General features: G+C 70.3%; 53 protein-coding genes and 4 pseudogenes (1 of these 57 only partly in view). 15 read left to right on the top strand and 42 right to left on the bottom strand.

Features of this window, described 5'->3' with window-relative positions; genetic code table 11:
• The 3 genes from ACWIHY_RS00780 to ACWIHY_RS00770 form a co-directional block, all read right to left on the bottom strand.
• Positions 1-1178, bottom strand: the 5' portion of a protein-coding gene (locus ACWIHY_RS00780; protein ID WP_454373377.1) for a 3' terminal RNA ribose 2'-O-methyltransferase Hen1. It extends 292 nt beyond the left edge of the window; 1178 of the gene's 1470 nt are visible here — the first part of the coding sequence; the start codon lies at positions 1176-1178; its stop codon lies off the left edge, out of view.
• A gap of 42 nt (positions 1179-1220) precedes the next feature.
• The gene (mmuM, locus tag ACWIHY_RS00775; RefSeq protein WP_454373376.1) at positions 1221-2138 is read right to left on the bottom strand and encodes a homocysteine S-methyltransferase; all 918 of its coding nucleotides are present in this window, start codon (positions 2136-2138) and stop codon (positions 1221-1223) included.
• Between the two features lie 158 nt (positions 2139-2296).
• Positions 2297-3220: an LLM class F420-dependent oxidoreductase gene (locus ACWIHY_RS00770; RefSeq protein ID WP_454373375.1), complete on the bottom strand. Its 924-nt coding sequence runs from the start codon at positions 3218-3220 to the stop codon at positions 2297-2299.
• Positions 3221-3526: 306 nt separating this feature from the next.
• Here ACWIHY_RS00770 and ACWIHY_RS00765 point away from each other — a divergent pair, with 306 nt between their 5' ends.
• On the top strand, positions 3527-3730 hold the full coding sequence (locus tag ACWIHY_RS00765) for a hypothetical protein (protein WP_454373374.1): 204 nt from the start codon (positions 3527-3529) through the stop codon (positions 3728-3730).
• Positions 3731-3735: 5 nt separating this feature from the next.
• Here the strand turns inward: ACWIHY_RS00765 and ACWIHY_RS00760 are convergent, their stop codons facing one another.
• The 4 genes from ACWIHY_RS00760 to ACWIHY_RS00745 all read right to left on the bottom strand — a co-directional run bounded on the left by ACWIHY_RS00760 (position 3736) and on the right by ACWIHY_RS00745 (position 6358).
• The gene (locus ACWIHY_RS00760) at positions 3736-4263 is read right to left on the bottom strand and encodes a DUF6099 family protein (RefSeq protein ID WP_454373373.1); all 528 of its coding nucleotides are present in this window, start codon (positions 4261-4263) and stop codon (positions 3736-3738) included.
• Positions 4264-4402: 139 nt separating this feature from the next.
• The gene (locus tag ACWIHY_RS00755; protein ID WP_454373372.1) at positions 4403-4753 is read right to left on the bottom strand and encodes a nucleotide pyrophosphohydrolase; all 351 of its coding nucleotides are present in this window, start codon (positions 4751-4753) and stop codon (positions 4403-4405) included.
• Positions 4750-5916 carry an AAA family ATPase gene (locus tag ACWIHY_RS00750; RefSeq protein WP_454373371.1) on the bottom strand — a complete coding sequence of 389 codons (1167 nt, stop codon included), beginning with the start codon at positions 5914-5916 and terminating at the stop codon, positions 4750-4752. The genes ACWIHY_RS00755 and ACWIHY_RS00750 overlap by 4 nt, the downstream gene beginning before the upstream one ends.
• Before the next feature lie 55 nt (positions 5917-5971).
• Positions 5972-6358, bottom strand: a complete 387-nt coding sequence (locus ACWIHY_RS00745) for a cell division protein SepF (RefSeq protein ID WP_454373370.1) — start codon at positions 6356-6358, stop codon at positions 5972-5974.
• A gap of 1140 nt (positions 6359-7498) precedes the next feature.
• Here ACWIHY_RS00745 and ACWIHY_RS00740 point away from each other — a divergent pair.
• A complete protein-coding gene (locus ACWIHY_RS00740) occupies positions 7499-8737 on the top strand; it encodes a PP2C family protein-serine/threonine phosphatase (RefSeq protein WP_454373844.1) in 1239 nt (412 codons plus the stop codon).
• A gap of 123 nt (positions 8738-8860) precedes the next feature.
• Here the strand turns inward: ACWIHY_RS00740 and trhA are convergent, their stop codons facing one another.
• Positions 8861-9646, bottom strand: a complete 786-nt coding sequence (gene trhA, locus ACWIHY_RS00735; protein ID WP_454373843.1) for a PAQR family membrane homeostasis protein TrhA — start codon at positions 9644-9646, stop codon at positions 8861-8863.
• A 270-nt stretch (positions 9647-9916) separates the two neighbouring features.
• Between trhA and ACWIHY_RS00730 the strand changes: the two genes are divergently transcribed.
• On the top strand, positions 9917-10477 hold the full coding sequence (locus tag ACWIHY_RS00730) for a hypothetical protein (RefSeq protein ID WP_176733161.1): 561 nt from the start codon (positions 9917-9919) through the stop codon (positions 10475-10477).
• 107 nt (positions 10478-10584) lie between these two features.
• Here ACWIHY_RS00730 and ACWIHY_RS00725 read toward each other — a convergent pair.
• Positions 10585-10910: pseudogene (locus ACWIHY_RS00725) on the bottom strand (MerR family transcriptional regulator); the annotation flags it as partial.
• Between the two features lie 914 nt (positions 10911-11824).
• Between ACWIHY_RS00725 and ACWIHY_RS00720 the strand changes: the two are divergent.
• Positions 11825-12250 (top strand): annotated as a pseudogene (locus tag ACWIHY_RS00720) (ATP-binding protein).
• Positions 12251-12284: 34 nt separating this feature from the next.
• Here the strand turns inward: ACWIHY_RS00720 and ACWIHY_RS00715 are convergent.
• Together ACWIHY_RS00715 and ACWIHY_RS00710 are read right to left on the bottom strand one after the other, a co-directional pair.
• Positions 12285-12386 (bottom strand): annotated as a pseudogene (locus ACWIHY_RS00715) (cold-shock protein); the annotation flags it as partial.
• A gap of 32 nt (positions 12387-12418) precedes the next feature.
• A complete protein-coding gene (locus tag ACWIHY_RS00710) occupies positions 12419-12757 on the bottom strand; it encodes a MerR family transcriptional regulator (RefSeq protein WP_069926466.1) in 339 nt (112 codons plus the stop codon).
• A gap of 1370 nt (positions 12758-14127) precedes the next feature.
• On the opposite strand from ACWIHY_RS00710, the pseudogene ACWIHY_RS00705 reads away from it, so the two are divergent.
• Together ACWIHY_RS00705 and ACWIHY_RS00700 are read left to right on the top strand one after the other, a co-directional pair.
• Positions 14128-14412, top strand: a pseudogene (locus ACWIHY_RS00705) (ATP-binding protein); the annotation flags it as partial.
• A 46-nt stretch (positions 14413-14458) separates the two neighbouring features.
• Entirely contained in the window at positions 14459-14818 is a 360-nt protein-coding gene (locus ACWIHY_RS00700; protein WP_454373369.1) for a hypothetical protein, read from the top strand.
• A 106-nt stretch (positions 14819-14924) separates the two neighbouring features.
• Here the strand turns inward: ACWIHY_RS00700 and ACWIHY_RS00695 are convergent, their stop codons facing one another.
• The 6 genes from ACWIHY_RS00695 to ACWIHY_RS00670 all read right to left on the bottom strand — a co-directional run bounded on the left by ACWIHY_RS00695 (position 14925) and on the right by ACWIHY_RS00670 (position 22044).
• On the bottom strand, positions 14925-15233 hold the full coding sequence (locus ACWIHY_RS00695; RefSeq protein WP_454373368.1) for an SCO5918 family protein: 309 nt from the start codon (positions 15231-15233) through the stop codon (positions 14925-14927).
• A gap of 50 nt (positions 15234-15283) precedes the next feature.
• A complete protein-coding gene (locus ACWIHY_RS00690; protein WP_454373367.1) occupies positions 15284-15688 on the bottom strand; it encodes a CBS domain-containing protein in 405 nt (134 codons plus the stop codon).
• Positions 15689-15734: 46 nt separating this feature from the next.
• Positions 15735-17222: a DEAD/DEAH box helicase gene (locus tag ACWIHY_RS00685; RefSeq protein WP_454373366.1), complete on the bottom strand. Its 1488-nt coding sequence runs from the start codon at positions 17220-17222 to the stop codon at positions 15735-15737.
• Between the two features lie 346 nt (positions 17223-17568).
• On the bottom strand, positions 17569-17772 hold the full coding sequence (locus ACWIHY_RS00680) for a cold-shock protein (RefSeq protein WP_003973099.1): 204 nt from the start codon (positions 17770-17772) through the stop codon (positions 17569-17571).
• 753 nt (positions 17773-18525) lie between these two features.
• The gene (locus tag ACWIHY_RS00675) at positions 18526-19890 is read right to left on the bottom strand and encodes a class I SAM-dependent RNA methyltransferase (RefSeq protein ID WP_454373365.1); all 1365 of its coding nucleotides are present in this window, start codon (positions 19888-19890) and stop codon (positions 18526-18528) included.
• A 102-nt stretch (positions 19891-19992) separates the two neighbouring features.
• Positions 19993-22044: an APC family permease gene (locus ACWIHY_RS00670; RefSeq protein ID WP_454373364.1), complete on the bottom strand. Its 2052-nt coding sequence runs from the start codon at positions 22042-22044 to the stop codon at positions 19993-19995.
• Positions 22045-22353: 309 nt separating this feature from the next.
• Here ACWIHY_RS00670 and ACWIHY_RS00665 point away from each other — a divergent pair, with 309 nt between their 5' ends.
• Complete coding sequence (locus tag ACWIHY_RS00665; protein ID WP_454373363.1) at positions 22354-23025, top strand: potassium channel family protein; 672 nt, start codon at positions 22354-22356, stop codon at positions 23023-23025.
• Positions 23022-23699, top strand: a complete 678-nt coding sequence (locus ACWIHY_RS00660) for a potassium channel family protein (RefSeq protein WP_454373362.1) — start codon at positions 23022-23024, stop codon at positions 23697-23699. The genes ACWIHY_RS00665 and ACWIHY_RS00660 overlap by 4 nt, the downstream gene beginning before the upstream one ends.
• A 115-nt stretch (positions 23700-23814) precedes the next feature.
• On the opposite strand, the gene ACWIHY_RS00655 is transcribed toward ACWIHY_RS00660, so the two are convergent.
• The 13 genes from ACWIHY_RS00655 to ACWIHY_RS00595 form a co-directional block, all read right to left on the bottom strand.
• Positions 23815-24570, bottom strand: a complete 756-nt coding sequence (locus ACWIHY_RS00655) for a DUF3159 domain-containing protein (protein WP_454373361.1) — start codon at positions 24568-24570, stop codon at positions 23815-23817.
• 3 nt (positions 24571-24573) lie between these two features.
• Positions 24574-24972, bottom strand: a complete 399-nt coding sequence (locus ACWIHY_RS00650; RefSeq protein ID WP_214972983.1) for an OB-fold nucleic acid binding domain-containing protein — start codon at positions 24970-24972, stop codon at positions 24574-24576.
• Positions 24973-25037: 65 nt separating this feature from the next.
• Positions 25038-25721, bottom strand: coding sequence for a response regulator (locus ACWIHY_RS00645; RefSeq protein ID WP_454373360.1), 684 nt, complete (start codon positions 25719-25721; stop codon positions 25038-25040).
• A 49-nt stretch (positions 25722-25770) separates the two neighbouring features.
• The gene (locus ACWIHY_RS00640; RefSeq protein WP_454373359.1) at positions 25771-28314 is read right to left on the bottom strand and encodes an ATP-binding protein; all 2544 of its coding nucleotides are present in this window, start codon (positions 28312-28314) and stop codon (positions 25771-25773) included.
• A gap of 139 nt (positions 28315-28453) precedes the next feature.
• Complete coding sequence (locus ACWIHY_RS00635) at positions 28454-29188, bottom strand: ABC transporter ATP-binding protein (protein WP_454373358.1); 735 nt, start codon at positions 29186-29188, stop codon at positions 28454-28456.
• A gap of 68 nt (positions 29189-29256) precedes the next feature.
• Positions 29257-29925, bottom strand: a complete 669-nt coding sequence (locus ACWIHY_RS00630; protein ID WP_454373357.1) for a potassium-transporting ATPase subunit C — start codon at positions 29923-29925, stop codon at positions 29257-29259.
• Between the two features lie 5 nt (positions 29926-29930).
• Positions 29931-32033, bottom strand: coding sequence for a potassium-transporting ATPase subunit KdpB (gene kdpB / locus ACWIHY_RS00625; RefSeq protein WP_454373356.1), 2103 nt, complete (start codon positions 32031-32033; stop codon positions 29931-29933).
• Entirely contained in the window at positions 32030-33694 is a 1665-nt protein-coding gene (gene kdpA, locus ACWIHY_RS00620) for a potassium-transporting ATPase subunit KdpA (RefSeq protein ID WP_454373355.1), read from the bottom strand. The genes kdpB and kdpA overlap by 4 nt, the downstream gene beginning before the upstream one ends.
• A gap of 7 nt (positions 33695-33701) precedes the next feature.
• Positions 33702-33791: a K(+)-transporting ATPase subunit F gene (kdpF, locus tag ACWIHY_RS00615; protein ID WP_454373354.1), complete on the bottom strand. Its 90-nt coding sequence runs from the start codon at positions 33789-33791 to the stop codon at positions 33702-33704.
• Complete coding sequence (locus ACWIHY_RS00610) at positions 33788-34033, bottom strand: hypothetical protein (protein ID WP_454373353.1); 246 nt, start codon at positions 34031-34033, stop codon at positions 33788-33790. The genes kdpF and ACWIHY_RS00610 overlap by 4 nt, the downstream gene beginning before the upstream one ends.
• A gap of 44 nt (positions 34034-34077) precedes the next feature.
• On the bottom strand, positions 34078-34848 hold the full coding sequence (locus tag ACWIHY_RS00605; protein WP_454373352.1) for a DUF3710 domain-containing protein: 771 nt from the start codon (positions 34846-34848) through the stop codon (positions 34078-34080).
• A 1-nt stretch (position 34849) separates the two neighbouring features.
• Entirely contained in the window at positions 34850-35365 is a 516-nt protein-coding gene (gene dut, locus ACWIHY_RS00600; RefSeq protein ID WP_454373351.1) for a dUTP diphosphatase, read from the bottom strand.
• The gene (locus tag ACWIHY_RS00595) at positions 35362-35904 is read right to left on the bottom strand and encodes a PaaI family thioesterase (RefSeq protein WP_454373842.1); all 543 of its coding nucleotides are present in this window, start codon (positions 35902-35904) and stop codon (positions 35362-35364) included. The genes dut and ACWIHY_RS00595 overlap by 4 nt, the downstream gene beginning before the upstream one ends.
• A gap of 124 nt (positions 35905-36028) precedes the next feature.
• Between ACWIHY_RS00595 and ACWIHY_RS00590 the strand changes: the two genes are divergently transcribed.
• On the top strand, positions 36029-36487 hold the full coding sequence (locus ACWIHY_RS00590; RefSeq protein ID WP_454373350.1) for a DUF3093 domain-containing protein: 459 nt from the start codon (positions 36029-36031) through the stop codon (positions 36485-36487).
• On the opposite strand, the gene ACWIHY_RS00585 is transcribed toward ACWIHY_RS00590, so the two are convergent.
• The 4 genes from ACWIHY_RS00585 to ACWIHY_RS00570 form a co-directional block, all read right to left on the bottom strand.
• The gene (locus ACWIHY_RS00585) at positions 36484-37356 is read right to left on the bottom strand and encodes a hypothetical protein (protein WP_454373349.1); all 873 of its coding nucleotides are present in this window, start codon (positions 37354-37356) and stop codon (positions 36484-36486) included. The genes ACWIHY_RS00590 and ACWIHY_RS00585 overlap by 4 nt on opposite strands.
• A gap of 12 nt (positions 37357-37368) precedes the next feature.
• Positions 37369-37665 (bottom strand): DUF4193 domain-containing protein, encoded by a 297-nt coding sequence (locus ACWIHY_RS00580; RefSeq protein ID WP_028814145.1) that lies wholly within the window; start codon positions 37663-37665, stop codon positions 37369-37371.
• 393 nt (positions 37666-38058) lie between these two features.
• On the bottom strand, positions 38059-39291 hold the full coding sequence (locus ACWIHY_RS00575) for a sensor histidine kinase (protein WP_454373348.1): 1233 nt from the start codon (positions 39289-39291) through the stop codon (positions 38059-38061).
• A gap of 5 nt (positions 39292-39296) precedes the next feature.
• Entirely contained in the window at positions 39297-39950 is a 654-nt protein-coding gene (locus ACWIHY_RS00570; protein WP_138895681.1) for a response regulator transcription factor, read from the bottom strand.
• Between the two features lie 300 nt (positions 39951-40250).
• Here ACWIHY_RS00570 and ACWIHY_RS00565 point away from each other — a divergent pair, with 300 nt between their 5' ends.
• Entirely contained in the window at positions 40251-40424 is a 174-nt protein-coding gene (locus ACWIHY_RS00565) for a hypothetical protein (protein ID WP_167518296.1), read from the top strand.
• A 96-nt stretch (positions 40425-40520) separates the two neighbouring features.
• Here ACWIHY_RS00565 and ACWIHY_RS00560 read toward each other — a convergent pair whose 3' ends face one another.
• Both ACWIHY_RS00560 and ACWIHY_RS00555 read right to left on the bottom strand, forming a co-directional pair.
• Complete coding sequence (locus tag ACWIHY_RS00560) at positions 40521-41321, bottom strand: inositol monophosphatase family protein (protein WP_454373347.1); 801 nt, start codon at positions 41319-41321, stop codon at positions 40521-40523.
• A gap of 17 nt (positions 41322-41338) precedes the next feature.
• Entirely contained in the window at positions 41339-42478 is a 1140-nt protein-coding gene (locus ACWIHY_RS00555) for a ferrochelatase (RefSeq protein ID WP_454373346.1), read from the bottom strand.
• Between the two features lie 108 nt (positions 42479-42586).
• Here ACWIHY_RS00555 and ACWIHY_RS00550 point away from each other — a divergent pair, with 108 nt between their 5' ends.
• Together ACWIHY_RS00550 and ACWIHY_RS00545 are read left to right on the top strand one after the other, a co-directional pair.
• Positions 42587-43843, top strand: a complete 1257-nt coding sequence (locus tag ACWIHY_RS00550; RefSeq protein ID WP_454373345.1) for an MFS transporter — start codon at positions 42587-42589, stop codon at positions 43841-43843.
• Positions 43794-45122, top strand: a complete 1329-nt coding sequence (locus ACWIHY_RS00545; protein WP_454373344.1) for a D-arabinono-1,4-lactone oxidase — start codon at positions 43794-43796, stop codon at positions 45120-45122. The genes ACWIHY_RS00550 and ACWIHY_RS00545 overlap by 50 nt, the downstream gene beginning before the upstream one ends.
• A 25-nt stretch (positions 45123-45147) precedes the next feature.
• Here the strand turns inward: ACWIHY_RS00545 and ACWIHY_RS00540 are convergent, their stop codons facing one another.
• Positions 45148-46038, bottom strand: coding sequence for a hypothetical protein (locus ACWIHY_RS00540; RefSeq protein WP_454373343.1), 891 nt, complete (start codon positions 46036-46038; stop codon positions 45148-45150).
• A gap of 427 nt (positions 46039-46465) precedes the next feature.
• Here ACWIHY_RS00540 and sepH point away from each other — a divergent pair, with 427 nt between their 5' ends.
• Positions 46466-47533, top strand: a complete 1068-nt coding sequence (gene sepH / locus ACWIHY_RS00535) for a septation protein SepH (RefSeq protein ID WP_454373342.1) — start codon at positions 46466-46468, stop codon at positions 47531-47533.
• Between the two features lie 83 nt (positions 47534-47616).
• Here the strand turns inward: sepH and ACWIHY_RS00530 are convergent, their stop codons facing one another.
• Positions 47617-48444 (bottom strand): sulfurtransferase, encoded by an 828-nt coding sequence (locus ACWIHY_RS00530; protein ID WP_454373341.1) that lies wholly within the window; start codon positions 48442-48444, stop codon positions 47617-47619.
• Positions 48445-48689: 245 nt separating this feature from the next.
• Here ACWIHY_RS00530 and ACWIHY_RS00525 point away from each other — a divergent pair, with 245 nt between their 5' ends.
• On the top strand, positions 48690-49469 hold the full coding sequence (locus tag ACWIHY_RS00525; protein ID WP_454373340.1) for a VOC family protein: 780 nt from the start codon (positions 48690-48692) through the stop codon (positions 49467-49469).
• On the opposite strand, the gene ACWIHY_RS00520 is transcribed toward ACWIHY_RS00525, so the two are convergent.
• From ACWIHY_RS00520 to ACWIHY_RS00505, 4 genes are read right to left on the bottom strand one after another with little or no spacing between them, the layout of a single operon-like run.
• Positions 49441-50133, bottom strand: coding sequence for a thymidine kinase (locus ACWIHY_RS00520; protein WP_454373339.1), 693 nt, complete (start codon positions 50131-50133; stop codon positions 49441-49443). The two genes, ACWIHY_RS00525 and ACWIHY_RS00520, sit on opposite strands and share 29 nt — an antisense overlap.
• Before the next feature lie 48 nt (positions 50134-50181).
• On the bottom strand, positions 50182-51369 hold the full coding sequence (locus ACWIHY_RS00515) for an alkaline phosphatase family protein (protein ID WP_454373338.1): 1188 nt from the start codon (positions 51367-51369) through the stop codon (positions 50182-50184).
• Positions 51369-51956, bottom strand: coding sequence for a DUF5998 family protein (locus ACWIHY_RS00510; RefSeq protein ID WP_069930387.1), 588 nt, complete (start codon positions 51954-51956; stop codon positions 51369-51371). The genes ACWIHY_RS00515 and ACWIHY_RS00510 overlap by 1 nt, the downstream gene beginning before the upstream one ends.
• A gap of 40 nt (positions 51957-51996) precedes the next feature.
• Positions 51997-55143, bottom strand: coding sequence for a bifunctional acetate--CoA ligase family protein/GNAT family N-acetyltransferase (locus tag ACWIHY_RS00505; RefSeq protein ID WP_454373337.1), 3147 nt, complete (start codon positions 55141-55143; stop codon positions 51997-51999).
• 145 nt (positions 55144-55288) lie between these two features.
• Here ACWIHY_RS00505 and ACWIHY_RS00500 point away from each other — a divergent pair, with 145 nt between their 5' ends.
• Complete coding sequence (locus tag ACWIHY_RS00500; RefSeq protein ID WP_454373841.1) at positions 55289-55570, top strand: HPr family phosphocarrier protein; 282 nt, start codon at positions 55289-55291, stop codon at positions 55568-55570.
• Positions 55571-55731: the final 161 nt, after the last annotated feature.

The following is a 55731-nucleotide window of genomic DNA, read 5'->3' as shown; positions in this document are numbered from 1 at the left end:
TCCAGGGCCGGCAGCCGCGGCAGGTCGAGGTGCTCGATGACCTCGCTGAGCACGGCGGCGTCGTACCCGGTGAGCCGCTTGTCCGTATAGGTGAGCGAGCCCTGCAGCAGCTTCACGCGATCGGCCTGACGCTCGCCCATCCGGTCGAGCTTGAGCCGCCGCGAGGCGACGGTGAGCGCGCGTATGGACACGTCCACGCCCACGATCTCGGTGAACTTCACGTCCTTGAGCAGCGCCTGCACCAGCTGCCCCTGTCCGCAGCCCAGGTCGAGCACCCGCCTCGCCCCGGCCGCCCCCAGCGCCTCGAGGATCGCGTCCCGGCGCCGCACTGCGAGCGGCACGGGCCGCTCCTCGGTGTCCGTCGTCTCGTCGACGGCGTTGTCGACCTCCTCGACCTCCAGGTCGTCGGCCTCGGCGAGTCGGACCAGCTCGAGACGCTCCATGGCCTGCCGGGTGAGGCTCCAGCGACGCGACAGGTACCGGCTGGTGATGAGCTTCTGCTCGGGGTGCTCGGCCAGCCAGCCCTCACCCGCCCGCAGCAGCTTGTCCACTTCGTCGGGCGCGACCCAGTAGTGCTTCGCGTCGTCCAGCACCGGCAGCAGGACGTACAGCTGGCGCAGCGCGTCGGAGAGCCGCAGCTCGCCCTCCAGCACGAGTTGTACGTACCGCGCGTCGCCCCACTCCGGGAACTGCTCGTCCAGCGGCACAGGCTCCGCACGCACCGTCGTCCATCCCAGCGGCGCGAACAGCTTCGTCACCAGCTCGGCGCCGCCCCGGGCGGGCAGTGCGGGCACCTCGACGCGCAGCGGCAGGGCGGCCGCGGCGCGCTCGGGGCGCGCGTTGCACACGCCCTGCAGAGCGCTCTTGAAGACCGTGCTCAGGGCGACGGCCAGCAGCGACGAGGCGGCGTACGGTCGGTCATTGACGTACTGCGCGAGCGCGGAATCGGGTGAGCCACCGCGCCCCTTGCCTTTGCCGCGCCGCACGAGCGCCACCGGATCCACCTCCAGCAGGAGCGCGGCCGTGCACCGCTCGTCGGACGCCTCGGGGTAGAGGACGTGCGCCGTGCCGTGGGAGGTGGTGAACGTCTGCGCCTTGTCGGGGTGCTTGTGCAGCAGAAAACCGAGGTCGGTCGCGGGACGCTCCTGGTTGCCGGTAGTACTGATCGTCAGGAACACACGTCCGAGTATCGTCGGCCCGGCCCGTCCCGGACCAGGGGTTTAAGCAGCCGGTCCGACCAGTCTCGCCAGCTCCGCGACATCGGCGGGCCCCACCCGGCAGCAGCCGCCCACCAGCCGGGCCCCCGACGCCCGCCATGCGCGCACCCGCCCCGGGTCGTACGTGCCCCCGCCGCGCCACCGCCGCTCCTGCGCGTCCCACCGCTCACCACTGTTCGGATACACGACGACCGGTTTCCCGGTCACCGAAGCGGCGAGGTCCACCGCCGCGTCCGCGTCACGCGGCTCGCAGCAGTTGATCCCGACGGCGATCACCTGGTCGTTGCCCGCCGCGAGAGCGAAGGCCGCGTCCAGCGGCTGGCCGGCCCGCGTCAGTGCGCCCGAGACGCTGTACGAGAGCCAGACCGGCGCCCCGCTCCCCTCGACGGCCCGCAGCAGCGCCTCGGCCTCGTCGGCGTCCGGCACCGTCTCCAGTGCCAGTACGTCGGGCGCCGCCGCGACGAGCGCTTCCACGCGCGGCCGGTGGAACCGCTCCAGCTCGCGCACCGATAGCCCGTACCTCCCCCGGTACTCGCTGCCGTCGGCGAGCATCGCCCCGTACGGCCCGACCGAGGCCGCCACCCAGACCTCCCGGTCCACCGACTTCCCCGCCGCACGCGCCAGTTCGACGCTGCGGGCCAGCAGCTCCGCGGCCTCGGCCCGGCCGACGCCCCGCCGCGCGAGGCCCTCGAACGTCGCCTGGTAACTGGCAGTGATCAGCACCTGCGCGCCCGCCCGGACATAGGCCGCGTGCGCCGCCTCGATCTGCTGCGGCCCGTCGGCGAGCAGCCGGGCCGACCAGAGCGCGTCGGACAAGTCGCAGCCCTGCGCCTCCAGCTGGTTGGACAGCCCGCCGTCGAGGACGACGGGCCTCGATGCGCCGACCCCGATCGCGGCGGCAAGCGGACGTACGGGCTTCACGGCAGGACTCCTCTACTCGTCGGACCTCGTGGGACCTCGCGGGACCTCACGGGACCTGTGGGCCTCCTGAGACCTCGCGGATTCTCGTGGGGACCTCGCGGACCCTCATCGGGCACCGGTCGGTCATTCGTCAGGCACTCGTCAGGGGATCCCTCAGTTCAGCTCAGCTGCGACTGGACCTGCGAGGAGATCAGCTCCAGGTGTTCGAGATCGTCCAGGTCCAGGATCTGGAGGTAGATCCGCGACGCGCCGATCGCGGCGTACTGGCCGATCTTGTCGACCACCTCGGCCGGCGAACCCGCCAGCCCGTTCGCCTTGAGCTCTTCCACCTCCCGTCCGATGGCCGCCGCCCGGCGTGCCACCTCGGCGTCGTCCTTGCCGACGCACGCCACCAGCGCGTTGGAGTACACCAGGTCGTCCGCCCTGCGCCCGGCCTTCTCCGCCGCCGCCCTGACCCGCCCGAACTGCCGCTCGGTGTCCTCCAGCGAGGCGAACGGAATGTTGAACTCGTCGGCGTACTGCGCGGCCAGCCGCGGCGTACGGGTGGTGCCGTGCCCGCCCACCAGTACGGGCACCTTCGCCTGCGCCGGCTTGGGCAGCGCGGGCGAGTCCGTCAGCTGGTAATACGTACCGTCGTAGCTGAAGGTCTTGCCGGTCTCCGTGGCCCACAGCCCGGTGACGATGGCCAGCTGTTCCTCGAGCCGGCCGAACTTCTCCTTGGGGAACGGGATGCCGTACGCCCGGTGCTCCTCCTCGAACCAGCCCGCCCCCAGACCCAGTTCGACCCGGCCGCCCGACATCTGGTCGACCTGCGCGACCTGGATGGCCAGCACCCCGGGCAGCCGGAAGGTGCCCGCGGTCATCAGCGTGCCGAGCCGGATCCGCTTGGTCTCGCGGGCGAGTCCGGCCAGCGTGATCCAGGCGTCGGTCGGCCCCGGGAGGCCGTCGCCCGACCCCATGCGCAGATAGTGGTCCGAGCGGTAGAAGGCGTCGAAACCGAGGTCCTCGGTGGCCTTGGCGACGGTGAGCAGGGTGTCGTAGCTCGCACCTTGCTGGGGCTCAGTAAAAATTCGAAGATCCATGCCTCCATCCTGCACCGTGGGAGTGCCGTCAACTCCACCTCCCGCATCCGCCCCGAGCCCGCACGGTCGGGTGAACCTCCGGCGTCCGGGCGGCCCGCGCACAGCCTTTCCAGTGACCGGCACCCGGAGAGATCGTTGGCTCGGGCGGAGCCGGACCGCCCGGCCCTCGTGCCGGCGGCCGCTGCCGGCGCGCCGTACGCAGCACGGCTCTCCCCCGCGGGGAGGGCCAAGGCCGAGGAGGCCGCCATGTCCCAGGAAGCCGCGCCAGAACAGCCCCTACCTCAAGAGCCCGAACCCACTCACCCCGTGCAGAACCAACCAGCCCAGGACCGGTTGGCGGAAGCGGAGCGGGAACGAGAGGCCGAGGCGGGAGCGCCCAAGGGACTGCTCCAGCAGATGGAGGATCTGATGGCGTCGCTGAACGCCGACCTCTCGCAGCTCGGCGCCGATCTCCAGTCCAACGTCGACCGGCCGCCGACCACCGCGGGCGGCGGCGTCGGCGGCGGCTGACGGCGTCATAACGACCCCGCCGCCGAGTCCCGGGCAGCGCTGCGCTGTCTGTCCTGCTCCCGTATCGTGAGCCGGCGTAATATCCCGCGCACCCGGTCACTCGACTCGTCGGCGGCGTCGATGCCCTCGATGCACTGCCAGTAGAGGGCTTCCTCGTCGGTGGCGCACGCGACCCCTACGAGCGCGATCCCCACCTCCCCCAGAAGCCCGCTCAGCCCGATCAACGCCACCCGCGCGTCCGCCACCTGGGAAAGCTGCGCGGCCCGGGGCCGGGCGTCCGGCGGCGAACTTCCGGCATCGTCCGCCCCTCCCGCCCACAGCGCCGGGATGTCGAGCACCCCGCAGCCCCGCCCGCCCGTCTCACTCAGCCCCCGCGCCTCGCCTCTCAGCTCCGCCGGACCGGTCAGCGCCAAGTGTCCGCCGATCGCCTGAGTCAGTGCCTGCGCCTGCCAGGCCTCCGCCAGGATGTCCCGCGCCGCCCGGCTCCGCGCGAGTGCGTGCCTGCTCTGCCCGATGAGCCTCACCGCGTCCATGCGCCGCCCCCGTCCTCACCATGGCCCGCATCTTTCGCGTACCGTTCTCCCGTCCACTACCCAGAGTGAGGGTGTGGGGCCCGGAAAGCCAGGGCTATGGCGAAATCTGTGGACAGAATTGCGGTTTTGGATAATTCCATCACTCCGAAGAGTGACGATCCTTGCTTTCCGGCACCGGGAAGCGCAGCTCATTCCGGTCGATCTTGGCCGCCAGCGCCGCCAGCACATCGATCCCGAGCACCTCACTGAACTGCAACAAGTACGCGAGGACATCGGCGACCTCGTCCGCCACCCGGTGCGCCGACTCCGGATCCTCCATCACGCGCGCCGACTGCTCGGGCGTCAGCCACTGGAAGATCTCCACCAACTCCGAGGCCTCCACACTCAGCGCCACGGCCAGGTTCTTCGGCGTGTGGTACGGCTCCCAGCCCCGCGCCGCCGCGAATTCGGCCAGCCGCCGCTGCAGTCCCGCTACATCGAGTTCCGTCACGGCCCCAGGTCTACCACCGTCACCCCGTCCGCTTCACGCGCGTACGAGGCGGAGGTGTCCGTGACCGTCCCCACCAGCCGGATGTGCTGCTCCGCGCAGATGGAGGCCGCCAACGCCACCAGCTCCCGCGTCTGCCGACCGTCCAGGGAGCGGTCGAAGCCGTCCGCCAGGACCGTCAACGCCTGCATCGCGGCGGGCACTTCGGCGACGGTGTCCACCGCCAGTACGCCCGGCCCGGTCAGCAGGACCAGCGCGAGCGCCAGATACCGCAGCTCGCCGTCCCCGAGCCGCCCCACGGGGGTGGCCGACGGACCGCCCCGGCCCACCAGCGCCCGTACCCTCCCGTCCGCCAGCTCCTCCACGGTCAGCCCCTCCACCGGCCCCGCGCACCCCGACCGCACCATCGCCGCCAGCCGCGCATGGCGCTTCGCGCACTGGTGGTGCGTACGCCGGAGCACCTCCGCGAGGTTGTCGCAGCCGCGCCGCAGTCGGGCATCGCCCGGTGCCACCGGCTCCCGCATGCGCGGAGGCTGCGGATCGCACGCGAACACCGAACGCAGCGCGAGAATCATCTGCTCCGCGGCCGCCAGTACCTTCAACTGCCCCGCCGTCCTGCCCGCCACGCGCAGCGGCAGCAGCGCCGTACCCAGTACGTCGTCGGGCAGTGGGGCACGCGTCACGGGCGCGGTGCCGGCCGTGTGCCAGGCCGCCTGGACGGAGCGGCGCCCCGGATCGCGCAGCGCCGTGGTCAGCAGCGTCTGCCCGTCGCAGGTCAGCCGCTCCCCGACGACGCGCAGTTCGGGTTCGGCCTGTACGGCGAGATCGAGGCGCACGGAACCGGTGGGACCCTCGACGGTGCAGCCGATCCTGAAGCCCCGCCTGCCCTGGGCGTCCGGCTCCGCCCGCTCCGGCACGCATCCCCCCGGGTCGCGGAACACGGAGCCCAGCTCGGCGCCCCCGGCGAGGCGGGCCAGCGCTTCGTACACTTCCAGGACGCTCGACTTGCCACTGCCGCTGGCGCCCGCGAACAGCGTCACGGGGGCCAGCGGGAACACGGCGCCGCGGTGTGATCTGAAGGCCGAGAGCCGCAGTTCGGTGACCGTGGGAATGCCACGGTCGTGGGCCGGAGGTCCGGGGCGCGTCCCCGGTGAAACCACAGTCATGGCCGGACGGTACGCGGCACTTCCCCAGACAAACCGTTACGCCTGCCGGACCTTCCTACGTTTGAGGGACGGCGGCCGCTTCCGCCCCCTCGACCTCCATGCCTGCGGGCGACAACAGGAAGACGTTCCGGTCGACCCGGTGCATGCCGCTGCCGAGCCCGAAGACGACGCCACTGCTGAAGTCAAGGATGCGCTTGGCCACATCGGTGTCCGCCGCGGTCAGGTCCAGAAGCACCGGTACGTGCGCGATCAGGTACTCGGCGACCTCCCGCGCGTCGGAGAACACCTGCACGCGCAGCACGATCATCCGCCGCTGCTCGACGGCCTCTTCCTCAGGCATCGCGCGGTGATCGACTCTGGAGGGCCACTCGTTCCTGCTGCGCAGTGGCACTACTTGAGCGAGCCCGGCCCACTGTTCGTCGGTGACGTCGTACCTGCTCACCGGACCACTCCGCTCACGTGCTGTATCTGCATCCGGCCATCTTCCCGCGCCTCACCCGTTCGGCCCAACAGCGACACGAACGGGATGGCCTGCGGAATGTCCGGACCCAGATCCCCGAGGCGGAGAAACAGGCCACCGACATCCCGATCTCCGTACCTGTCAGAACGAGCGTCGAATGGGCGTCAAGGCCTCGCTCTTGACGCCCACTACGCCCACCGAGAAAGCACAGGTCAGTCGTCCTTCTTGACCGGCTCCAGGATCGCCACGCACTCCACGTGGTGCGTTATCGAAAAGATGTCACCCCGATTCGAACCGCAAGAAACACCAGGTCAGAAGCGTTCTGCGGGTCGTACATCCAGTACGTCGGGCGCTCAGAGCGTCAAGCGAGCGTCATGGCCGACGCCCTATCTCGCCTCGCCGAGTTGCTGCACCCGGCGGTGCACGCCTCTGGTGCTCGTGACCGTCACGCTACTGCTCCTAGAGCTGATGTGCTGGCGGCTGCGGGATGATGCGTACGGAGACGAAGGGAGCGCCGCCTCCGGCCCGGAGATGATGACGATGACGAGAAGCCTTGCTGGAACCACGCGGCCGTCAGCTGCACCGTGCCCGGCTCGACGCCGACTGTGTCCCTGATTCATTGGGCGACTGTGGAGAGTCAGAGCCCGCAAAAACTGACACAGCCAGTCGACCCGGTTACGGTCCTCTGCGAGGCCCAGCAGCGCGGCCTGCTGCCGGGCTGTGACCGCTTCTCCACTGACGTCGCAGCGCTCGGCATGAACCGGCCTGAATCGCCCCAACGACGTCCGGGCGATCACGGGCCTGCTGGTAGCGCAACACCAGCAAGCACCACGCCTCCGGTGCCGGCGTGGCATGAACCTTGGTGGGCCGGGTGACTGCGAGCCCGGGCGTTCCACACCCCGGTGGCCGGGCCGTTCGACGATCGTTGGCCGACAGACGCACCCGTGCAGAGGCCATGTGATGCAATGACATCTGCCCGGCACCGGGCTTGGCGCCGGCCCCTCTCACACCTGGGACGGAGCCCTGAGCACCAGCGAGCGAGGAGTGACCGTGCGCGGGCCTGATGAGGACAGCGAGCCGACCACTCGTGCTCCCGAGAACGGGGGTGACCGGGGCAAGGCGATGACCTTGGCCGGGACGCTGGCCGCGGCGGAGACCTCGGCGCCCGTGGAGTCGCTCGACGTGGTCGCGCGCATGCTCAAGGAACGCCTCGGGGCCGCGTCGGTGTCGTTCCTCATCACCGACTTCACCGGCGGCTCGGTCGTACGGCTGGGGGCGGCGGGCAGCGTCGATACCGAGGAACCCGCCCGGCGCATCACACTGCGGGGCACCCTGTACGACGACGTGATCCGCACCCAGCGGCCGAGCGTGGAGGACAAGGGCGAGGGCGCGCTGGTGCGGGTCGTCGCCCCGGTGACCAACCGCGGGGACGCCATCGGACTCCTCGAACTGTTCCTGGCCGCGGCGCCGAACGCGGAGGTGATGCGGGAAATCGGCGAGACCGCGCACGCCCTGGCGTACATCGTCATCGCGAACCGGTCCTACACCGACGTGTACCAGTGGGGCCGCCGTACCACCCCACTGAGCCTGGCCGCGGAGATCCAGCACCGTTTGCTCCCCGCGTCGCTGGCCTGTGAGGCGGCGCAGTTCGCGGTCGCCGGGGCGCTGGAGCCGGCCGACCATGTCGGGGGTGACACCTTCGACTACGTGATCGACCGGGACACGGTCCAGCTCTCCGTCACCGATGCCATGGGGCACGATGTCGAGGCCGCGCTGCTGGCCACTCTTGCGGTGGGCGCCCTGCGCCGGGCACGGCGGGCCGGTGGCGACCTGGCCGAGCAGGCCCGCCAGGCCGACCAGGCCATGCGGGAGCACGGCCGCCAGAGCTACGTCACCGGCCAGCTCCTGCGCATCAGCCTGATCGACGGCAAGACCGAGTTCGTCAACGCCGGGCACCCCTGGCCACTGCGCATGCGGAACGGACAGGTGCGGGAGATCACTCCGAAGGTCGATATGCCGTTCGGCTTCCATGCCCCTCACACCTACCGGGTCCAGTCACTGGACCTGCGACCGGGCGACCGGCTGGTGATGCTGACCGACGGCATGCTGGAACGCAACGCCAACGCCCTTGAGCTGCCGGACCTGATCGTCCGCACTCGCGCGCTGCATCCCCGCGAGGCCGCCCGCACCCTCATCGCGGCGATCGTCGACGCCAACGACGGCCACCTGCAGGACGACGCGACTGTCATGTGCCTGGACTGGCACGGCGTCGACCACTCCCGGCGGAACGCCGACACCGGCGCCGACCTCACCGACGCCTCCGCACCGTCACAGACGGGGCGGACCACTCCTGGGCGATGACTCGAGGGCTGTTCCGGTAGCCCGCTTCGGCCGACCCTGGCCGGGCGGCGCAGGCCGCGTAGGACGAGGTCGACGCGCCCGACCAGGACCACCACAGCAGCGCGAGCCAGAATGCTGTCGCGGTCAGTAGGTGGTCAGGGAGATGGCGATGTGGTGCGCGGTGAAGCCCGCCACGGTCAGTGCGTGGAAGACCTCGTGGAAGCCGAACCAGCGGGGTGAGGGGTCGGGCCGCTGAAGAGCGTAGACCACCGCGCCTGCACTGTAGAGGAGACCGCCGACAATGATCAGGACGAGTACGGCTGCTCCGCCGGTGTGCAGGAAGTCGGGCAGATAGCGCACCGGTGCCCACCCCAGGGCCAGGTAACACGGGGTGTACAGCCAGCGCGGGGCTCCGACCCACAGGACCCGGAAGGCGATGCCGGCCAACGCGCCCGCCCACACGATCCACAGCAGCACGGACCGCTGGTCCGGCTGGAGGAGGAGCACGGCCAGGGGGGTGCAAGTGCCGGCGATGATCAGGAAGATGTTGGCGTGGTCGAGGCGTCGTAGAAGAGCTTCGCCGAGCGGCCCCCAGGTGCCGCGGTGGTAGATGGCGCTCGTTGCGAACAGCAGCCAGGCGGTGACCGAATACACGGCGCAGGCCAAAACCGCCTGCGGCGTACGGGCCAGGCAGATGAGTACGACGCCTGCGATCAGTGCGGCGGGGACCATTCCGGCGTGGAGCCAGCCACGCAACCTCGGCTTGATCGGTTCGGCCAGGACGGCCGCCCGCTCCACCAGGGCGGCAACCGAGTGAACCTTCTTCCCTGCATCGCCACTCTGTGATCCGCAGGGCAGCCCGTCTTCACGGCGTTCTCCACGCGCTGAGGCGACGTGACTACATCCGACTTCAGCGGCGTCGCGGGACACAGCTTCCTGTCCTCCCTCGGACTCCTGGGCATCACTGCTGGCAACCATGCGGTCATGCTAGGAGACTCACCCGGACAGCATGATCGGAGGTCGGTCCCGACCCCTCACGCCCACGTCGCCGGGTTCGGGCTGATTCGCCGTCGTATGAGCTCCGGACCCGGTGATGCTGCCGTCAATTGCGCCTTCCGAAGCCGAGTAGATCGGCTGGGCATGGGAACGATCAGGGCTCCCGAACGGGCATCTCCGCTCGTCTACGCGCAAGGATCGCCGATGCTTCCTGAGGTCCGCCCCCACGTATCCGCCCCCCTCGCACACCAGCTGGAACACCAGCTGGGCCTCGCTTCGCATCTCGAAGCCGGCCATCTCGATGTGGAGCGCCTCGTCGGCATCGCAGTCGTCGCAGCTGCCCACTCCGATGGCTATGCGGCCACCGGCCATCTCCTCGGCCTGCTGGCCGCGCTGCCTGCCCCCACGAAGGCAGGAGAACGCTTCTGGTCGGACCTGTGGAGGTCTTCGGGCACCGCGTACCTGCTACCCGTCAACATCAAGGCTCTGGTGCTGCGTTCCCTGGCAGGAGAAGGAACTCCCCTGGCCCGACAAATCCTCTCGGCCGTCGATGAGATGACCCCGCCCCAGCGCGTCGCGGCCGGGGAGGTGATCGGTCAAGCCCTCGCTGAGTCCGACCATTTTCCCGACCTCAAGACACAGGTCATCGGAGAACTGTGGCTCCGAGACCTCGAGCTCACCGCCTGGCGCGTCCTGCACGCAGACCACAGGTCGGACGATGCCGCTGGACGGACAGCCTTCTCCGACGCCTGGACGAGCGTCTGAACCTCTGCTCCTCCGAGCTGCGCTTTGCGTCCCGGGCAGCGTGCGTGGCGGCGGCCGTAAGCTTCTGGGAAAGTTGCAGGTCTCAGCCGCCTCAGGGCGCTGCCGTAGGGTTTGGGTGATTCGGCGGCGCGGCAGTGTTCGGCGCTGATGCGCTGAGCTTCCTCGAGCTGGTTCTCAAGGATGACGATGCGGCAGGCAGCCTCGACGGGGGTGCCATTGTCGACGAGTCCCGGGCTGCCCGGGCGGCGATGCGCAGCTGGTAGCGGGAGTAGCGGCGGTGTCCACCCTCGGAACGGAGCGGTGTGTTCAGGCTGGCTTCTCCGATGGCACGGAGGAAGCCCTGGGTGGTGCCGAGGATTCCGACGGCCCGGCCCATCGCGTAGGCGGGGTAATGGTCGTCATCGAGCCGGCCGAACGAATCGTCTACTGTCATTGCACTGTCTGTGAAACGCGTGGAGGGGCCCTGGTGCCATATGGCACCAGGGCCCCGAAGGAACTGCTACACCATCTGCCGGCCCTGTTACTGCGCCGACCTTCTGTGTCCGCAGACCCGACCGAGATGCCGTCGGGGGTGCGGGGATCGCGGTTGCTTGACCGGAGACCACCTCACTATCGATGTCCTGCGGTACCCGGGCTCAAGACTCCTCCCGGGCGATCCTGATGGCGCTTCGGCTCCTCCGTTCTTCCCTCGGTGATCAACTGTCTACCTAACGGGAACTGCGTACTGCTGGTACAGCTCTACTGCGTACTGCTGGTGATGCGAACTGCTCAGTGGCCTGCGACAGCGCCACTCTTCGGCAGCCAGCCCCGTCGCCCGTCCTGCGTCTGCTCTGGCTTGGAACCCCACTGCCGAACCTCCCGGTGCGCGCGCCCGCAGCCGACGCCTTCACCGAGGTGCTGCTCACTGACTTCACTGCTGGGTACTACGAACTGCACTTGCGGGTACTGCCACTGCGTCAACTGCGGTACTGCTCACGGCGGCCCCTGATCACTGCGGGCCACCCGGTCCGGTGGTCAGTCCCGTCACCGTCCTGCAACAACCCTGGCTTCGAAACTCCACCACCGCACCGCCCTGCGAACTGCAACTGCGGTACTACTGCCCGGCAGTTCGTCTCTGCCAGGCCCTGCTGTCTCTCTGGGCTACGAGAGAAACCATAACCACACCACCGACCAATGTCTACTCCAGCCAACACAGATTTCTGCGCGTTCGACGATGAGGTATTCACCTCGAACAGCGACATGGGTAGGACGCAAGGCGGTCATCACCGGGCTAACCACCGCAGGCCGGGGCACAAACGCCGGGCAGGCAGAGCTGGGCATGGACGATCAGAGACCGGGGTGACCCTGATGGAGACGATGAGCGTCAGCGTCGCAACCGCCCGCTCCTCAACATCTGCGGCCGGCGCGCGACAGCGCCCGGCATGTCCTCGAAGAGCTCGTACCGGCGATCGCAGCCGAGGCCGCCGAAACGTGTGCCTGGTCGTCTCGGAGCTCGTCACCAACGCCCTGCGCCACGGTGCCGGCACCTGCACCCTGGAGCTGACCGCGCACCCGGACAGCATCGAAGTCTGCCGTGCACGACCGCAGCCCGAAGGGGCCGCGCATGCGCACCCGCGACCTGAACGGCAGCACCGGAGGATTCGTCTGACCCATGTCCAACCGCCTCGCCCGCACCACCCCGTGACCTGTCAGGTGGCCGGCGGCAGAACCGTCGAGCAGTCAAAGACCTGGTGGGCGACGGTCCCTCAAGCAGCGCCGGGCCTCCTGACGTGACTTGCCCTCGGTGATCCGCCGCAGGGCAGAAAGGTCAGGCCGGGTTGATGTTCTCGGCCTGAGGGCCCTTCTGGCCCTGGGCGATGTCGAACGTCACGATCTGGCCCTCCTGGAGCTCACGAAAGCCTGTGCGTGCGGCGCCCGCCGATACCGGCGGGCACACTCATCTCAGGCCGCGGCCGGGGGGTTGGATGATCCGGCGGTGCGGCGATGTTCGGCGTTGATGCGCTGGGCTTCTTCGAGCTGGTCTTCGAGGATGACAATGCGGCAGGCGGCCTCGATGGGAGTGCCCTTGTCGACGAGTTCCCGGGCTCGCGCCGCGATGCGCAGCTGGTAACGGGAGTAGCGGCGGTGGCCGCCCGCAGAGCGGAGCGGAGTGATCAGGCGGGCCTCTCCGACGGCGCGGAGGAAGCCCTGGGTGGTGCCGAGCATTTCAGCGGCCCGACCCATGGTGTAGGCGGGGTAGTCGTCGTCGTCGAGACGGCCGTAGGAGTCGTCTGCTGTCATCTCACCTCTCTGTGGAACGCGTGGAGGGGCCCTGGTGCCGTACTGGCACCAGGGCCCCGAAGGAACTGCTACACCATCTGCCGGCCCTAGCGCTGCGCCGGCCTGCTTGTTCCGCGGGCCCGCCCGGAAGAGGGCGGGGAATGCGGGGATCGCGGATGCGTGACCGGAGACCACCCACCTATCGATGTCCTGCGGTACCCGAGCTCAAGCCTTCCGCCCGGGCGATCCTGATGGCGCCTCGGCTCCTCCGTCCTTCCCTCTGAACCAATCACTTACCAAACGGGTACTGCGTACTGCTCGCACTGCTGATACTGCGAACTGCTGGTGGCCTCGCGCAGCGCCACTCTTCGGCAGCCAGCCCCGTCGCCCGTTCTGCATCTGCTCTGGCTTGGAACCCCACTGCCGAACCTCCCGGCACGCGCGCCCGCAGCCGACGCCTTTACCGAGGAACCCTGATTACTGCACTGCTGCTACCGACAACCGCAACTGCTGAACTGCCACTGCGTCAGCTGCGGCCCTACTCACGGCGGCCCCTGACTACTGCGGGCCACCCGGTCCGGCCGTCAGTCCCGTCACCGTCCTGCAACAACTTTGGCTTCGGAACTCCACCACCGCACCGTCCTGCGAACTGCGTGTACTGCTGCACGGCAGTGCATCTCTGCCGGGCCTTGCTCGATCTCGGCTACGAGAGAAACCATAACCACATCACCACTCAATGTCTACTCCGGCGGGCATAGATTTCCGCGCGCTTGAAGGTGAGGTAACCCGCCTCAACGGATCTATGGAAAGTCGGACCGAAGCCCAAGTCCGGCGCAAGTCACCCGCAGGCCGCGCAGCCCGACGGGCTTCCCGTGACGCCACGACTGCGCCGCGGCTACCGTCGGCGGGTACCGGCCACCACTGGGCACCCCACGCTTCCGGCGGTAACACCCCGACAGGCCGGCTGGTGACGGGCGTAGCACGAGGGCCTGCGCCGGCCTTGACGATCCCGGCCCGACGACCGAGCAGCAGTTCGTGGAAGTCGTGCAGGCCGGTGCCAGTGCCGCGATCCGCAGACTGGCGCTTCTGCTGCCGCGTCAGCGCCTCGACGAGGATCTGCTTTCGTCGGCCCGCGGTGACTCTCTGCGCCCTCGCCCGGCTGCCCGTGCTCGCCCGACCGGTAGCGTCGCCTCGGATGGGCCGCCTACCGAACCGGCGCGGGCCCCGACTCGATTAGGCCGTGGGCGGGCACCGTGACACGGGCGTGACGCGGGCGCACAGCAGCGTGCCGCCACGCGCCGACGGTGGCCATCAGTTTCTCCGTCAAGCACTGCGGCACTTCCGGGTTGGCGGGTGGAGGGGCGGGGCACAGAGGCCGACAGCCGGCCCTGGCCCCTGACGCAGCAGACACCGTGGTCTTGGTCGTGTCCGAGCTCGTCACCAACGCCCTGCGCCACGGCGGGGGCCGCTGCACTCTGGAACTGACTGCACACCCCGACACCATCGAGGTGGCCGTCCACGACCCCAGTCGGCATGCGCCGCGCATGCGCACCCCTGACCTGAACGGCGGCACCGGGGGCTTCGGCTGGCCCATGGTCAACGGCCTCGCCCGCGCCACCGCGGTGTGCCCCCGGGCCTCCGGCGGCAAGACCGCGAGCGCCCGTCTTGCCCGGTAGCGCCGCCGCTCAAGCAGCTGGATGGCCGGTGAATATAATCTGCCTCATGTCGAAGCCTGACGAGCTGCTCGTTGACGTCGCCACCCTGGTGGAATCCGGGCAGAGCAACCAGATGTCCCTGACCGTGGTCACCGGTGGTGCTGTCATCACCGGTCGGCTGGCTCCCGAAGCAGTGTGGAGGCAGAGGGTCTCGGAGGTACTGACGGATTCGGACCGCTTGGGAGAGTTCTCCGCGGTCTTCGACGCCCCCGCGAAGAAGGACGGGCCGCCTACGCATCTGCACTTCCATGTCGCCCGGATCCTGCAGGGCACGGTGGGGATCCCGGAGACGGGCGGGATGTACCGTGCTGCGATCGAGGACGTCAGCGCCTGGACCATGGGCGACTTCAGCTATTCCGACCGCTGAGCAATCACTGCGACGGGAACCCATTGCAAACAGTGTGGGACCGACCGGCGCGCGCCGGTCGGTCCCACACTGCTGTTCAGGTGCCGGCTCGTGCCTGTTTCCTCGGTCAGACGGATACGGGGGTGCCGAGCATCGCGGAAGCTCGCTGGAGCGAACTGAGGATGCGTACGGGTGCGGCCGTGGGAAGGGCGCGGCAGGTGAAGCCGAGCTGAGTCATGGCCCGGAGGACTTCGGCGGCGCTGAAGTCACGTCGGTCCTGGCGGGTGATGACCTGGCCGACTTGCTTGACGGGGTAGTGGCGGCGGCCGATGATCACGGACTCGCCGGTGCCCCGTTCGGGCTTGATGCCCTTCATCGATTCCAGCACGCCGCTCTTGGTGAGCTCGAAGGGGAAGCGGGCGATGACGCAGCGCATGTGGCCTCACAGGGAGAAGGGGAGAACGGCCCGACCAGGGGTGAGTCGGTTCAGCGGGAGAGGGCGAGGACGCCCAGGGCGCTGTCTTGCTCGTCGACGACCGGCAGGACACCGAGCCGGCGGGAGCGCATCGCGTGCTCGGCTTCGGAGGCAGTGGTCACGGGTGAGGTGAACGACCTGTGATCGCCGAGGATGTCGCGCAGGCGGACCCTGTCCGTGTAAGCGGAGTTGTCGCGGACGGCGGTGAGTTCGGTCTGGGTGACCAGGCCGGTGCACTGGCCGTCCTGGTCGCAGACGACCAGTCGGCCCGTGCGGGCTGCGGCCATGACGGACAGCGCCACCTCGACGCTCATGTCGTCGCAGACCTGGGGTCCGGCCGCGTCCATGACCTCAGCCACCGTCCCATGCACGGGGTTGGCGCGCGTTGGGCGGGGCTGCATCTGAACCAGCGTCAAAAGGTGCCTCCTGCAGAGATGGGTCAGCTTCCTGATCACGAAGGTTCTAGGCCGCCGCATCGAAGACGGGCCGGTGTACGGGCGTGCGCCGGGTTGCCGAAGCGGGGCGGCGTCGGCCTCGGGAGGAGGCGCTGCGCTTGGGGCGTTCGACCACCGGTGCGGTGATGACGACCGGGATGCCGGACGGGGCCTGAGCGCCGGTGATCCGGCTCAGGGCCTCGTCGCCCGAGTGGATCTGGGTGGTCTGCGGCCGGATTCCGGCGTCCGACATGAGGCGGACCATGCCGCGGCGCTGGCTCGGTGTGACGAGGGTGACGACACTGCCGGACTCGCCGGCGCGGGCGGTACGGCCACCGCGATGCAGGTAGTCCTTGTGGTCGGTCGGCGGGTCGACGTTGACGACGAGGTCGAGGTTGTCGACGTGGATGCCGCGCGCCGCGACATTGGTCGCTACCAACACGCTGACGTGCCCCGTCTTGAACTGCGCCAGCGTGCGGGTGCGCTGCGGCTGCGACTTGCCGCCGTGCAGCGCGGCGGCCCGTACCCCGCTGTTGAGCAGGTCCTGGGTGAGCCGGTCGACGGCGTGCTTGGTGTCCAGGAACATGATCACGCGGCCGTCGCGGGCGGCGATCTCGGTCGTGGCGGCGTGCTTGTCGGCGCCGTGGACGTGCAGGACGTGGTGCTCCATCGTCGTGACCGCACCGGCCGACGGGTCGACCGAATGCACGACGGGGTCGGTCAGGTAGCGGCGTACCAGCAGGTCGACGTTGCGGTCCAAGGTGGCGGAGAACAGCATCCGTTGCCCCTCCGGACGCACCTGGTCGAGCAGCGCGGTGACCTGCGGCATGAACCCCATATCAGCCATCTGGTCGGCCTCGTCCAGCACCGTGATGCCCACCTGGTTCAGCCGGCAGTCGCCACGGTCGATGAGGTCCTTGAGCCGGCCCGGGGTCGCGACGACCACCTCGGCCCCGCCTCGAAGCGCGCCGGCCTGCTTGCCGATCGACATCCCGCCCACCACCGTGGCCAGCCGCAGCCTGACGGAGCGGGCGTACGGAGTGAGCGCGTCGGTCACCTGCTGCGCCAGCTCACGTGTGGGGACGAGGATCAGCCCCAGCGGCTGGCGGGGCTCAGCACGCTGTCCGGCGGTGCGGGCGAGCAGGGCGAGGCCGAAGGCGAGGGTCTTGCCGGAGCCGGTGCGCCCGCGGCCCAGGACGTCACGGCCCGCCAGGGAGTTCGGCAGCGTCGCGCCCTGGATCGGGAACGGTGCGCTCACGCCCTGCCTGCCTAGTTCTGCCAGTAGCTGCTCGGGCATGTCGAGATCGGCGAAGCCCGCAGCGGCAGGCAGCGCGGGGGTGATCGTCGTGGGGAGCGCGAACTCACCCTGCACTGCGGCGGGCCGGCGGCCGTAACCGCCGGAACGGGCCGGCGCGCCGGAACGGCGCGGCGCCGGCGAGCCGAAGCGGCTGCCGCCCTTTCCGGCGGCACTGCCATTACGGATGCGGGCGGAGTCGTTCGTGCGTGTGCGGTTCATGCGGCGGAACCTTCCTCGATGTGGCACATATCAAGGAATTCCCGCAGCGATGAACGGCATGCCGAATTACAAGTATGGGCCGGTGGTAAAAGAAAGCAGATCTGGCCGGCGGAACTGACGCGGGCGCAGGTACTGAAATGGGTGACGCGGTGGGGACGTAAAGTCCGGGCGTCGACTGCGGTGCAGCTCTTCAGAATGCGCCTGCATCCCTGAAGGAAGAGCCGCGCGTGGTGAGACTGCGGATTCCTCCGCGTCGTCCCGCAGGTGAAACCGCTGCGGGAAATGCGTGCAGCTGGGGCCCGCACCCCGAAGGATGCGGGCCCCAGCTACAAAGTGTGCGTCAGCGTCAGGCTGGAACGATGTTCTCGGCCGTCGGGCCCTTCTGGCCCTGTGCGATGTCGAAGTTCACCTTCTGGCCTTCGAGCAGCTCACGGAAGCCCTGGGCGGCGATGTTCGAGTAGTGGGCGAACACGTCAGCGCCGCCACCGTCCTGCTCGATGAAGCCGAAGCCCTTTTCCGCATTGAACCACTTCACGGTACCAGCAGCCATGTCATATCTCCTTTGGGGCAGTACATCGGAAATCCGCACTGCGCGGACGCCGTGTCGCCGCGATGATTACCCCGACCGGAAAATAACCGGAAATACAAAAGTGCTCCCACCGGCAGGAGCCGAGCGGGGGCACTTGAAGTTTGGGAACCACAACTGCAACTGAGATCGACAGTAGCATGCTGCAACGGCCTGCACACGTTACATGATTCCACTTTGCTCATCACGGTAAAAACTCTCACTACATGGTTCGCCAAACTCTCACCTCACGGGCACAGATATTGATTCACTCGGAGTGCAACGTTCAGGAAGAGCGGTGTCGCCAACTGCAACCAGGGCTGCCAGGGCGCGACGACGTACGCGGCTATCCGTCAGACGCCTTTCGGAAGGCGTCCAGCAGCTCGTATCGGCGTCTTGGGGCAGGATCCCGCGGTACGACTACTCCCCCGCTGACCGCCCCTGAGGGTTTGTGTCAGCAGCGGGTTGCCACACCGGGCCGGCGAATGGGCGCCACGGCCGCACGCTCCCTTGAGGACCCGCTCGCCGAGATCGTGCCTGGTTGGCGGTGATGTCTTGGGACAGTGATCAACGAGCGTCAACTGAGCGTCAAAAAACACGCAGATAGCCCGTCACTGGCTGGTTGCGGCGATGACTCAACCTGAACGTGCAGGTCAGGTCAACGGCCAGGCTGTCCTCTCGACCCGTTACCTGTGTGGAAACAGGTCGAGCAGACCGACAAGCTACAAGAGTCGCAGGTCAGAGGGCTTTCTTAGCCGGTTCCAGGATCGCCACGCACTCCACATGGTGGGTCATCGGGAACAGGTCGAACGCCCGCAGCGTCCGCACCTTGTAGCCGTTCTCCGCGAAGTACGCCAAGTCGCGGGCCAGGGCCGCCGGGTCGCAGGCGACGTACGCGATGCGGCGGGCGCCCAGCGAGGCCAGGTGTTTCACCGTCTGCTTGCCCGCGCCCGCGCGCGGCGGGTCCAGGACGATCAGGTCGGTCTCGGTGATGCCCGTGCGCGGGAGCACCTGCTCGACCTTGCCCTGCTCGATGCGTACGTACTCCATGTCCTGGAGGTTGTGCCGGGCGTCCTCGACCGCGCGCTTGGACGTCTCGATGCCGAGCACCGCGCCCTTGTCGCCGATGCGTTCGGCGATCGCGCCCGCGAACAGGCCCACGCCGCAGTACAGGTCCAGCGCCGACTCGCCCTTCCGCGGCATCAGGCCCTGCATGACGGCCTTGATCAGGAGGTCCGGGCCCTGCGGGTGGACCTGCCAGAAGCCGCCCATGCCGACGCGGTACGTACGACCGTCCGCCCGCTCGCGCACGAACGCGCGGCCGTGCACCCGGTGCACTCCGCCGTCCTTCTCCTCCACGCGCAGGACGGAAACCGGCTTGTCGAGTTCGACGAGCGGGAGGCGGCCGCCCGGCCGCGGGGTGAGGACCACCTGACGGTCGTGCGAGCCCGTGGCCGCGATCGCTTCGACCGACGCCATCTGGGGCCAGTCCTGCTTCTCGATGCCGAGTTCACTGACGCCCGGTGCGGCGATCATGCAGTGGTCGATGGGCTGTACGTCGTGCGAGCGGTGCTTGCGCAGACCCGCGGTGCCCTCGGCGTCTACGGCGTACTGCACGCGCGTGCGCCACGCCGGCACCTCGCCCTGCGGAAGCTTGTCGCCGGGCGCCGGCATGACGGTGCCGTCCCAGCCCGCCTCCTCCGGCGTGAGGCCCGCGAGGCGCATGAGCTGCTCGGCGATGACCTCGCCCTTGAGCCGCCGCTGCGCGCCCGGCTTGGCGTGCTGCCAGTCGCAGCCGCCGCACATGCCGGGTCCGGCGTACGGGCACGGCGCCTCGACGCGGTCCTTCGACGCCTCTATGACCTCGACCGCGTCGGCCCGCAGGTACCGGGAGGTCTCCCCGCCGTCCGTCACGCGGGCGCGGACCTTCTCGCCGGGCAGCGCGTGCCGTACGAACAGCACCCGGCCCTCGTCGGTGCGGGCGATGCAGTGGCCGCCGTGGGCGACCGGGCCGACCTCGACCTCGTACTCGGTTCCGACCAGGGAATCGGCCGGTTCGGCCGGCTGCGCAGCTTCCTTTGAGTCCTTGGGTACTGACTGCATGACGGGGTGACTCCAGGGATCAAAGGGGTACGGCCGGACTTCAGCCCACCAGTCTACGTGGGTGTCGTCCGGCCGTTCACCACAGTGAAGTCAGGAAAGAGATCAGCGCTTGCTGCCGCTGTTCTCCTTCGGGCGGCGGTCCACCGGACCGCGCCGCACCGCGCCGGGCGCGTTCCACTCCTGGCGCTTCTTCGCCCGCTCCTTCGCGAGCTCCGAGGACTGGAGCTGGTACGGCACCGAGGTCACCATCACACCCGGCGTGAACAGCAGCCGGCCCTTGAGCCGCAGCGCGCTCTGGTTGTGCAGCAGGTGCTCGTACCAGTGCCCGACCACGTACTCCGGAATGTAGACGCTGATCGCGTCCCGGGGGCTCTCCCGCCGCAGCCCCTTCACGTAGTCGATGATCGGGCGCGTGATCTCGCGGTACGGCGAGTCGAGGATCTTCAGCGGCACATTGATGCCGCGCCGCTCCCACTCCTCCTTGAGCGCCTTCGTCTCGGCCGGGTCGACACTGATGCTGAGCGCCTCCAGCCGGTCGGAGCGCGTCAGCTTGGCGAAGGCCAGGGCCCGCAGCGTCGGCTTGTGGACCTTGGAGACCAGGACGATGGAGTGGACGCGGGACGGCCGGACGCTGTCGTCCGAGGGGCCCTCGTCGGCGGCGATCTCCTCGGCGACCCGGTCGTAGTGCTTACGGATCGCGCTCATCGTCCCGTAGAAGATCACCATGCCGAGCAGCGCGACCCACGCGCCGTGCGTGAACTTGGTGGCCAGTACGACGACGAGCACCAGGCCCGTGAAGAAGGCACCGAACGTGTTGATCGCCCGGGAGCGGATCATCCGGCGGCGGGTGGCCTGGTCCTTCTCCGTCCGCAGGTGCCGGTTCCAGTGCCGCACCATGCCGATCTGGCTGAGGGTGAAGGAGACGAAGACGCCGACGATGTAGAGCTGGATGAGCCGGGTCGAGTCGGCGCCGTAGATCCACACGAGCAGGATGGCCGCGCCCGCGAGCAGCACGATGCCGTTCGAGAAGGCGAGGCGGTCGCCGCGGGTGTGCAACTGGCGCGGCAGGTAGCGGTCCTGCGCGAGGATCGAGCCGAGCAGCGGGAAGCCGTTGTACGCCGTGTTGGCGGCCAGGAAGAGAACGAGCGCGGTGGCCGCCGCGAGCAGGATGAAGAAGAACGTACCGTCGCCGAACACCGCGGCCGCGACCTGCGAGATCACCGGGTCCTGGACGTAGCCACTGCCCACGGCGACGCCGTCGCGGAGGAGGTCCTTCGCCGGGTTCTCGGCCATCTTGACGTCGGTGGCCATCGCGAGCCCGATGATGCCGCAGAACATCGTGACGGCCAGGGCGCCCATCAGGGCGAGCGTCGAGGCGGCGTTCTTGCTCTTGGGCTTGCGGAAGGCGGGCACACCGTTGCTGATCGCCTCGACGCCCGTGAGCGCCGCGCAGCCGGAGGAGAAGGCGCGCAACAGCAGGAAGACGAGGGCGAAGCCGGCCAGGCCCTGGTGCTCGGGCTTGATCTCGAAGTCCGAGGTCGGTGCGTGCATGGTGTCGCCCATGACGACGGAGCGGTAGGCGCCCCAGGCAATCATGATGAAGACGCCCGCCACGAAGACGTACGTCGGGATCGCGAAGAGCTTGCCCGACTCCTTCACGCCGCGCAGGTTCATGAGCGTCAGCAGGATGATGATGCCAATGGCGCACATCACCTTGTTCTCGACGACGAAGGGGATCGCCGAACCGAGGTTCTCCACCCCCGACGAGATCGATACGGCGACCGTGAGGACGTAGTCGACGAGCAGCGCGCTGGCGACCGTCAGCCCCGCCTTGGGCCCGAGGTTGGTGTTGGCGACCTCGTAGTCACCACCGCCGCTCGGGTACGCGTGCACGTTCTGGCGGTACGAGGCGACCACGGTGAACATCAGCACCACGACGGCGACCGCGATCCACGGGCTGAAGTGGTACGCCGACACACCCGCGATGGAGAGCACCAGGAGGACTTCACCCGGTGCGTACGCCACGGAGGAGAGCGGGTCGGAAGCGAAGACGGGAAGTGCGATGCGCTTGGGGAGGAGTGTTTCTCCCAGCTTGTCGCTGCGCAGCGCCCGGCCGATCAGGATCCGTTTGGGCACGTCGGTCAGTTTGGACACGCAGAGGATCGTAAGCGTTCGAAAAGGACACCGCCCACCCACCACCCCCCTCGGCTGCGGAAACTTCCGTATCCGCCACAAGTCCCCCACGTGAACCACGGCGCGGAGCTCGGCACGGGCCCTGAATGCAGGCGGACGCACGACGTGATCGATGGCGCGTTCGGAGTTGCCGCTACGGTGGACGAAGACAGGGGCGAGGCAGGACCGGGCACGGGTGCCCATGCTTCCCCCGGTGAGCCGGGAAGGACGATGTGAGCAGGGTGTTTGTGCAGGTCAGTGGGGCGACCAGGAGTGCGGGGTAACGGGACGATGCACGTCGTCATCATGGGCTGCGGGCGAGTGGGAGCCGCTCTCGCGCAGAACTTGGAGCAACAGGGGCACACGGTCGCGGTGATCGACCAGGACCCCACGGCCTTCCGCCGCCTGGGTTCCGGTTTCGGCGGCCGCAGGGTCACCGGCGTCGGTTTCGACCAGGACACCCTCCGCGAGGCGGGCATCGAGGACGCCGGCGCCTTCGCGGCGGTGAGCAGCGGCGACAACTCCAACATCATCGCGGCCCGGGTGGCCCGCGAGATGTTCGCCATCGAGAACGTCGCGGCCCGTATCTACGACCCGCGGCGCGCCGAGGTCTACCAGCGCCTGGGCATCCCCACCGTCGCCACGGTCCGCTGGACCGCCGACCAGATGATGCGCCGCCTGCTGCCGTCGGGGGCCGAGCCGTTGTGGCGCGACCCGAGCGGCGGAGTGCAGCTCGCCGAGGTGCACACTTCCCCCGCGTGGATCGGGCACAAGATCAGCCGGCTCCAGGAGGAGACGGGTGTACGCGTCGCGTTCCTCACCCGGCTGGGCGAGGCCGTACTGCCGACTTCGCAGACCGTGCTCCAGGAGGGCGACCTCGTGCACGTGATGATGCGTACGGACGAGATCGCGAAGGTCGAGGCGGCCTGTTCGCACGGCCCCGAGGAAGGCGGTCACGCATGAGGGTCGCTATTGCCGGAGCCGGCGCGGTGGGACGTTCCATCGCGGGCGAGCTGCTGGAGAACGGCCACGAGATCCTTCTCATCGACAAGGCGCCGACCGCCATCTCGGTGGAGCGCGTACCGCTCGCCGAGTGGCTGCTGGCCGACGCCTGCGAGATCACCTCGCTCGACGAGGCGGCGCTCCAGCGCTGCAACGTGGTGATCGCGGCGACCGGTGACGACAAGGTCAACCTGGTCGTCTCACTGCTCGCGAAGACGGAGTACGGCGTGCCGCGGGTCGTCGCCCGCGTCAACAACCCCAAGAACGAGTGGCTGTTCACCGAGGCCTGGGGCGTCGATGTAGCGGTCTCCACGCCGCGCCTGATGTCGGCGCTGGTCGAGGAGGCGGTGAGCGTGGGCGATCTCGTACGGCTGCTCCGCTTCAGCCACGGCGACGCCAACCTCGTCGAGCTGACGCTGCCGCCCGAGTCGGCACTGGCGGGCACGCAGGTCGGGGACGTGGACTGGCCCGAGGACACCTCGCTGGTCACCATCATCCGCGGCACGCGCGTCCTCACGCCGAGCCAGGAGGAGACCCTGGAGGCGGGCGACGAGCTGCTGTTCGTGGCCGCCCAGGCGCGCGAGGAGCAGCTGGAGGACCTGTTGTCGGTCCGCAAGGAAGACGCGGCGAGCTGACGCGCGTACGTACAGCCGAGTGCGTACGACCGCGTACGACCACGTGAGTGGGCCCGGAACCGTCATGGTTCCGGGCCCACTCACGTAGTCACGGGAGGTCAGGCGTCACGGGAGATCAGGCCTCGTGCTGCGCCGCGGCTGCCGCCTTGCGCTCCTTCTCTGCCTTCTCCTGCGCCTCCATCTCCGCGAAAACGTCGATGGGCGGCGGAGCCTTCGCCAGGAAGACCCACGTCAGGTAGACCGCGAGCAGGAACGGCGGGATCTTCAGCGCGACCAGCACCCAGCCGAGCTGGGTCGTGTCGGCCCACCAGTACAGCGGGAAGAGGATCGCGCACTTGCCGAGCAGGATCAGGCCCCAGGCCCAGCTCGCCTTGGCGTACGCCTTCTTGCGCCCCGGATTCCGCTTCCGCCAGGAGAGGTTCTCCTTGAAGATCGGACCGAGAATCAGGCCGATCAGCGGGACGCCCGCGAGCGTGGTCACGATGTACGCCAGGGCGAGGCCCAGGGTGTAGATCATGCCCGGCAGGTAGAAGTCCTTGGCGTTGCCGGTCATCATCGCGAAGACGACACCGAAGGCGACACCGAAGACGCCGCTGAAGGCGTGCTTGACCGTGTCCCGGCGGATCAGCCGTACGGCGACGAGCAGCAAGGACACCGCGAGAGCCGCGATGGCCGAGATGTGCAGGTCCTTGTTGATCGTGAAGATCGTCACGAACAACAGACCGGGGAGCACGGTCTCCACCATGCCCCGCAGGCCGCCGAAGGCCTCGAACAGCGCGGCCTCCGTTACGGCCTTCGCGTCATGGGCGGCTCCGGCTTCGGTCTGTTCGTTGTCGTGGTCCGTCGCGGTCGGCTTGTCGAGAGACGTCACCGGCTACTCCTGTCCGAGCGGTCGGAGCTCGTATTTGGGATTGAACAGCACCCGGCGGCCGTGGCTCATGGAGATACGGCCCGAGGCGATGAGCCTGCGGCCCGGTTCTATGCCCACGATGGAACGGCGGCCCAGCCACACGACGTCCAGGGGCGCGGTGCCGTCGAACAGCTCCGCCTCCAGGGCGGGCACACCGGCCCGCGGACGCAGGGTGACCGTGCGCAACGTACCAGTCACCTTCACCACTTGGCGGTCGTCGCAGTCGCAGATGCGTGAGCACCCCGCGGCCTGGGCGTCTTCCTGCAGCTCCGCGGAGTGCAGGTCCTCCTGCGAGGTGGAAAGCCGGTCGAGCATCCGGCGGAACCGGCCGGCGGGCTTCTCCGAACGTGGTACGGCACTCATACACGCAGGGTACCGGGGAGTGCGCCCGCGCGGATCACCCCGCACCACCGCGGAATCCGGTCGCGCTACCGCTCGAAGCGGTATCCCATGCCGGGTTCGGTGACGAAGTGCCTGGGGTGCGACGGGTCCGACTCCAGCTTGCGCCGCAGCTGCGCCATGTAGACCCGCAGGTAGTTCGTCTCGGTGCCGTACGAGGGGCCCCAGACCTCCTGGAGGAGCTGCTTCTGGCTGACCAGGCGGCCCGTGTTCCGTACGAGCACCTCCAGGAGGTGCCATTCGGTGGGCGTCAGCCGTACGTCCCTGCCGCCGCGGTGCACCTTCTTCGCCGCCAGGTCCACCGTGAAGTCCCCCGCGTCGACGATCACGTCGTCCTCGGCGGCGCCGGCCGGCTCGGCCCTGCGGACCGCGGCGCGGAGCCTGGCCAGCAGCTCGTCCATGCCGAAGGGCTTGGTGACGTAGTCGTCGGCGCCGGCGTCCAGCGCCTCGACCTTCTCGTCGGAGGTGTGGCGGGCGGAGAGCACCAGGATCGGTACGCGGGTCCAGCCGCGCAGTCCCTTGATCACCTCGACGCCGTCCATGTCGGGCAGGCCGAGGTCCAGGACGACCACGTCGGGCTGGCGGGCGGCGGCGAGCTGGAGCGCGGTCGCGCCGTCGGGGGCGGCGTCCACGTCGTACTTGCGCGCCTTCAGGTTGATCACGAGGGCGCGTACGATCTGCGGCTCGTCGTCGACCACGAGCACCCGGGTCATGGAGTGCCTGCCTTTCTGCGGGGGATAGGGGTCTGCGTGCGGGGCGGGGTCACGAGGTGACCCGGGCGGGGAGATCCGGACGTACCGGAGCGTGTCCGGGGGCCGCCTTGAGGGTGAGGACCATCGTCATGCCGCCGCCGGGCGTGTCCTCGGCGGTGAGCGTGCCGCCCATGGCTTCGGCGAAGCCGCGGGCGACGGCGAGGCCGAGACCCACTCCGGCGCCGCGCGGGGCGTCGCCGTAGCGCTGGAACGGTTCGAATATCCGGTCCTTCCCGTCGTCGGGGACGCCGGGCCCGCGGTCCGCGACGCGCAGCTCGACGCGGTCGCCGAGCGCGCTGGCGGCGACCGAGACCGGGGTGCCGCCGGGGCTGTACTTGACGGCGTTCTCGACGATGTTGGCGACGGCGCGCTCGAGCAGCCCGCGGTCGACGGCCACCATCGGCAGGGTCTCCGGGATGTCGAGACCGACGCTCTCGGCGGGTACGCCGACGAGCGCCATGGGGACGACCTCGTCGAGGTCGGTCTCGCGGATCAGCGGGGTGACGGTGCCGGTCTGGAGCCTGGACATGTCGAGGAGGTTGCCGACGAGGTGGTCGAGGCGGTCCGCGCCCTCCTCGATGCCCGCGAGGAGTTCGGCCTCGTCCGCCTCCGACCAGGCCACGTCGTCGGAGCGCAGCGACGACACGGCGGCCTTGATGGCGGCCAGCGGCGTACGCAGGTCGTGGCTGACGGCGGCGAGCAGCGCGGTGCGGATGCGGTTGCCCTCGGCGAGCTTGCGGGCCCCCTCGGCCTCCCCCACCAGGCGCTGCCGGTCGAGTACGACGGCGGCCTGGGCGGCGAATGCGCCGAGTACCCGGCGGTCCTCGGCGGGCAGGACGCGGCCGGAGAGGGCCAGGGCCATGTGGTCGCCGACGGGCATGTCGACGTCGGCGTCCTCGGGGCGGGTGAGCGGCCGGGGACCGACGCTGCCGGCGCAGGTCCACGGGTCGACATCGCTCGCGCGTTCCAGCAGCGCCACGGACTCCATCGCGAAGGTCTCGCGGACCCGCTCCAGCAGGGCGTCCAGGGTCGTCTCGCCGCGCAGGACGCTGCCCGCGAGGAAGGAGAGGATCTCGGACTCGGCGCGCAGCCGGGCGGCCTGGTGGGTACGGCGGGCCGCCAGATCCACGACGGAGGCGACCGAGACGGCCACCGCGAAGAAGATCACGATGGCGACGATGTTCTTGGGGTTGCTGATGGTGAGGGTGTGGGTGGGCGGCGTGAAGTAGTAGTTCAGCAGGAGTGAGCCGACGGCCGCCGAGGCCAGCGCGGGCAGCAGCCCGCCGAGCAGGGCCGCGAGCACGGTCAGGAAGAGGAACAGCAGGACGTTGTTGGCGAGCCCCGGACCGTGCTCCATGCTCGTGAGCAGCAGGGAGAGCAGGACGGGCGCGGCGACGCCGACCAGCCAGCCGGACACGATCCGGGCCCGCCCGAGACGTGCGCCGCGGGCGACGGGCAGGCCCCGGCCCTTGGCGACGTGGTCGTGCGTGACGATGTGGACGTCCAGGTCGGGCCCGGAGTCGCGGGCCACGGTCGCGCCGACGCCGGGACCGAAGACGTACTGCCAGGCCTTGCGGCGGCTGGAGCCGAGGACGATCTGGGTGGCGTTGACACCGCGCGCGAACTCCAGCAGCGCGGAGGGCACGTCGTCGCCTATGACGTGGTGGAAGGTGCCGCCGAGATCCTCGACGAGAGTGCGCTGTACGGCGAGTTCCTTGGGCGAGGCCGAGGTCAGGCCGTCGCTGCGGGCGATGTACACGGCGAGGATCTCGCTGCCGGAGCCCTTGGCGGCCATGCGCGAGGCGCGGCGTATGAGCGTACGGCCCTCGGGTCCGCCCGTGAGGCCGACGACGATGCGCTCGCGCGCCTGCCAGGTGGAGCGGATGTTGTGCTCGCCCCGGTACTGCTGGAGGTATTCGTCGACGCGGTCGGCGACCCACAGGAGCGCGAGCTCGCGCAGCGCGGTGAGGTTGCCGGGCCTGAAGTAGTGGGACAGGGCGGCGTCGAGCTTGTCGGGCTTGTATATGTTGCCGTGGGCCATGCGGCGGCGCAGCGCCTGGGGCGACATGTCGACGAGCTCGATCTGGTCGGCGCGCCGTACGACCTCGTCCGGTACGGTCTCCCGCTGCCGTACGCCGGTTATCGACTCGACGACGTCGCCGAGGGACTCCAGGTGCTGGATGTTGACGGTGGAGATGACGTCGATGCCGGCCTGGAGCAGCTCTTCGACGTCCTGCCAGCGCTTGGCGTTGCGCGAGCCGGGGACGTTGGTGTGCGCGAGTTCGTCGACGAGGGCGACGGCGGGACGGCGGTCGAGGACCGCGTCGACGTCCATCTCGGTGAAGACCGTGGACCGGTATTCGATCGCGCGGCGCCCGGTCTGCTCAAGGCCGTGCAGCATCACTTCGGTGCGCGGCCGGTCGTGGTGCTCGACGAAGGCGACGACGCAGTCGGTGCCGCGCTCGACGCGCCGGTGAGCCTCGGAGAGCATGGCGTACGTCTTGCCGACACCGGGCGCCGCACCCAGATATATCCGAAGCTTGCCGCGTCCCATGGCCCCATTGTCTTCCAGAAGAATGCCACGCCCCGGTGGGGCAGCTCTGGTGAAGCTACAGGCCTGATTCCCGGCAAATGGGGCGGGGGGTGGGCTGCGGAGGCGTATTGACGCAACCCTGATGCCCGCCCCGGCGGCCTCAGACGTGCTCGACGAGGTGGCCGTCGGCGAGTTCCAGGACCCGGTCGGCGAAGTCCAGGAGCTGGGCGTCGTGCGTGGCGACGAGCGCGGTCACGCCTTCGCTGCGCACGACAGCGCGCAGCAGCTCCATCACGGCGAGCCCGGTCTCCGCGTCGAGCTGGCCGGTGGGCTCGTCGGCGATCAGCAGCGCCGGCTTGTTGGCGAGCGCGCGGGCGATGGCGACGCGCTGCTGCTGGCCGCCGGAGAGCTCGCCGGGGCGCTGCTCGGCCTGGTCGGCGAGGCCGACGAGGCCGAGCAGCAGCTCGACTCGCTCCTCGCGCACCTCGGGGTCGGTCCTGCGCAGCCGCATCGGTACGCCGACGTTCTCGGCAGCGGTGAGGATCGGGATCAGGCCGAAGGACTGGAAGATGAAGCCGACGCGGTCGCGGCGCAGCGCGAGCAGCCCCTCCTCGCCGAGGCCCGCCAGCTCGGTGCCGTCGACGACGATACGGCCCCGGTCGGCGGTGTCGAGGCCGCCGACCAGGTTGAGGAGAGTCGTCTTGCCGGAGCCGGACCGCCCCTTGAGGGCGACGAGCTCACCGCGCGGGACCTCGAAGGAGACACCGCGCAGCGCGTGGACGGCCGCCGCCCCGTTGCCGTAGGAGCGGTGCAGATCCGTCACCTCGACCATGGGCCCCGTGCCCGCGTCCCCGGCCACGGCCGTGCGGGTACTGCCGCTGGTGCGCTCGTTCATGGATGCTCCCCCGTACGGTCGTGCGGCCGGGCGCCAGTATGGTCACCGCGCGCCCGGCCCCGCAACGGTCAGCCCCTGGCCGCGAGCTCCTTGAGCGCGATGTTGAGTGCGAGGACGTTCACGCGGGGCTCCCCCATGAAGCCGAGCGTCCGTCCCTCGGTGTGGTCCTCGACCAGCTTCTCGACCGGCCCGGCGTCGAGCCCGTTCCGCTCCGCGACCCGGGGGGCCTGGAGAGCGGCGAACTCCGGCGAGATGTGCGGGTCGAGCCCCGAGCCGGACGACGTGACAGCTTCTGCCGGCACGTCCGAGGGGTCTACGCGGTGGCCGGCCGTGGAGTTGTCCCTGACGACAGCGGCCTTCGCGTCCCTGATCCAGGCGATCAGCTCCGCGTTGTCGCCGGCGCGGTTGGTCGCCCCGGAAAGGATGAGCTCGTACTGGGGGTTGACGTTGTTGGCACCGAGCCCGTTGGAGGGGCGCGGCTGGAACCATCTCAGGTCCGGGCGCGCTGCTTCCCGGCCGCGCTTCAGCGGCAGGTCGTACCGCTGCCCGATGAGTTCGGAGCCGGCGACTCTGCCCTCCGAGGTGACCTCGGAGCCGTTGGCCTTGTCGTGGAACAGGGCCTGCGCGGCGCCGGTGACGGCGAGCGGGTAGAGGACACCGCAGACGACGGTGAGGACGAGCAGGGCGCGCAGGGCGGCTCCGAGCAGCCGTGCGGTGTTGCCCAGGGAGTTGTTCATTGACGTCACCCGATGCCAGGAATGAGGGAGATGATAAGATCGATGATCTTGATGCCGATGAACGGCGCGATCAGGCCGCCGAGTCCGTAGATCCCGAGATTGCGCCTGAGCATCCGGTCGGCGCCCATCGGCCGGTAGCGCACGCCCCTCAGGGCCAGCGGCACCAGTGCGACGATGACCAGCGCGTTGAAGACGACGGCCGACAGGATCGCGGACCTGGGTGAGGACAGGTCCATGATGTTGATCTTGTCCAGGCTCGGATACACGACGGCGAACATGGCCGGGATGATCGCGAAGTACTTCGCGACGTCGTTGGCGATCGAGAACGTCGTCAGCGCGCCGCGCGTGATGAGCAGCTGCTTGCCGATCTCCACGATCTCGATCAGCTTGGTCGGGTTCGAGTCCAGGTCCACCATGTTCCCGGCCTCCTTGGCGGCCGAGGTGCCAGTGTTCATGGCCACCCCGACGTCCGCCTGGGCGAGTGCGGGAGCGTCGTTCGTACCGTCACCCGTCATCGCCACGAGCTTGCCGCCGGCCTGCTCGCGCTTGATGAGCGCCATCTTGTCCTCCGGGGTGGCCTCGGCGAGGAAGTCGTCGACACCTGCCTCCTCGGCGACGGCCCCGGCGGTCAGCGGGTTGTCACCCGTGATCATGACCGTCCTGATGCCCATCCGGCGCAGCTCACCGAACCGCTCCCGCATGCCCTCCTTGACGACGTCCTTGAGGTGGACGACACCCAGCACCCGTGCGCCGTCAGCGTCCTCCACGGCCACCAGCAGCGGCGTACCACCGGCCCGTGAAATCCGGTCGGTGAGCGCCTGCGCGTCCTCCGCGACCCGTCCGCCCCGCTCCTCGACCCAGGCGACGACAGACCCGGCCGCCCCCTTGCGGACCATGCGTCCACCGGCGTCCACACCCGACATCCGGGTCTGGGCGGTGAAGGGCACCCAGTCTGCGCCCGTCAGCTCCCCCCGGTGGCGCTCGCGCAGGCCGTACCTCTCCTTGGCCAGTACGACGACGGAGCGTCCCTCGGGGGTCTCGTCGGCCAGCGAGGAGAGCTGGGCGGCGTCGGCGAGTTCGGCCTCGGTCACGCCCTCGACCGGGACGAATTCGGCTGCCCGGCGGTTGCCGAGGGTGATGGTGCCGGTCTTGTCGAGCAGCAGGACCGACACGTCGCCCGCCGCCTCGACGGCGCGCCCCGACATGGCCAGCACATTGCGCTGTACGAGCCGGTCCATGCCCGCGATGCCGATGGCGGAGAGCAGCGCTCCGATCGTCGTCGGGATCAGGCAGACCAGCAGCGCGGTGAGGACGGTTATCGACTGCTTCTCACCGGCGTACACGGCGAACGGCTGGAGGGTGACGACCGCGAGCAGGAAGACGATCGTCAGCGAGGCGAGCAGGATGTTCAGCGCGATCTCGTTGGGCGTCTTCTGCCGGGCCGCGCCCTCGACCAGATTGATCATCCGGTCGATGAAGGTCTCTCCGGGCCTCGTCGTGATCTTGACGACGATGCGGTCGGAGAGCACCTTCGTGCCGCCGGTGACGGCCGAGCGGTCGCCGCCGGATTCCCGGATGACGGGCGCGGATTCGCCGGTGATCGCCGACTCGTCGACGGAGGCGACACCTTCGGCCACGTCACCGTCGCCCGGGATGACGTCGCCGGCCTCGCAGACGACCAGGTCGCCGATGCGCAGGTCCGTACCCGGCACCCGCTCCTCGGTGGAGCCGGTCAGCCGTCGCGCCACCGTCCCCGACTTGGCCCGGCGCAGGGTGTCGGCCTGTGCCTTGCCCCGGCCTTCGGCGACCGCCTCGGCGAGATTGGCGAAGACCGTGGTCAGCCACAGCCAGGCGGCGATGGCCCAGCCGAACCAGTCGGTCGGGTCGACCAGGGCGAAGGCGGTGGTCAGTACGGACCCCACCAGCACCACGAACATCACGGGTGACTTGACCATCACCCGCGGATCCAGCTTCCTGAGGGCGTCCGGGAAGGACGTGAGCAACTGCCCGGGATCGAACAGGCCCCCGCCCACGCGGCCGTCGGCGGCGGGCCCGCGTCCGGTCGGCACGTCCTGCTGCGGCGCACGGTTCACAGTGTCGGTGCTCATGACGCGAGCCCTTCGGCGAGCGGACCCAGCGCGAGAGCCGGGAAGTAGGTAAGACCGGCGATGATCATGATCGTGCCGACCAGCAGCCCGCTGAACAGCGGCTTCTCGGTACGAAGGGTGCCCGCAGTCTCCGGCACCGGCCGCTGCTCGGCGAGCGAGCCGGCGAGCGCCAGGACGAACACCATCGGGAGGAAGCGGCCGAGCAGCATCTCGATGCCGATGGTGCTGTTGAACCAGTGCGTGTCGGCGTTCAGGCCGGCGAAGGCGCTGCCGTTGTTGTTGGCGCCCGAGGTGTAGGCGTACAGGACCTCGGAGAAGCCGTGCGCCCCCGAGTTGGTCATGGAGTGGGCCGGGGTGTCCAGCGCCAGCGCGGCAGCGGTGAAGGAGAGCGCCAGCCCCGGGGTGATCAGGATGTAGCAGGCGGCGAACTTGATCTCACGGACGCCGATCTTCTTGCCCAGGTATTCGGGCGTACGGCCGACCATCAGGCCCGCGATGAAGACCGCGACGACCGCCATGATCAGCATGCCGTAGAGGCCGGATCCGACGCCGCCGGGCGCGATCTCGCCGAGCTGCATGCCGAGGAGGGTGATGCCGCCGCCGAAGCCGGTGTACGAGGAGTGGAACGAGTTGACGGCGCCGGTCGAGGTGAGCGTGGTGGCGACCGCGAAGATCGACGAGCCGCCGATGCCGAAGCGGGTCTCCTTGCCCTCCATCGCGCCGCCCGCGAGGTCGAAGGCGGGGCCGCCGTGATGGAACTCGGTCCACATCATCAGGGCGGTGAAGCCGAGCCAGATCGACGCCATCGCGGCGAGGATCGCGTAGCCCTGTCGCAGGCTGCCGACCATGCGGCCGAAGGTGCGGGTGAGGGCGAAGGGGATCACGAGGATCAGGAAGATCTCGAAGAGGTTCGAGAACGGGGTGGGGTTCTCGAAGGGGTGGGCGGAGTTGGCGTTGAAGTAACCGCCGCCGTTGGTGCCCAGCTCCTTGATGACTTCCTGCGAGGCGACGGCCCCGCCGTTCCACTGCTGCGTACCACCCGTGAACTGGCCGACTTCGTGAATGCCGGCGAAGTTCTGGATGGCGCCGCACGCGACCAGCACGAGCGCGCCCAGCACGGCGATGGGCAACAGGATCCGTACGGTGCCGCGCACCAGGTCGGCCCAGAAGTTGCCCAGCTCACCGGTGCGGGACCGGGCGAAGCCCCGTACCAGAGCCACCGCGACGGCCATGCCGACCGCCGCCGAGACGAAGTTCTGCACCGCGAGGCCGCCGGTCTGCACGACGTGGCCCATGGCCTGCTCGCCGTAGTACGACTGCCAGTTGGTGTTGGCGACGAAGGACGCGGCCGTGTTGAACGCCTGGTCCGGGTCGATGGAGGCGAAGCCGAGCGAGCCGGGCAGGGAGCCCTGGACGCGCTGGAGCAGGTAGAGGAAGAGGACGCCCACCGCGGAGAAGGCGAGGACACCGCGCAGATAGGCGGGCCAGCGCATTTCGGCGGTGGGGTTGGCGCCGATGGCCTGGTAGATCCACTTCTCCACCCGCACGTGCTTCGGGGAGGAGTAGACACGGGCCATGTGGTCACCGAGGGGCCGGTACACCAGACCGAGCGCCACGACGAGCGCGAGCAGCTGGAGGACGCCGGCGAGGACGGGGGTCATGCGGGGCTCAGAACCTCTCCGGGTACACAAGGGCGAGGATGAGAAAGCCCAACAGGGAGACGGCCACGACCAGGCCGACGATGTTCTCGGCAGTCACAGCTTCGCCACCCCCTTGGCGACTACTGCCACCAGCGCGAAGACCGCGATCGTGGTGACGGCGAAGGCCATGTCGGCCATCGTGTGCTCCTGGATGAGGTACGGGTTGTCGGACCTCCCGAGGAAACCTCCTCCGCAGGCGCCCGAGCCATCCGTTGACGCCTCCCTTACGGCCGCTGCCGTCGCCTTGACGAGATCTGTACGGAGCCTCCCCCGGCCGGCGAAAACGCCGGTGGGCCGCACCCCCCTATCGGGGAGTGCGGCCCACCGGCCACGTCAGATTCGGGTCAGCGCACTTCCGTGATCTCCGGACCGCGCTGCAGCTGTCCCATCCCGCCGGAGAAGCGTGAGCCCTCCTGCTCCTCCTGCTGGACGCCCTCGGGCACCATCTGCGCGTCGTCCGGCAGCTTGAGGACGATCGGGTCGCGCGGCGCCATCGGCCCCTCGCCCCGTACGACCACGGTGTCCTTGAAGACGTGCTCCAGTACGCCCGCGGCCTCCGGCTGCACCGCGCCCTGACCGGAGATCACTCCGCGCAGGAACCAGCGCGGCCCGTCGACACCGACGAAGCGCACCATCTGCACGCCGCCCGTGCCGTCCGGCAGCTGGACGGGGACCTGGGCGCGCAGCTCCCAGCCCAGCGGGCCCTCGATCTCGTCGATGACGCCGCCCTGCTGGGTGATGCCCGACGCGATCTCCTCGCGGACCTCGCCCCAGATGCCTTCCTTCTTGGGCGCCGCGAAGGCCTGGAGCTGTACGGCGCTGTCGCGCAGTACGACCGTCGCCGCGACGATCGCGTCGCCAGCGACCTCGACCCGCAGTTCCATGCCCTCGACCCCGGGCACGAACATGCCGCCCAGGTCGACCCGGCCCTCGCCGGGTTCCATCACCTCGGACACGTCCCACGGACCGTCCGGGCGGGGTGCCGGCGGCAGGTTCACCCTGCGTACCGACCCGTCGCCGTCTGCGGCCTCGTCAGGCTCGACATCGTCGACGACCTGCTCGGCCTCGCCCGCCACATCCGTGGCGGATTCGCTCTTCTTGCGACGTCCGAACACGTCACTGTCCTTCCCGGTCGGATACGACCGATGCGTATCGATTCCCACCCGCCCGGCCGTCCGCGGCGGCATGACCGCCGGTGGAACCGAAGCCCCCCTCGGCCCGCGCCGAGCCGGGAAGCTCCGCGACCTCGTGGAAGCGCACCTTCTCGACCTGCTGGACGACCAGTTGGGCAATCCGGTCGAAGCGCTCGAACCGCACGCTTTCGCGCGGGTCGAGATTGACCACGATCACCTTGATTTCCCCACGGTACCCGGCATCCACCGTCCCCGGGGCATTCACGAGGGCGACTCCACAGCGGGCGGCGAGACCGGATCGCGGGTGCACGAAGGCCGCGTACCCGTCAGGCAGCGCGACAGACACCCCGGTGGGAAGCACCGCACGCTCGCCCGGGGCGAGTTCGGCGGCCTCCGTGGTGACCAGGTCGGCCCCCGCGTCGCCCGGATGCCCGTACGAAGGCAGGGGTACGTCGGGGTCGACGCGGCGGATCAGCACGTCTACAGGGTTACGGGTCACGGGTTCACCTCGAAGGCGCGGGCGCGCCTGGCCTGATCGGGGTCGGCCATCGCAGCCCGGATCTCCTCCGGGCGTCCGTTCTCGATGAAGTGGTCGACCTTGACTTCGATGAAGAGGGCGTCGGCGCGGACGGCCACGGGCCCGTCGGCGCCGCCGATCCGTCCGGTCGCCGTGGAGTAGATCTTGCGGCCGTGCACCGCCGTCACCTCGGCGTCGAGGTGCAGCACGGTGTCCACCGGCACGGGGCGTACGAAATCGGTCTCCAGCCGGCCGGTCACCGCGATCACCCGCAGCAGCCAGTTCAGCGAACCGAGCGTCTCGTCGAGCGCCGTGGCCAGTACGCCGCCGTGCGCGAGGCCGGGGGCGCCCTGGTGGGCGGGCTTGACCGTGAACTCGGCCGAGACCCGTACGCCCTCGCCGGCCCGCGCCTGGAGGTGCAGCCCGTGAGGCTGGCCGCCGCCGCAGCCGAAGCAGTGTTCGTAGTGCGCGCCGAGCAGCTCTCCGGGCGGCGGTGCGTCGGGGTGCCTGACCGGGGCTATGGCGTCGGCCGGGGGCTTGAGGGCCGCTGACCCGGGGGCCGTCTCCCGGGAGTTCTCAGTACTCACAGGCGCAGACCTTACCCGCGCGGGTACGCGCAGGTCGCGCCGTGCCAAGCTTGGTTTCATGCAGCCCTCCGCCCCGCAGTACGCAGAACGACTGACCGCGCCCCGTTCCTGGTGGATCATCGCGGGACTCATCGGCATCGCGGGCGGGCTGATACTGCTCCCCCTGGGGCTCCTGCCGATGCTCGGCGGGATCGTCGGTGCCGGTGCGCTCGCCGCCGCGGGCGTGAGTGCCTACGGCTCCCAGCGGATCCGGGTGGTCGGGGACGCGCTGATCGCGGGCGACGCGCGCATTCCGGTGTCCGCGCTCGGCGAGGCCGAGGTGCTGGACGCCGAGGAGGCTCGTGCGTGGCGGTCGTACAAAGCTGATACGCGCGCCCACATGCTGCTGCGCAGCTACATTCCGGGGGCGTTGCGCGTCGAGGTCACCGACCCGGCCGACCCGACGCCGTACCTGTACCTCTCGACGCGTGACCCCGAGGCCCTGGCGGCAGCTCTCGCGGCCGTACGGGCCGCCTAGCCCTCCAGCTCCTTGAGGCCGGGCTTCGGCTCGAACCGGAGCTGCTCGGACTGCTCGGGCTTCTCCAGCGGCGGCAGCTCGGGCAGCGCGTCCCACGGGATCTGCGTGCTGCGCAGGTCCTTGCGGATGCGCTCGGCGAGCCTTCTGGTGTCGCGGCGGTTCATCACGGCGCCGACGGCGGCGCCGACCATGAACGGAATGAGGTTCGGCAGATTGCGGACCATGCGTTTCATGATCTGCTGCCGGAGCTGGCGCTTCATCTGCGTGCCGAGCGCCGTGTTGTACGTGGCCGGTTTGGCCACGTCGATGCCCCGCTCCTGTGTCCAGGAGGTGAGGTAGGCGGTGCTGCGCTGAGCCAGCCCGCCGGGCGGCCGCATGCCGTAGACCTCGTGCAGCTCCGCGATGAGCTTCAGCTCGATCGCGGCGACGCCGGTGATCTCGGCAGCCAGCTCGGCCGGCATGGCGGGGGGTACGGGCAGCATGGCCGCCGCGCCGATGCCCGCCCCCACGGTGGAGGTGCCGTTGGCCGCACCCGCCACCAGCTTGTCGGCGATCTGCTCCGGGCCGAGGCCCGGGAACTGCTTGCGCAGGGTCGGCAGGTCACGCACGGGAACGCGCGGCGCCAGCTCGATGACCCGGTCGGCGAGATAGCCGACACCGGCCTTCGCGCCCTGGCCGCCCTTCCGTACGCCCTGCCTGACAGCCGCCAGGCGCCGGGCCCGGGCAGTGGGCCCTTCCGCCGCTTCGAGCGAGGCCGTCAGGCCCCGCTCGTCGTCACGTGCGCCGACGGCCGCGCTCACGCCTTGCGGCGCTTCCGGGGAATCCTTGCGCCGGAAGCGCTTCTTCCTGGACGGTGTCGCGCCTGCCATGGCCGGCCCGGCCTAGTCGCAGTCGCGGCAGATCGGCTGACCGTTCTTCTCCCTGGCCAGCTGGCTGCGGTGGTGCACCAGGAAGCAGCTCATGCAGGTGAACTCGTCGGCCTGCTTGGGCAGGACACGTACGGCGAGCTCTTCGTTGGAAAGGTCGGCGCCGGGCAGTTCAAGCCCTTCCGCCGCCTCGAATTCGTCCACGTCAACGGCCGATGCCGTCTTGTCGCTCCGACGTGCCTTGAGCTCTTCAAGGCTGTCCGAATCGACGTCGTCATCGGTCTTGCGTGGGGTGTCGTAATCCGTTGCCACTGTCGCTCTCCCCCTCTGGGTAGTTGCGGTGTCTCAGCGCACGTAACGCGTGAGAGGCCGGACTTGTGCCCGACCTGAGGCGGAGATTTTGCCTCACATCAAGGTCTGTTACTCAATCGACACCCAACCGATCCCCTCCGGGGTGATCGGTTTGGATGGCGATCGGGACCGTACACGGTCCGGATGTCGCGCTACACGGGCGCCACCCCGTGTACTTCCCGTCATCTCACCCCCAGGAAACCCGGACTTTTCCCGGTTTTCCGGGGAAGTCCGCGATCGCGGAGAGTGGGTGGCGGGAAAATCGAGTCTGTGATCGATCACACACAGATCACCCCGTGCGGGGTCACGAAAATTCCGCTTAAAGCGAACAGCCGCGTGGCTGCGCGAAACGTCTCACACCGGGAGCGTGACACGCATCACGAGGCCGCCGCCCTCGCGGGGCTCCGCGATGATACGGCCTCCGTGAGCCCTCGCGACGCTGCGCGCGATGGAGAGGCCGAGACCCACACCCTTGTCACTGCCGGTGCGCTCGGTACGCAGGCGCCTGAACGGCTCGAAGAGGTTGTCGATCTCGTACGCGGGAACCACTGGACCCGTGTTCGAGACGACCAGGATCGCCTGGCCGTGCTGGACCTCGGTGGTGACCTCGACCCAGCCGTCCTCGGGGACGTTGTAGCGCACGGCGTTCTGCACCAGATTAAGCGCGATCCGTTCCAGCAGTACGCCATTGCCCTGCACCACAGCGGGCGCGCGCGTGCCGCGGATCACCACGCCCTTCGCCGCCGCCTCGCCGTGCGCCTGGTCGATGGCGCGCGAGGCGACCTCGGCCATGTCCACGGGCTTGCGCTCGACGATCTGGTTCTCGCTGCTGGCGAGCAGCAGCAGGCCCTCCACCAGCTGTTCGCTGCGCTCGTTGGTCGCCAGCAAGGTCTTGCCGAGCTGCTGGAGCTCCGGCGGCGCTTCGGGGTCCGACAGGTGGACCTCCAGCAGCGTCCTGTTGATCGCGAGCGGCGTGCGCAGCTCGTGCGAGGCGTTGCCCACGAACCGCTGCTGGGCGGTGAACGCCCGCTCCAGCCGGTCGAGCATCTCGTCGAAGGTGTCGGCGAGCTCCTTGAGCTCGTCGTCGGGGCCGTCGAGCTCGATCCGCCGGGTCAGGTCGGTGCCGGCCACCCTGCGGGCCGTACGCGTGATCCTGCCGAGCGGCGAGAGGACGCGGCCGGCCATCGCGTAACCGAAGGCGAAGGCGATGACGCTCAGCCCGAGCAGGGCTAGCAGCGAGCGGCTGAGCAGCTCGTCGAGCGCCTGCTGGCGCTGATCGTTGACGCAGGCGTTCATGGCCGCGTTGAACTGGTCGGGCGTGGCGTTGCCGGGCAGGTCGCACACCGTGCTCTTGACCTCGCCGCTCACGATCTTGAACGGCAGGTCGCTGCCGACCGCCAGAGCCTGGGCGGCGAGCAGGTAGATGATCGAGAGCAGCAGGATGCCCGCGATCAGGAACATCCCGCCGTACAGCAGGGTGAGCCGTATCCGGATGGTCGGACGGAGCCACGGGAAGGAGGGTTCCTGCTCCCTCGGATCCCAGGTCGGTTTCGGCGGCGCCGCAGGTGGCGCCGGTGTCGCGGCCATGGCGGTCAGATCCGGTAGCCGGAGCCGGGCACCGTGACGATGACCGGCGGCTCACCGAGCTTGCGGCGCAGCGTCATGACGGTGACGCGGACGACGTTGGTGAACGGGTCGGTGTTCTCGTCCCAGGCCTTCTCGAGCAGCTGCTCGGCCGACACCACGGCGCCCTCGCTGCGCATCAGCACCTCCAGCACCGCGAACTCCTTCGGCGCCAGCTGGATCTCCTGCCCGTCGCGGAAGACCTCGCGGCGGTTCGGGTCGAGCTTGATGCCGGCGCGCTCCAGAACGGGCGGCAGCGCGACGGTCGTACGGCGCCCGAGGGCCCGTACCCGCGCGGTCAGCTCGCTGAAGGCGAAGGGCTTGGGCAGATAGTCGTCGGCGCCGATCTCCAGGCCCTCCACGCGGTCGCTGACATCACCGGAGGCGGTGAGCATCAGGACGCGGGTGGGCATGCCCAGCTCGACGATCTTCCGGCAGACGTCGTCACCGTGGACCAGCGGGAGGTCACGGTCGAGCACGACGACGTCGTAGTCGTTCACCCCGATACGTTCCAGGGCGGCCGCTCCGTCGTACACGACGTCGACGGCCATGGCCTCCCGGCGCAGTCCGGTGGCCACCGCATCGGCGAGCAGCTGCTCGTCCTCGACGACGAGTACGCGCACGTCGCATTCCTTCCGCTGATTGCCCATGCGGGCAGGTCTGTCCGATTGACTGTGTGCTGCCATCCTGCCCCTTTCGGCCATAAACCGGCGGTAAGGCGGTACAGGCGGAAGGGGCCGGAGAGCCGCCATGAGGGGGGATTTCCATGATTCCTGGGCGAGTTGAGGTTTTCCTGAGGCGGGCTGTGGGGAGGACGACTGAACACCCCGCGATCACGCCCTGTATTCGGCACGCCACGTGATCGACCCACCCACCCCCGGCACACCCCCGTGCCACCGACCCATGACGAGGGGGCGCACCCCATGGACGCTTTCACCGCAGGCCTGCTGCAGCGCATAAAGGCCACGGAATCCGACCTCACGATGGCTCGCGAGACGGGCGACGACTTCCTGGCGGAGGTGGAGCAGGCGGAGCTGGAGGACCTGCACCGCCTCGCCGCGGAACACGGCGTACAGGTCACCGCCGCGAGCGCGTGACCTCCTGCCGGTCGGCCGTACGAAACGCGAGAAGGGCCCCGGCGCCGGGGAAGGTGCCGGGGCCTTTCGCGTCCCGTCCCGCTTTCGCGTCCCGTCCTAGTCGTGCCAGGCGCCGAAGTCCTCCAGCAGGGCCTGGAGCGGCTCGAAGACACCCGTCGCCGCCGCGATCGTCAGCTCCCCGGACGGGCGCTCACCAGGCCGCCCACCGGTCGCCGCGCCCGCCTCACGCGCGATCAGGTCCCCGGCGGCGAGGTCCCACGGACTGAGCCCGCGCTCGTAGTACCCGTCCAGCCGCCCCGCGGCCACATCGCACAGGTCGATCGCGGCGGACCCGCTGCGCCGGATGTCCCGCAGCAGCGGAATCAGCCGCCGCGCGACCTCCGCCTGGTGGCTTCGTACCGTCGTGACGTAGTTGAAGCCGGTGGAGACCAGCGCCTGGTCGAGCGGCGGCGCCGACCTCACCCGCAATGCCGCGCCGTTGGCGTACGCGCCCCCGCCCAGCACCGCCTGGTACGTCTCACCGCGCATCGGCGCCTCCACGACCCCCACCAGGGTCTCGCCGCCCCGCTCGGCCGCGATGGAGACCGCCCAAGTGGGCATCCCGTAAAGGTAGTTGACCGTGCCGTCGAGCGGGTCGATCACCCACCGCACCCCGCTCGTGCCCTCGCTGCTCGCGCCCTCCTCCCCCAGGACGCCGTCCTCGGGCCGGTGTTCGGCGAGGAAGCCGGTGATCAGCTTCTCGGCGGCGATGTCCATCTCGGTGACGACATCGATGGGGCTGGACTTCGTGGCGGCCACACCGAGATCGGCCGGCCGCCCGTCCCGCAGCAGCGCACCGGCCCGCCGGGCGGCCTCCAGGGCGAGTTCGAGCAGCTCGGACAAGAGGGGATCGGTCACGGACTCTCCTAGCGGTGTCAGGCGTACGGACTGTCGGCGCCCGCGGCTGCGGGCCTGGGAGCCCTGGCCGGGCAGCACCCGACCGGGCAGAGGTCGTGGCTCGCGCCCAGCGCCCCCAGCGCGCACCGCTCGGCCACGAGCCCCCGCTCGGCGACCGCCCGCTCCAGCAGCAGCTCGCGCACGGCGGCGGCGAAGCGCGGATCGGCGCCGACGGTCGCGGACCGCCGCACCGGCAGGCCGAGTTCGGCGGCCCTGGCGGTGGCCTCGGTGTCGAGGTCGTACAGGACCTCCATGTGGTCCGAGACGAAACCGATGGGAACCATCACGACGGCGGGCACGCCCGCGGCGTGCCGCTCCTCCAGGTGATCGCAGATGTCCGGCTCCAGCCACGGGATGTGCGGCGCCCCGCTGCGCGACTGGTAGACGAGCTGCCAGGGGTGCGCGACACCGGTCTCCTCACGCACCGCCTCGGCGATCACCCGCGCGACGTCCAGATGCTCGGCGACGTACGCGCCGCCGTCGCCGTGCTCCTCCGCCGGTCCGGAGGTGTCCGCCGCCGCCGTGGGGATGGAGTGCGTCGTGAAGGCGAGGTGCGCCCCCGCCCGTACGCTCTCGTCCAGCTCCGCCAGGCACTTGACGACCCCGTCGACCATCGGGCGTACGAAACCCGGGTGGTTGAAGTAGTGCCGGAGCTTGTCGACGCGCGGCGGCTCGATCCCCTCGGCCTCCAGTGTCGCGAGCGCGTCGGCGAGGTTCTCGCGGTACTGGCGGCAGCCGGAGTACGAGGCGTACGCGCTCGTGGCGAGCACGGCGATCCGGCGGCGGCCGTCCGCTGCCATCTCGCGCAGGGTGTCGACGAGGTACGGGGCCCAGTTGCGGTTGCCCCAGTACACCGGCAGACCATCGGGACCGCCCAGGCCCTGCTCGGCGAAGTCCTTGCGCAGTGCGTCGATGAGCGAGCGGTTCTGCTCGTTGATCGGGCTGACTCCGCCGAAGAGGAAGTAGTGCTGCCCCACCTCCTTGAGCCGCTCCTTGGGGATGCCGCGGCCACGGGTGACGTTCTCCAGGAACGGGACCACGTCGTCCGGGCCTTCGGGGCCGCCGAAGGAGAGGAGCAGCAGGGCGTCGTAAGGGGCGGGATCGCGCTGATCGGGCATGGGAACGATCCTGCCACTCGCGCGCGGCGGCGGTGAAACCGCCGTGCGGCACGCCGCGCGGCGGCCGTAAGATGCAAGCTCCATCTATACGCCTTACCGGAGCACCCCTTGCCCAGTCCGTACCGCGCGATCTTCGCCGCCCCAGGCACCAAGGCGTTCTCCGTCGCCGGGTTCTTCGGCCGGATACCGATTTCCATGATGGGCATCGGCATCGTCACCATGATTTCCCAGCTCACCGGCCGGTACGGGCTGGCGGGCGCCCTGTCCGCCACGCTCGCGATGGCGGCCGCGGTGATGGGGCCGCAGATATCGCGTTACGTCGACCGGTACGGGCAGCGACGTGTCCTGCGCCCCGCCACCGTGGTCGCGGCGGCGGCGGTCGCGGGGCTCCTGATCTGTGCCCAGCAGGGCGCACCCGACTGGACGCTGTTCGTGTTCGCGGCGGGCGCCGGCTGCGTGCCGAGCGTCGGCTCGATGGTCAGGGCCCGCTGGGCGGAGATCTACCGGGGCTCGCCGCGCGAGCTGCACACGGCGTACTCCTGGGAGTCGATCGCCGACGAGGTCTGCTTCATCTTCGGCCCGATCATCTCCATCGGCCTCTCGACCTCGTGGTTCCCGGAGGCGGGCCCGCTGCTCGCCGTGGTCTTCCTGGTCGTCGGCGTCTTCTGGCTGACCGCCCAGCGCGGCACCGAGCCCGTCCCGCACCCGCGCGACGAGCACACGGGCGGCTCCGCGCTGCGCTCCCGCGGGCTCCAGGTGCTGGTGGCGACCTTCGTGGCCGTCGGCGCGATCTTCGGGTCGATCGACGTAGTGACGGTGGCGTTCGCCGAGGAGCAGGGTCACAAGGCCGCGGCGAGCCTCGTCCTCGCCGTGTACGCGCTCGGTTCCTGCCTCGCGGGAGCGGTCTTCGGGCTGCTGCATCTCAAGGGGCGGGCATCCACCAGGTGGCTGGTGGGCGTCTGCGCGATGGCCGTGAGTATGATCCCCCTCCTACTGGCCGGGAACCTGCCGTTGCTGGCCGTGGCGCTCTTTGTCGCGGGCCTGTCCATCGCACCGACGATGGTGACCACCATGGCTCTCATCGAGCAGCACGTACCGCGCACCAAACTGACCGAGGGCATGACCTGGACAGGGACCGGGCTCGCCGTCGGCGTCGCTCTCGGTTCCTCGGCCGCCGGCTGGGTGGTCGACGCGGCGGGGGCGGACGCGGGGTACGCGGTGCCCGTCGCGGCGGGAGTTCTCGCGGCCCTGGTGGCGTTCCTGGGGTATCGCCGGCTTCGCACGCCGGCGCCGACGCGGGGAGGGCACGGGACAGATGGCCGGCACATCGAGGACGGCGTCCAGGACAGCGAGCACGTGGCGTAACTGGGCGGGGAACGTCACCGCACGCCCGGTACGGGAGGTCACCCCTGCCTCGGCCGAGGAGCTCGCCGAGGCCGTTCGCCGGGCCGCGGCGGACGGCCTGAGGGTGAAGCCGGTCGGCACGGGCCACTCCTTCACGGCTGCCGCCGTGACCGACGGCGTGCTGATCCGGCCCGACCTGCTGACCGGCATCCGCGCGATCGACCGCGCGGCCGGGACCGTGACCGTGGAGGCCGGCACTCCGCTCAAACGTCTGAACGTGGCGCTCGCCAGGGAGGGCCTGTCGCTCACGAACATGGGCGACATCATGGAGCAGACGGTGGCCGGCGCGACCAGCACGGGCACGCACGGCACGGGCCGCGAATCGGCGGCGACGGCCGCGCAGATCCGGGCGCTGGAACTGGTCCTGGCGGACGGCACCCTGCTCACGTGCTCCGAGAAGGAGAACGCCGATGTCTTCGCGGCGGCGCGGGTCGGCATCGGCGCGCTGGGCGTCGTCACGGCGATCACCTTCGCCGTGGAGCCCATCTTCCTGCTGACGGCACGCGAGGAGCCGATGACGTTCGACCGCGTCACGGCCGACTTCGACGCGCTGCACGCCGAGAACGAGCACTTCGAGTTCTACTGGTTCCCGCACACCGGCAACTGCAACACCAAGCGCAACAACCGCAGCGCGGGCCCCGCCGCCCCGCCCGGTCGCGTCAGCGCCTGGGTCGAGGACGAGCTCCTGTCCAACGGCCTCTTCCAGGTGGCCTGTTCGGTGGGCCGGTCCTTTCCGGCGGCCGTACCCTCGATCGCCAAGATCTCCAGCCGCGCGCTCTCGGCCCGTACGTACACGGACATTCCCTACAAGGTCTTCACCAGTCCGCGCCGCGTTCGCTTCATGGAGATGGAGTACGCCGTTCCGCGCGAGGCGGCGGTGGCGGCTCTGCGCGAGGTGAGGGCGCTGATCGAGAGCTCGCCGCTGCGTGTCAGCTTCCCCGTGGAGGTACGCACGGCCCCGGCCGACGACATCACGCTGTCCACGGCGTCGGGCAGGGACACGGCGTACATAGCCGTGCACCTTTACCGGGGCACGCCCTACCAGGCCTACTTCACCGCGGTGGAGCGGATCATGACCGCGCACGGCGGGCGGCCGCACTGGGGGAAGGTGCACACGCGCGATGCGGAGTACCTGGCGGGGGTGTACCCGCGCTTCGCCGAGTTCACGGCGCTGCGCGACCGGCTGGACCCGCAGCGCCTCTTCGCCAACGACTACCTGCGGCGGGTCCTGGGCGACTAGGCCGGCGGGCCTTCTCCGCCGCTCCCTACTCGGCCGGGGTTGCCGTCTGCGCGCCACTGTCCTTCGCGCCGTCGTCGCCGTCACTCGCGTCACCCGTCGCCGCGTCTTCACCGGCGTCGGAATCCGTGCCGGGCCCGGCGCTTTCGGACGGTGTCGGAGTGGGAGTCGGAGTCGCGTCGCCCGCCGGGCCGCCGTCCGATGCCGGGGGCGGCGTCCTGGCGGGGTCGGGCGACGTACTGGTGTCGCCGGTGCCCGAGCCGGAGTCCTGGCCGGGGCTCCGGCCGCCGTCCTCCCCCGTGCCCGGCGTCGCCGAGCCGCCGCCAGGGGTGTCCGCGGGCGACGGCGCGCCAGCCGGCGGGGTCTTCCGGTGGTGCTGCTCGCCGCCGCGGAGGACGTTTCCGACCGTGCTGCCCCTGCCGCCGCTGAGGTCGCCGCCCGAAAGCAGCTCGTACGCCGTGATGCCGCCCATGGCCACGACGAAGACGACGAGGGCCGCGACGGCTGACCGCTTCCGGCCCCGCACCCGCGTGCCGTGCGTCGTGGCTTCGCCGAACTCCTCGCTCAACTCCCCGTTCGCCAGGTCCGCCGGCACCGTGACGACGCGCCGCACCCGAGCCTCCGTCACCTGACGGGCTGTGGCTTTCGGCTTCGCGTGGACCGTGACCTCGCGGAGCTGTTCCCCGGTCCGCCGGAACAGATGCTGGAAGATCGTTCCGCCACTGGTCGCGACGACACTGACCACTCCCGCGCCGATGATCGTCCCGTACACACCGAGCTTGGACGCCAGTACGGCCGCCACCACCGCGGCCACCGCGCTGCCCGCCACCTGAGCCACGCTCAGGTCGAGGCGCGGATTCCTCGACTCCTTGCTGTCCGCTTCCGGCTTCCCGTCCGTCCTCAGCCTCTGAATACCCATCTCACCCATCTGGCCCATCTGTTCCACCCCGCAACAGGTAGGGACATTTGGGCGAAGTGGATAGTTCCGTTTCCGGTGATTCTGTGAATGAGGCCACTTGAGAGGGGGCGTGACGCCAAACCGGCGGGGTCAACTCCCGTACCCCACGAGAACTTCGGTGGCGCGCCGGTCCACCCCCATGGCCCGAATGGAGTACTGTGGCGAGCCCTGGGTCCGGCCTCCATCGCGGACGCCCGCTGCACAAAGTGACGAAGCGGTCACTATGCGTGGCGAAATGGTAACCGTGCCATAACGGCGATCCCGGGCTGATGCCCGACACGCCGGGCAACTGGGCAAGGTTGTGGCAGGCTGCACCCGGGCAGGCCACACTCGACTAGCGGAAGCAGCGACGCACGTGACGTCGGCAGGCACCACCCGGGAGGTTCCCATGCCCGAACTGCGTGTCGTGGCCGTCTCGAATGACGGCACACGACTGGTGCTGAAGGCTGCTGACAGCACGGAGTACACGCTTCCGATCGATGAGCGGCTGCGTGCCGCGGTGCGCAACGATCGCGCCCGTCTCGGCCAGATCGAGATCGAGGTGGAGAGCCACCTCAGGCCTCGCGACATCCAGGCGCGTATACGCGCCGGCGCCTCCGCGGAGGAGGTCGCTCAGCACGCCGGCATCCCCGTCGACCGCGTACGCCGCTTCGAAGGCCCCGTGCTCGCCGAGCGCGCCTTCATGGCCGAGCGCGCGAGGAAGACACCCGTACGCCGCCCCGGCGAGAACACCGGGACCGGACCCCAGCTCGGCGAGGCCGTGCAGGAGCGGCTGCTGCTGCGCGGCGCCGACAAGGAAACGGTCCTGTGGGACTCGTGGCGGCGCGACGACGGTACGTGGGAAGTGCTGCTGGTCTACCGCGTCGCGGGCGAGCCCCACTCCGCGAGCTGGACGTACGACCCGCCCCGGCGGCTCGTACAGGCGGTGGACGACGAGGCGCGCTCGCTGATCGGCGAAACGGACGACACGTCGCTGGCGGCCGCGCCCGAGCCGAGCTTCCCGTTCGTACCGCGGATCGCGCGGCTGCCCAGGGACCGGCCGCTGGACCGCGCGCTCGACCGTCAGCTGGAGCGGCCCACCGCGTCCTCTCCGGAAGCGGACGAGGACGCCGGTGGTGAGCGTGATTCGCTGACCAGCCTGCTGGAGGCGGTGCCGAGCTTCCGCGGCGACATGGTGGTGCCCGAGCGGCCCGCCCCGCCGCCGGAGCCGCTGGCGACCGAGCCCGCGTCGGCGGAGGAGCCGGAGGCCGAGGAGCCCGCGGCGTCCGCCGCCTCCGGGGCGGGTGCGGCGTACGCCGATGTGCTCATGCCGCGCGCTGTCGCCGGTCATCGCGACCGGCTCACCGGTACGACGGACCGCCAGGCCGAGGCCGACGGCGTCCGTCCGGGGCGGCGGGCGGCCGTACCGAGCTGGGACGAGATCGTCTTCGGTACGCGTCGCAAGAAGCAGGACTAGACGCTTTGAGCGGAGGGGCCCGTACGGATCGCGTACGGGCCCCTCTTCATGCGGAGTTGGGCGAGTTGCGGGAGTGGGCGGAGTTACCGGGGGTCGGCTCCGGTGGCGACGGGACGGGATGCGTCGGCGGACCACTCCGACCACGACCCCACGTACAGCGCCGCCGGGATTCCCGCGACCTCCAGAGCCAGCACCTGCTGGGCCGCGGAGACGCCCGATCCACAGTAGACGCCGACCGGCCGGTCCTCGCCGGCGCCGAGCGACTTGAAGCGGGCGGCCAGCTCGGGCGCCGGGAGAAGGCGGCCGTCGGGTCCGACGTTCTGCATGGTCGGGGCGGACACCGCGCCCGGGATGTGGCCCGCGACCCGGTCGATCGGCTCCACCTCGCCCCGGTACCGTTCGCCCGCCCGCGCGTCGAGCAGCAGTCCGGTACGGGCCAGTTCGGCGGCCCCGTCGGCGTCGAGGAGCGGCACACCGCCCGGGACTGGCCGGAAATCGCCGGTCGCCGGAGCCGGGACCTCGGATTCGACCGGCCCGGTCCACACCGCGAGACCGCCGTCCAGGACCCGTACGTCGGGGTGGCCCGTCCAGCGGAGCATCCACCAGGCACGCGCCGCGGCCCAGCCCTGGCCGCCGTCGTACACGACGACCGGGGTGTCGTGACGTACGCCTGCGCGGCGCATGACAGCGCCGAACGCCTCTGCGTCGGGGAGCGGGTGGCGGCCGCCGGAGCCGGGCGGATCGGCAAGTTCCGCTTCGAGGTCGACGAAGACGGCCCCGGGGATGTGACCCTCCTCGTACGCGGCGCGGCCGTGCGGTCCGCCCATCTGGTAGCGGACGTCCAGGAGGACCGGAAGCCGGTCTCCCGTCAACTCGCCGGCGAGTTCGGCTGCGGTGATGATGGCATTCATAAGTGCCATCCTTGCGCAGCCTTCAGTGCGACCGACACCGTACGGCCACCGAGTCGAATCGGACGAGAATTGCCAAATCGGGCATTCTCCTGCGGGAACCCACAGAAAGCGGCGCGGCCGGGACGCGCGGCACGACAGGTGGTGCAAGCATCTGCACGGGCGCGTCCCTTTCCACGGCTTCGCGGCTTCACAACGGGGCGCCCGTTCCCGCACGACCACCACGATGGTCCGAGGAGAGAGTGACGATGACCGAGGCAGCGACCCGGCGGTGGACGCCCGGTGCGCCCTGCTGGGTGAGCCTGATGGTGCACGGCCTGACCGCCACCCAGGAATTCTACAGAGCGCTGTTCGGCTGGGAGTTCCAGCCGGGACCGCAGCAGCTCGGCCCGTACGTACGGGCCATGCTCGACGGCAAGGAGATCGCGGGCATCGGGCAACTGCCGCCCGACCGGCATCTGCCCATCGCCTGGACGCCGTACCTCGCCACCGACGACGCGGATGTCACCGCCGAGTCGATCAGGAGCCACGGCGGCACCGTCGGGGTCGGGCCGCTCGACGCGGACAACGCCGGCCGGATGGCGATCGGGTCCGACCCGGCGGGCGCGGTCTTCGGTGTCTGGCAGGCCGCTGCCCATCTCGGCACCGCGTTGGCCGGGACACACGGCACTCCGGTGTGGAACGAGCTGATGACGCGGGAGGCGTCGACGGTCGGCAAGTTCTACGCGGCTGTCTTCGGCTACGAGGTGGAGGCCTCGGCCGGCTCCGGCTCCGACTACCTGACGCTGCGCCTGGACGGGCGCCCGGTGGCCTCCGTGCGGGGCGTGGGCCAGGACCTGCCACAGGACCGCGGCGCGCATTGGATGACGTACTTCGAGGTTGCGGACGCCGACGCGTCGGCCCGTCTGGTGACGGGGCTGGGCGGGCATGTGCTGCGCCCGCCCCACGACGCGCCCACCGGCCGGGTCGCGACCGTCTCGGATCCGGAGGGCGCGGTGTTCACGATCGTGACGACGACGCCCGGGTGACGGAGTCGGTGAGGGAGAACGGGTCGACGGGCAGCACGTCGGGTGACAGGGCCCCGGCGTGCGCGGCGGCGGCCGTCATCCGACGCCGGTGGTGGCGGCGGCACAGCACTTCGTAACCGACCTCGTCCGACGACTGATTGACGTCCCCGACGACGACCTGGGCGCCCTCGACGAGCATCTCGCCGCCTATCGTGCGGGCGTTGTGCGTGGCCCGCGCGCCGCACCAGCACAACGCCTCGACCTGGAGCACCTCGACCCGGTCGGCGAGTTCGACCAGGCGCTGCGAGCCGGGGAAGAGCTTGGAGCGGAAGTCGGTGGTGATACCGAAGGCGAACACGTCGAGTTCCAGGTCGTCGACCACCCGGGCCAGCTGGTCGATCTGCTCGCCGGCGAGGAACTGTGCCTCGTCCACGATGACGTAGTCGGCGCGGTTGCCCTGGGAGAGGTGGGCGACGAGGTACGCGTAGAAGTCGAAGCCCTCGGCGGCCTCGACGGCGTCGGTGACCAGGCCGAGGCGGGACGAGAGCTTGCCCTCGCCCGCCCGGTCGTCGCGCGTGAAGATCATGCCCTGAAGGCCGCGGGTCGACCGGTTGTGCTCGATCTGAAGAGCGAGGGTGCTCTTTCCGCAGTCCATCGTTCCGGAGAAGAACACCAGCTCGGGCATGAGGGGTTGAGAACCTTTCGGGTCTGTGCCGGGGGGGCGTGGCGGACGTTACGAGCGGACTTCGAGGAGCGGGACGAGCTGCTCGGCGGCCGTCATGGAACCGTGCATGCCCACCATCGCGGACTCGTGCGGCTCACGGCGCGAGGCGATGACCACGACGTCGTCATGGGCCGCGGCGACGACGTCACCGATGCGTCCGTACACCCGCTCGTCGACCACCGGGCCGAACCAGCCGGCCGCGATCGCCTCGTCCCGGCCCGCCACCCAGAACTGCTCGCCGAGCACTTCGCGCCAGACGGTGAGTACGTCGGCCTCGGCGCCCGGGACGGCGTACACGTGGCGGGCCCGGCCCTCGCCGCCCAGCAGGGCGACGCCGGCGCCGAGCTCCCAGTCCTCGTCGAAGTCGATGCGCGACTCCTCGTCGAAAGGGATGTCGATCATGCCGTGGTCGGCGGTGATGTAGAGCGCCGCGCGGGGCGGCAGCTGCTCGGCGAGGCGCTGGGCGAGCCGGTCGACGTACATCAGCTGGCCGCGCCAGGCGTCGGAGTCGACGCCGAAGCGGTGGCCCTTGCCGTCGACCTCGCTGTAGTACGTGTACACAAGCGAGCGGTCGCCCGCGGCCAGTTCCGCGGCGGCGAGGTCCATCCGGTCCTCGCCGGTGAGCCTGCCGCGGAAGGTGCCGCCGCTCAGCGCGATCTTGGTGAGCGGGGTGTGCTGGAAGTCGGGTGAGGACACCTGCGCGGTGTGCACGCCCGCGATGTCGGCGAGCTGGAAGACCGTGGGGTACGGCTGCCAGACGTGCGGGTCGGTCCACGGCTTCCAGCGCAGCTGGTTCATCAGCGCGCCGGTGCCGGGGTCGCGGACGGTGTAGCCCGGCAGGCCGTGCGCGCCGGGCGGCAGACCGGTGCCGACCGAGGCGAGCGAGGTCGCCGTGGTGGCGGGGAAGCCGGCCGTGAGCGGGCGTCCGGTGCCGCCGCGCGAGCTGCCGAGAAGCGAGTGGAGGTACGGAGCCTCTTCGGGGTGCGCCTTGATCTGCTCCCAGCCGAGACCGTCTATCAGGAACACGCAGTTCCGGTCGGCGGGCGCCAGCTCGGGAATCGTGGCGGTCGTGCCGGGTACGCCCATGCCTGCCGCGAGGGTCGGCAGGAGGTCGGCGAGCGAGCCGGTGCCGTACTCGGGGACGGGCGCGGTGCCCAGGGCGAGCGGAAGCGGGTCGGACCAGGCGGGCTGTGCCATCAGCGGTCGGCCGCGGCGGTCGCTTCGGAGAGCGCCTGGGCGAACGCGAGCGTCTGGCGGACGGTGTCCGGGCCGTCGCCGGCCTCGCTGACGCGCAGGCTCAGGTCGTCGGCGGTGGTGTTGCCGGTGTAACCGTGGTCCGCCTCGCAATTGGGGTCGCCGCAGGCGGCGGGCTCCAGGTCGATGCGGGATACCGCGCCCCAGCCGATGGTCAGGACGACCTCGCGGGGCAGCGTGCCCGGAACGTACTTCTCCGGATTGGCGACGACGCGGCTGACCACGACCGACGAGATCCGGTCCAGCTTGACCGACTCGGTCGAGGTGGTGGCGTACGGCGCCGGGGAGGTGGTGTCGGCGGCCTGCTCGTCGGTGTGGCTGACGATGAAGCGGTTGCCGGTCAGGACGAGGACCGTGACGTGCCGGCGGACCTCGTTGGAGTCGAACGTCGTCTCCTGGTGCACGAGGTATGAGGCGACCGGCTCGCCGCCTACAGCGGCCTCCACCGCTTCGGCCACAAGGGCCGGGTAGTAGCCGCTGCGCTCGATCGCCGCGCGCAGCCCCTGGGTCGTCGTACCGGTCTTCGCCATGCCCTCCATCCTACGGGGCGCTGGGGGCCGCGATGCCGGGTCAGTAGCTCGGCAGGCGGCGGGGGCCGAGGTCGTCACGGGCGGGCGGAGGCGCGAGGCGCACGGTCGCGCCGAGGACCGACAGGCCGTGCGGGGCGACGACCACGGGCTCCAGGGCCACGCCGACCACTTCCGGGTGGTCGTCGACGAGCCGTGAGACGCGCAGCAGGAGCTCTTCGAGAGCGGCGGTGTCGACCGGGTCCGAGCCACGCCAGCCGAACAGGAGGGGCGCGGTCCGGATCGACCTGATGAGTTCGGCGGCGTCCCGGTCGGTGGCCGGCACCAGTCGGTGCGCCACGTCCCCGAGCAGCTCGGAGGCGGCTCCGGCGAGGCCGAAGGAGAGGACGGCGCCGGCGGCCGCGTCGATGGAGGCCTTGACCACGGTGTCGACGCCACGGGGCGCCATGGCCTGGACGACGAGCTGAAGCTCCTCGGGCTTGCCGAGTACGTCGGTCAATTCACGGTAGGACCGCCGCAGTTCCGTCTCGTCGGCCAGATCGAGGCGTACCGCGCCGAGGTCGGGGCGGTGGCGCAGGTGCGGGGCGGTGGTCTTGAGCGCGACGGGGTAGCCGAGCCGGGCGGCCGCGGCGACGGCCTCGTCGGGCCGGGGCGCGGGCAGGGCAGGCCGTACGTCGATCCCGTACTGCCGGAGGAGCTCACGGGCGGCGTCGCCGGTCAGGGGCACGGAACGAGGGCCGGGGCCGCCCTCCCCCTCGCCTTCTCCACGGTCGAGGAGGGCGCGGATCCGGCCCGCGGCCCCGGCCTCGTCGATGTCGTCGTACTCGGGCACCCGGCCGGGCTCGGCGGCCTGCCGCCGCCACTGCGCGTACTTGACGGCCTCGGCGAGCGCGCGCACGGCGCGCTCGGCGGCCGGGTAGGCGGGGATGCGGCGGGTGTCGGCGGGCTGCGGCCCGGCCGGGGCGGCTTGCTCGCCGCCCGGCCCCTGCCCGGAACCGGGGGCGGCGCCCCGGGCCCCCGGGCGCCCTCCCGGCGTGTCGGCGAACGCCGGACGGGCTGGATCCGGCCGCCCGGCGGTGGAGCTCCCGCCCTGGGGCGCACCCCGGCCATCAGGAGCCTCATGCCCCGCCGGTCCACCCCGGCCCGGCTCGCCGGCCGCGTCCGGACCGTACGGCGTTCGGGGACCGGGTGCCGGGGCAGCGCCCCGGTTCGCGAAGGGGCGGGTCGGGGAAGCGTCCCGCGCGGCGGTTCCCCGGGCCCGGCCCTGGTCTCCCGCCGAGGCCGCCGACGCCGGGCGGGCCGTGCCGGCCGCCGCCGCGAGGGCGTCGGCCAGGGCGCCCATCTCCACGTGGACCACCGCCACCGGCTTCGCCGGCCCTGTCGCCGCCGCCTCCCGCAGCGCCGCCGCCAGCACCTCCCCGTCGCCGGATTCCGTGGCGCCGTTCTCGCCGACCCACGGGATCGCGGTCACCACGACCGCGTCGCACGTACCGTCCGCCAGCGCCCTGGCCAGCGCCGTGCGGAAGTCCGCCGGCGTCGCGGCCGTCGTCAGGTCCAGGGGCGGAAGCGGACGGAGGCCTTCGGCGAGACAGGCGTCGTACGTCAGGAGGCCGAGGGACTCCGAGTTCCCGAGGATCGCCACCCGCGGGCCCGCCGGCAGCGGCTGGCCCGCCAGGAGCAGCCCCGCGTCGACGAGCTCCGTGACGGTGTCGACGCGGATCACCCCCGCCTGCCGCAGCAGCGCGGACACCGTCGCGTCGGGGATGCGCGTGGCGGGCACCGCGTGCCCCGGCGGCGTACTCCCGCTGTGGCGCGCTCCCTTCACCACGACGACCGGCTTCTCCGCCGCCGTGCGCCGGGCGAGGCGGGTGAACTTGCGCGGGTTGCCGATCGACTCCAGGTAGAGGAGGACGACATCGGTGTCGGGATCGTCGTACCAGTACTGGAGGAAGTCGTTGCCGGACACGTCCGCCCGATTGCCCGACGAGATGAAGGAGGACAGTCCCGCGCCCCGCCGGTAGAGCCCCGACAGCAGCGCGATGCCGATCGCGCCGGACTGCGTGAACAGGCCGATGCGGCCCCGTGCGGGCGGCTCCGGTGCGAGGGAGGCGTTGAGGCGTACGGCCTCGGAGGTGTTGATGATCCCGAAGGCGTTCGGGCCGATGATGCGCATGCCGTACGAACGCGCCTGCCGCACCAGTTCGCGCTGGCGCGCCCGCCCCTCGGCCCCGCGCTCGGCGTATCCGGCGGAGAGGACGACCAGCCCCTGGACGCCGTTCTCGCCGCAGTCCGCGACCACTTCCGGCACCCGGCCGGCCGGTACGGCGACGATCGCGAGGTCGACGGCCTCGCCGATCCCGGCGACGGAGCGGTGCGCGGGCACGCCGTCCACCTCGGTGAGGTCCTCGGGAAAGGCCCGGTTCACCGCGTACGTACGGCCCGTGAATCCGGCGGCGAGCAGATTGCGCAGGACCGTACGCCCCACTCCGCCCGGCGCGCGCCCGGCCCCGACGACCGCGACCGAGCCGGGGCCGAGCAGGCGCTGGACGGAGCGGGACTCCGCGCGGTGCTCGCGGGCGCGCTGGACGGCGACGGAGCGGTCGGTCGGCTCCAGGTCGAACTCGAGGTGGACGACGCCGTCCTCGAAGCTGCGCTTCTGCGTGTAACCCGCGTCCGTGAATACCTTGATCATTTTCGTGTTGGCGGGCAGCACCTCCGCCACGAAGCGCCGGATGCCGCGCTCCCGCGCGACCGCGCCGATGTGTTCGAGGAGGGCGGACGCGACGCCGCGCCCCTGGTGCGCGTCCTGGACCAGGAAGGCGACCTCGGCCAGGTCGGCGTCGGGGCCGGAGGAGGGGCGCCCCTGCGCGTTGATCCGGTCGAACCGGACGGTGGCGATGAACTCACCGCCCACCGTCGCGGCGAGACCTACCCTGTCCACGTAGTCGTGGTGGGTGAAGCGGTGGACGTCCTTGGCCGAGAGGCGGGGGTACGGGGCGAAGAAGCGGTAGTACTTCGACTCGTCCGACACCTGCTCGTAGAAGCTGACCAGGCGTTCCGCGTCGTCGGCGGTGATGGGCCGGATCCGCGCCGTACCTCCGTCACGCAGCACCACGTCGGCTTCCCAGTGAGCCGGGTAAGCGTGGTGCCCGTTCTGATCCGGCGGGGCCTGCTCCAGCGGGGGCTGCATGACGAAAGCCTACGGGTCGCGGGCCCGCTCGGGGCAGTGCAGGCTGAGCCCGCGGCGCGGGGGCGGCCCCGGGGCCGTGGGCCGGCTGCCCCGCACGGCGTGAGAGACTGGTCTAGACAACCGTTAGAACATGAAGGGCAACACCATGGTTGAGCGCCGTGTCACCGTCGGCTGGGCCGAAGGCCTGCACGCCCGGCCCGCCTCCATCTTCGTTCGCGCAGCGACCGCCTCGGGTGTCCCCGTGACGATCGCCAAGGCCGACGGCAACCCGGTCAACGCCGCCTCCATGCTCGCGGTGCTCGGCCTGGGCGCGCAGGGCGGCGAAGAGATCGTGCTCGCTTCCGCGGCCGACGGCTCCGATGCCGCCCTCGACCGCCTGGCGAAGCTGGTCTCCGAGGGTCTGGACGAGCTTCCCGAGACCGTCTGACCACTCTGACGGGCGAATTCTCGCGAAGGAGCCGTGGGGGGCGCCCCGAGGGGGGGGCCCCCGCCGGATTTTTTTTTGGGAGCAGCGCGAGAAAAAAAAAAAACTCGGGGCGGCGAAAAAAACAACCCCACCCAAACACCCCATATTTAAAAGGGGGGTAT

This window comes from Streptomyces sp. NPDC055287 (genome assembly GCF_053646035.1).
This window is presented reverse-complemented; position numbering and strand designations above follow the sequence as displayed.

Bases quoted from the DNA above. Each gene is read 5' to 3' on its own strand.
- ACWIHY_RS00770 (WP_454373375.1), bottom strand. From the start codon at position 3,220: ATGGATCTTCGAATTTTTACTGAGCCCCAGCAAGGTGCGAGCTACGAC.
- ACWIHY_RS00760 (WP_454373373.1), bottom strand. From the start codon at position 4,263: ATGGACGCGGTGAGGCTCATCGGGCAGAGCAGGCACGCACTCGCGCGG.
- ACWIHY_RS00750 (WP_454373371.1), bottom strand. From the start codon at position 5,916: ATGACTGTGGTTTCACCGGGGACGCGCCCCGGACCTCCGGCCCACGAC.
- ACWIHY_RS00740 (WP_454373844.1), top strand. From the start codon at position 7,499: ATGACCTTGGCCGGGACGCTGGCCGCGGCGGAGACCTCGGCGCCCGTG.
- ACWIHY_RS00730 (WP_176733161.1), top strand. From the start codon at position 9,917: ATGCTTCCTGAGGTCCGCCCCCACGTATCCGCCCCCCTCGCACACCAG.
- ACWIHY_RS00710 (WP_069926466.1), bottom strand. From the start codon at position 12,757: ATGACAGCAGACGACTCCTACGGCCGTCTCGACGACGACGACTACCCC.
- ACWIHY_RS00700 (WP_454373369.1), top strand. From the start codon at position 14,459: ATGTCGAAGCCTGACGAGCTGCTCGTTGACGTCGCCACCCTGGTGGAA.
- ACWIHY_RS00695 (WP_454373368.1), bottom strand. From the start codon at position 15,233: ATGCGCTGCGTCATCGCCCGCTTCCCCTTCGAGCTCACCAAGAGCGGC.
- ACWIHY_RS00685 (WP_454373366.1), bottom strand. From the start codon at position 17,222: ATGAACCGCACACGCACGAACGACTCCGCCCGCATCCGTAATGGCAGT.
- ACWIHY_RS00680 (WP_003973099.1), bottom strand. From the start codon at position 17,772: ATGGCTGCTGGTACCGTGAAGTGGTTCAATGCGGAAAAGGGCTTCGGC.
- ACWIHY_RS00675 (WP_454373365.1), bottom strand. From the start codon at position 19,890: ATGCAGTCAGTACCCAAGGACTCAAAGGAAGCTGCGCAGCCGGCCGAA.
- ACWIHY_RS00665 (WP_454373363.1), top strand. From the start codon at position 22,354: ATGCACGTCGTCATCATGGGCTGCGGGCGAGTGGGAGCCGCTCTCGCG.
- ACWIHY_RS00660 (WP_454373362.1), top strand. From the start codon at position 23,022: ATGAGGGTCGCTATTGCCGGAGCCGGCGCGGTGGGACGTTCCATCGCG.
- ACWIHY_RS00650 (WP_214972983.1), bottom strand. From the start codon at position 24,972: ATGAGTGCCGTACCACGTTCGGAGAAGCCCGCCGGCCGGTTCCGCCGG.
- ACWIHY_RS00645 (WP_454373360.1), bottom strand. From the start codon at position 25,721: ATGACCCGGGTGCTCGTGGTCGACGACGAGCCGCAGATCGTACGCGCC.
- ACWIHY_RS00640 (WP_454373359.1), bottom strand. From the start codon at position 28,314: ATGGGACGCGGCAAGCTTCGGATATATCTGGGTGCGGCGCCCGGTGTC.
- ACWIHY_RS00635 (WP_454373358.1), bottom strand. From the start codon at position 29,188: ATGAACGAGCGCACCAGCGGCAGTACCCGCACGGCCGTGGCCGGGGAC.
- ACWIHY_RS00630 (WP_454373357.1), bottom strand. From the start codon at position 29,925: ATGAACAACTCCCTGGGCAACACCGCACGGCTGCTCGGAGCCGCCCTG.
- kdpB (WP_454373356.1), bottom strand. From the start codon at position 32,033: ATGAGCACCGACACTGTGAACCGTGCGCCGCAGCAGGACGTGCCGACC.
- kdpA (WP_454373355.1), bottom strand. From the start codon at position 33,694: ATGACCCCCGTCCTCGCCGGCGTCCTCCAGCTGCTCGCGCTCGTCGTG.
- ACWIHY_RS00590 (WP_454373350.1), top strand. From the start codon at position 36,029: ATGCAGCCCTCCGCCCCGCAGTACGCAGAACGACTGACCGCGCCCCGT.
- ACWIHY_RS00585 (WP_454373349.1), bottom strand. From the start codon at position 37,356: ATGGCAGGCGCGACACCGTCCAGGAAGAAGCGCTTCCGGCGCAAGGAT.
- ACWIHY_RS00575 (WP_454373348.1), bottom strand. From the start codon at position 39,291: ATGGCCGCGACACCGGCGCCACCTGCGGCGCCGCCGAAACCGACCTGG.
- ACWIHY_RS00565 (WP_167518296.1), top strand. From the start codon at position 40,251: ATGGACGCTTTCACCGCAGGCCTGCTGCAGCGCATAAAGGCCACGGAA.
- ACWIHY_RS00555 (WP_454373346.1), bottom strand. From the start codon at position 42,478: ATGCCCGATCAGCGCGATCCCGCCCCTTACGACGCCCTGCTGCTCCTC.
- ACWIHY_RS00545 (WP_454373344.1), top strand. From the start codon at position 43,794: ATGGCCGGCACATCGAGGACGGCGTCCAGGACAGCGAGCACGTGGCGT.
- ACWIHY_RS00540 (WP_454373343.1), bottom strand. From the start codon at position 46,038: ATGGGTATTCAGAGGCTGAGGACGGACGGGAAGCCGGAAGCGGACAGC.
- sepH (WP_454373342.1), top strand. From the start codon at position 46,466: ATGCCCGAACTGCGTGTCGTGGCCGTCTCGAATGACGGCACACGACTG.
- ACWIHY_RS00530 (WP_454373341.1), bottom strand. From the start codon at position 48,444: ATGAATGCCATCATCACCGCAGCCGAACTCGCCGGCGAGTTGACGGGA.
- ACWIHY_RS00525 (WP_454373340.1), top strand. From the start codon at position 48,690: ATGACCGAGGCAGCGACCCGGCGGTGGACGCCCGGTGCGCCCTGCTGG.
- ACWIHY_RS00520 (WP_454373339.1), bottom strand. From the start codon at position 50,133: ATGCCCGAGCTGGTGTTCTTCTCCGGAACGATGGACTGCGGAAAGAGC.
- ACWIHY_RS00515 (WP_454373338.1), bottom strand. From the start codon at position 51,369: ATGGCACAGCCCGCCTGGTCCGACCCGCTTCCGCTCGCCCTGGGCACC.
- ACWIHY_RS00510 (WP_069930387.1), bottom strand. From the start codon at position 51,956: ATGGCGAAGACCGGTACGACGACCCAGGGGCTGCGCGCGGCGATCGAG.
- ACWIHY_RS00505 (WP_454373337.1), bottom strand. From the start codon at position 55,143: ATGCAGCCCCCGCTGGAGCAGGCCCCGCCGGATCAGAACGGGCACCAC.
- ACWIHY_RS00500 (WP_454373841.1), top strand. From the start codon at position 55,289: ATGGTTGAGCGCCGTGTCACCGTCGGCTGGGCCGAAGGCCTGCACGCC.